This is a genomic window from Leifsonia sp. HAY1-4F (genome assembly GCF_056755275.1).
Window position 1 is genome coordinate 1 of record NZ_JBNDHX010000023.1, and the last position, 41,190, is coordinate 41,190.

Annotated in this window: 34 protein-coding genes and 1 pseudogene; 19 read left to right on the forward strand and 16 right to left on the reverse strand. The window is 64.2% G+C overall.

Features of this window, described 5'->3' with window-relative positions; translation table 11 throughout:
- The 4 genes from ACPYOG_RS06845 to ACPYOG_RS06860 all read left to right on the forward strand — a co-directional run.
- On the forward strand, positions 1-437 hold a 437-nt coding region (locus ACPYOG_RS06845; RefSeq protein WP_481293494.1), incomplete at its 5' end, for a single-stranded DNA-binding protein.
- 222 nt (positions 438-659) lie between these two features.
- Positions 660-1,028, forward strand: a complete 369-nt coding sequence (locus ACPYOG_RS06850) for a hypothetical protein (protein ID WP_481293495.1) — start codon at positions 660-662, stop codon at positions 1,026-1,028.
- A gap of 227 nt (positions 1,029-1,255) precedes the next feature.
- Positions 1,256-2,461 (forward strand): hypothetical protein, encoded by a 1,206-nt coding sequence (locus ACPYOG_RS06855; RefSeq protein WP_481293496.1) that lies wholly within the window; start codon positions 1,256-1,258, stop codon positions 2,459-2,461.
- A 146-nt stretch (positions 2,462-2,607) separates the two neighbouring features.
- The gene (locus ACPYOG_RS06860) at positions 2,608-2,934 is read left to right on the forward strand and encodes a hypothetical protein (RefSeq protein ID WP_481293497.1); all 327 of its coding nucleotides are present in this window, start codon (positions 2,608-2,610) and stop codon (positions 2,932-2,934) included.
- Positions 2,935-2,944: 10 nt separating this feature from the next.
- Here the strand turns inward: ACPYOG_RS06860 and ACPYOG_RS06865 are convergent, their stop codons facing one another.
- From ACPYOG_RS06865 to ACPYOG_RS06875, 3 genes are all read right to left on the reverse strand, one after another.
- Positions 2,945-5,665 carry an AAA family ATPase gene (locus ACPYOG_RS06865; RefSeq protein WP_481293498.1) on the reverse strand — a complete coding sequence of 907 codons (2,721 nt, stop codon included), beginning with the start codon at positions 5,663-5,665 and terminating at the stop codon, positions 2,945-2,947.
- Positions 5,666-5,803: 138 nt separating this feature from the next.
- On the reverse strand, positions 5,804-6,289 hold the full coding sequence (locus ACPYOG_RS06870) for an integrase core domain-containing protein (RefSeq protein ID WP_481293499.1): 486 nt from the start codon (positions 6,287-6,289) through the stop codon (positions 5,804-5,806).
- Positions 6,286-6,756 carry a helix-turn-helix domain-containing protein gene (locus ACPYOG_RS06875; protein ID WP_481293500.1) on the reverse strand — a complete coding sequence of 157 codons (471 nt, stop codon included), beginning with the start codon at positions 6,754-6,756 and terminating at the stop codon, positions 6,286-6,288. Before ACPYOG_RS06875 ends, ACPYOG_RS06870 begins: the two co-directional genes overlap by 4 nt.
- Positions 6,757-7,269: 513 nt before the next feature.
- On the opposite strand from ACPYOG_RS06875, the gene istA reads away from it, so the two are divergent.
- The 5 genes and pseudogenes from istA (at position 7,270) to ACPYOG_RS06900 (ending at position 16,833) form a co-directional block, all read left to right on the forward strand.
- Positions 7,270-8,466 (forward strand): IS21 family transposase, encoded by a 1,197-nt coding sequence (gene istA, locus ACPYOG_RS06880; RefSeq protein WP_481293527.1) that lies wholly within the window; start codon positions 7,270-7,272, stop codon positions 8,464-8,466.
- Positions 8,466-9,255, forward strand: a pseudogene (istB, locus tag ACPYOG_RS06885) (IS21-like element helper ATPase IstB). Before istA ends, istB begins: the two are co-directional and overlap by 1 nt.
- 887 nt (positions 9,256-10,142) lie before the next feature.
- Positions 10,143-14,405: an RHS repeat-associated core domain-containing protein gene (locus tag ACPYOG_RS06890; protein WP_481293501.1), complete on the forward strand. Its 4,263-nt coding sequence runs from the start codon at positions 10,143-10,145 to the stop codon at positions 14,403-14,405.
- Between the two features lie 105 nt (positions 14,406-14,510).
- Positions 14,511-14,969, forward strand: a complete 459-nt coding sequence (locus ACPYOG_RS06895) for a HEAT repeat domain-containing protein (RefSeq protein ID WP_481293502.1) — start codon at positions 14,511-14,513, stop codon at positions 14,967-14,969.
- Between the two features lie 671 nt (positions 14,970-15,640).
- A protein-coding gene (locus ACPYOG_RS06900) for an IS3 family transposase (RefSeq protein WP_481293503.1) occupies positions 15,641-16,833 on the forward strand; the annotation gives its coding sequence in 2 pieces (ribosomal slippage) (positions 15,641-15,925 and positions 15,928-16,833; 1,191 coding nt in all).
- A 14-nt stretch (positions 16,834-16,847) separates the two neighbouring features.
- On the opposite strand, the gene ACPYOG_RS06905 is transcribed toward ACPYOG_RS06900, so the two are convergent.
- The 4 genes from ACPYOG_RS06905 to ACPYOG_RS06920 all read right to left on the reverse strand — a co-directional run bounded on the left by ACPYOG_RS06905 (position 16,848) and on the right by ACPYOG_RS06920 (position 20,155).
- Positions 16,848-17,969, reverse strand: coding sequence for a hypothetical protein (locus ACPYOG_RS06905; RefSeq protein ID WP_481293504.1), 1,122 nt, complete (start codon positions 17,967-17,969; stop codon positions 16,848-16,850).
- A gap of 89 nt (positions 17,970-18,058) precedes the next feature.
- Complete coding sequence (locus ACPYOG_RS06910; RefSeq protein WP_481293505.1) at positions 18,059-19,483, reverse strand: HesA/MoeB/ThiF family protein; 1,425 nt, start codon at positions 19,481-19,483, stop codon at positions 18,059-18,061.
- Positions 19,480-19,878, reverse strand: coding sequence for a hypothetical protein (locus ACPYOG_RS06915; RefSeq protein WP_481293506.1), 399 nt, complete (start codon positions 19,876-19,878; stop codon positions 19,480-19,482). Before ACPYOG_RS06915 ends, ACPYOG_RS06910 begins: the two co-directional genes overlap by 4 nt.
- Before the next feature lie 10 nt (positions 19,879-19,888).
- On the reverse strand, positions 19,889-20,155 hold the full coding sequence (locus tag ACPYOG_RS06920) for a hypothetical protein (protein WP_481293507.1): 267 nt from the start codon (positions 20,153-20,155) through the stop codon (positions 19,889-19,891).
- Positions 20,156-20,518: 363 nt separating this feature from the next.
- Here ACPYOG_RS06920 and ACPYOG_RS06925 point away from each other — a divergent pair, with 363 nt between their 5' ends.
- On the forward strand, positions 20,519-20,920 hold the full coding sequence (locus tag ACPYOG_RS06925) for a helix-turn-helix domain-containing protein (protein WP_481293508.1): 402 nt from the start codon (positions 20,519-20,521) through the stop codon (positions 20,918-20,920).
- A 3-nt stretch (positions 20,921-20,923) separates the two neighbouring features.
- Positions 20,924-21,832 carry an ImmA/IrrE family metallo-endopeptidase gene (locus tag ACPYOG_RS06930; protein WP_481293509.1) on the forward strand — a complete coding sequence of 303 codons (909 nt, stop codon included), beginning with the start codon at positions 20,924-20,926 and terminating at the stop codon, positions 21,830-21,832.
- 396 nt (positions 21,833-22,228) lie between these two features.
- Here the strand turns inward: ACPYOG_RS06930 and ACPYOG_RS06935 are convergent, their stop codons facing one another.
- Complete coding sequence (locus ACPYOG_RS06935) at positions 22,229-22,792, reverse strand: TetR/AcrR family transcriptional regulator (RefSeq protein WP_481293510.1); 564 nt, start codon at positions 22,790-22,792, stop codon at positions 22,229-22,231.
- Positions 22,793-22,929: 137 nt separating this feature from the next.
- Between ACPYOG_RS06935 and ACPYOG_RS06940 the strand changes: the two genes are divergently transcribed.
- The 4 genes from ACPYOG_RS06940 to ACPYOG_RS06955 are packed head-to-tail and all read left to right on the forward strand — an operon-like array spanning position 22,930 to position 27,517.
- Positions 22,930-23,253: a cupin domain-containing protein gene (locus tag ACPYOG_RS06940; RefSeq protein ID WP_481293511.1), complete on the forward strand. Its 324-nt coding sequence runs from the start codon at positions 22,930-22,932 to the stop codon at positions 23,251-23,253.
- Between the two features lie 8 nt (positions 23,254-23,261).
- Positions 23,262-24,575, forward strand: coding sequence for a flavin monoamine oxidase family protein (locus ACPYOG_RS06945; protein ID WP_481293512.1), 1,314 nt, complete (start codon positions 23,262-23,264; stop codon positions 24,573-24,575).
- A gap of 49 nt (positions 24,576-24,624) precedes the next feature.
- The gene (locus ACPYOG_RS06950) at positions 24,625-26,082 is read left to right on the forward strand and encodes an APC family permease (protein ID WP_481293513.1); all 1,458 of its coding nucleotides are present in this window, start codon (positions 24,625-24,627) and stop codon (positions 26,080-26,082) included.
- 10 nt (positions 26,083-26,092) lie between these two features.
- Positions 26,093-27,517 (forward strand): aldehyde dehydrogenase family protein, encoded by a 1,425-nt coding sequence (locus tag ACPYOG_RS06955; protein WP_481293514.1) that lies wholly within the window; start codon positions 26,093-26,095, stop codon positions 27,515-27,517.
- Positions 27,518-27,585: 68 nt separating this feature from the next.
- Here the strand turns inward: ACPYOG_RS06955 and ACPYOG_RS06960 are convergent, their stop codons facing one another.
- From ACPYOG_RS06960 to ACPYOG_RS06980, 5 genes are read right to left on the reverse strand one after another with little or no spacing between them, the layout of a single operon-like run.
- A complete protein-coding gene (locus ACPYOG_RS06960) occupies positions 27,586-28,056 on the reverse strand; it encodes a DoxX family protein (protein ID WP_481293515.1) in 471 nt (156 codons plus the stop codon).
- Between the two features lie 46 nt (positions 28,057-28,102).
- Positions 28,103-29,407 carry an aspartate aminotransferase family protein gene (locus ACPYOG_RS06965; RefSeq protein WP_481293516.1) on the reverse strand — a complete coding sequence of 435 codons (1,305 nt, stop codon included), beginning with the start codon at positions 29,405-29,407 and terminating at the stop codon, positions 28,103-28,105.
- Between the two features lie 50 nt (positions 29,408-29,457).
- Positions 29,458-30,495: a phosphotransferase enzyme family protein gene (locus ACPYOG_RS06970; protein WP_481293517.1), complete on the reverse strand. Its 1,038-nt coding sequence runs from the start codon at positions 30,493-30,495 to the stop codon at positions 29,458-29,460.
- A complete protein-coding gene (locus ACPYOG_RS06975; RefSeq protein ID WP_481293518.1) occupies positions 30,492-31,778 on the reverse strand; it encodes an APC family permease in 1,287 nt (428 codons plus the stop codon). The genes ACPYOG_RS06970 and ACPYOG_RS06975 overlap by 4 nt, the downstream gene beginning before the upstream one ends.
- On the reverse strand, positions 31,730-31,990 hold the full coding sequence (locus tag ACPYOG_RS06980; RefSeq protein ID WP_481293519.1) for a hypothetical protein: 261 nt from the start codon (positions 31,988-31,990) through the stop codon (positions 31,730-31,732). Before ACPYOG_RS06980 ends, ACPYOG_RS06975 begins: the two co-directional genes overlap by 49 nt.
- A gap of 137 nt (positions 31,991-32,127) precedes the next feature.
- On the opposite strand from ACPYOG_RS06980, the gene ACPYOG_RS06985 reads away from it, so the two are divergent.
- Positions 32,128-32,718, forward strand: coding sequence for a TetR/AcrR family transcriptional regulator (locus ACPYOG_RS06985; RefSeq protein ID WP_481293520.1), 591 nt, complete (start codon positions 32,128-32,130; stop codon positions 32,716-32,718).
- 79 nt (positions 32,719-32,797) lie between these two features.
- On the opposite strand, the gene ACPYOG_RS06990 is transcribed toward ACPYOG_RS06985, so the two are convergent.
- Complete coding sequence (locus tag ACPYOG_RS06990; protein ID WP_481293521.1) at positions 32,798-34,207, reverse strand: aldehyde dehydrogenase family protein; 1,410 nt, start codon at positions 34,205-34,207, stop codon at positions 32,798-32,800.
- 178 nt (positions 34,208-34,385) lie between these two features.
- Here ACPYOG_RS06990 and ACPYOG_RS06995 point away from each other — a divergent pair, with 178 nt between their 5' ends.
- A complete protein-coding gene (locus ACPYOG_RS06995) occupies positions 34,386-35,357 on the forward strand; it encodes an AraC-like ligand-binding domain-containing protein (RefSeq protein ID WP_481293522.1) in 972 nt (323 codons plus the stop codon).
- Positions 35,358-35,375: 18 nt separating this feature from the next.
- On the opposite strand, the gene ACPYOG_RS07000 is transcribed toward ACPYOG_RS06995, so the two are convergent.
- Positions 35,376-36,905 (reverse strand): APC family permease, encoded by a 1,530-nt coding sequence (locus ACPYOG_RS07000; RefSeq protein WP_481293523.1) that lies wholly within the window; start codon positions 36,903-36,905, stop codon positions 35,376-35,378.
- A 183-nt stretch (positions 36,906-37,088) separates the two neighbouring features.
- Between ACPYOG_RS07000 and ACPYOG_RS07005 the strand changes: the two genes are divergently transcribed.
- Positions 37,089-39,071, forward strand: a complete 1,983-nt coding sequence (locus ACPYOG_RS07005) for a primary-amine oxidase (RefSeq protein ID WP_481293524.1) — start codon at positions 37,089-37,091, stop codon at positions 39,069-39,071.
- 45 nt (positions 39,072-39,116) lie between these two features.
- Here ACPYOG_RS07005 and ACPYOG_RS07010 read toward each other — a convergent pair whose 3' ends face one another.
- On the reverse strand, positions 39,117-39,896 hold the full coding sequence (locus ACPYOG_RS07010; protein ID WP_481293525.1) for an SDR family NAD(P)-dependent oxidoreductase: 780 nt from the start codon (positions 39,894-39,896) through the stop codon (positions 39,117-39,119).
- Positions 39,897-40,098: 202 nt separating this feature from the next.
- Between ACPYOG_RS07010 and hpaH the strand changes: the two genes are divergently transcribed.
- A complete protein-coding gene (hpaH, locus tag ACPYOG_RS07015; RefSeq protein ID WP_481293526.1) occupies positions 40,099-40,884 on the forward strand; it encodes a 2-oxo-hept-4-ene-1,7-dioate hydratase in 786 nt (261 codons plus the stop codon).
- Positions 40,885-41,190: the final 306 nt, after the last annotated feature.

The window sequence follows — 41,190 nt, forward strand, 5'->3', positions numbered from 1 at the left end:
TGAGCACACGAGTCCCGATCAGCATCGAAGGCAACCTCGTCGCCGACCCCGACTACGGCGAATCCCAGAACGGCACCGGGTTCGCCAAGTTCACTGTCGCCGTTACGGACCGCAAGCTCGAAGACGGCAAGTGGGTCGACGGCGACACTCAGTACCACCGCACCACCGTCTTCGGCCGCACGGCTGAGAACGTCCGCGCTAGCCTCGCCAAAGGCGACACCGTGATCGTCAACGGTAACCTCGAGTTCCGCCACTGGACCGACCAAGCCACCGGCGAACCCCGAACAGCCACCGAAGTCGTCGCCGACAGCGTCGGGCCCTCCCTTCGCTACACCAACGCCGAGGTGACCCGCACCCCAAAAGTTGAGGGGCCGGGCGTAGCTGCGACGGGGCTGACTCGAACGCCCGGCCAGTCTAGGACTACAACGCTTGCGTAGCGCGGAAGGAGGGAACGGCGCTGGGATGACCGCGTCGCTCCCTCCTTGCTGACATCAGACGGCGACGACTCACCTAACTTCGGGGGAATGGTGGTTTCGATTCACTTGTTTGTCATAACGCAGCGAAGTTGGCCGCGGCACCTCTTCCATAGCCCGAACCTTAGTTACCAGGTGGTGACCGACACGGACCACTTGAGCGGTAGTCACCGGTAGGGTGCTGTCATGGCAACATGGGGGCTCCTTGGAGGACCACAAAGTGGCGAAGTCGGCGAGGGAAATGTCCCCAACGGCTATGAGCTTGAGGGTCCTGGGTCGGCATATGGGTGGCAGTACGACTCTGCAATCAGAGAGCGCGACGAGGTCTACCGGTGGTCAGATGATGCACGTGATATCAGGGACGGCCACCGGCTGCTCGATGGAATTCAGGACGGTTCCATTCAGTTCGGTGAGCCGGTCACGCACGACTTGGTGAACTTTGCATTTTCGGCGTTTCAGCAGACCCTATTCGCGCTCAAGGACATGCCCGAATCCGAGGAAGCGCAGATGGCCCGGGAATCTATCGCGACCTATCGTGACGCGGGAATTGTATAGACACCTGGCCCCCCCGGATGGGATCCAGTCGCCTACTTGGGCACCCAGTCCTGACCCGATGGTACGCGGGCGCCTAACTGAGGCCGGTCTCCAGGGCCAGCTCGACCCGCCATCTCGGCGAGATAAGGCCGACCAATGTGCGCGCTGGCGAGCGGCTGCGCCTGCACGCATTCAACCGGCGTTGCGATGAATGCTGAGCAGTCCCCAGCACCCAGTACGGTCACAGTATGGACGCGGATTCGATACGTCGTGAGATCAACGCTGCGCTTACGTCTATCGCCGACCTGATAGGTGCATATGGGCGATGGAACGACACGCGCATCACTGGAAACTCCCTTTCGATGGTGCACAGCGACTTGTTCGAGTTCGCCAACCTGCGAGTAGAGACAGCCGAGACGTGTGCGCTATTGATCGAGCGACAACGGATCGCGGATGCCTTGGGCCTATGTCGATCCCTTCTTGAACATGCGCTGCTCATGAAACTCCTCGCTCGTGGTAACCGGTTCTTCCAGCTCGAATCCGCGGCTGGCGGCATTGAGTTGGCGCTCGAGAAGGCTGCCAGGGAGCTGGAGGACCTCCACGCGAAAGGCGAACGAGATGACATTCTCTACGTGGCTGAGTATCCAGGTTCAGGCAAGCGTCAGCTGATGTATGTCTTGAACGGTCTGCGCTCGAAAGAAGATCCTTCCGACTGGGTTTCGTATCACTACTTCGCGTTCCAGAACTTCCGGCCTGCGACGATGCGGCTGGACGAAGAAGATTATGTGTCTTACGTTCCCTCAGAGTTCGGCTTTGAGGATCAGGTTCGTGATGCCCGGCGCGCGCATAAGCGAGAAGCCAAGAGCACTTATCACCTGTATTTGTCCTATGGCGCCTTATTGACATGCCTAGGGATTAACGAGCTTGCCGGCAAGGCAGAGATTGCAAGAATCGACGCTCACTACACCTTTCTTGGCCAATTCCTTCACCCGACCCACGACGCCGCGCGCAGCCTTCACCTGCACAGCAACCATCACATGGGTGGGACTCAGAGCGGGCTCCGGCAGGATTACGACCCTGCCGCAATTCTTCTTTCCGCGATGTACGTCATCTGGCTCCTACACACGGTCATCTCAGAGATATGCTTCGTAATCGATCAAGCGCCGTCCGAGTATTTTGCGCGACCCGGGACCAATGAATTGCACCGACTACTCGAACGCATACCGATGCGATTCGGATACTTCTGGTTCGTCTGGAACGACGCCCCCGACTGGGACAAGTACAACCATGCGGTGGTGCATGCGACGGACGATGAGCTGAAAGAAGCTGGAGGGTTCCGGGGACTGCCCACTTCGGCGGTCAAGTTTGACCCCGACATCCTCGGGCACTTCAAGGGCGCGCTTGGCACCTGGTCGAATCGTCGCGTGGGGTTCTATCGGCCACCCTTTGGGTGAGGTCGAATCTTGATGACGTTATCCCAGCTCGGGTCTCAGGCCAGGGGTGGGGTGGGGTGGAAACTGTTCATATGCGAGTTGAGCCTCCGCAACCGCGGGCATGGAGAGCCTCTGACGAAGAGGCTGTTGAACTGTGCAAGGAATGGATGGTCTACCTCGGAGCGGCAGAGGCTGTGGCCGCGTCGGAGGCCGTTTCACAAGTGTGCGACCTCTATAGCAGCCGGTTCCTGGCTTGGGTGGAGAACCGACGTGGAAACCTTGGTGTGGACGTGGTCGAGCGGGCCGCGGCCATCGCGGCCGGAGACGGTCGGTATCCGCTGGTCTTCTTGTCTGGCGGCGTGCTTCCAGAAACACAGGACCGGGCGGACGCAGTCGGCCTGGCGCTCCTGCGGTTCGATGCGCAGGGAGGCACCCTCGACGGTGCGAACCGGGTCGGGCGGCTAGTGCGCGGCCACGGGCTTGCTCTTGCCTAGCTCCCGAGTCTCAGCGTAAGGCCGGCCCGCTGACGCGGTCGGGCGAACCCAATTGAAGGGGATCGCTTTGAGGCCGGGCCGCACGATGAAGTTCGGTGCGCGCCGCTACTCGCGAGATTTCAATCGTCTCCTCGATAGGCTGCCGCTGCATTGTCTCGACGAGCTCATCGATGGCTGATGCCCGGTTTGCAGCGACGACAGCGGCGAAATTGTTCTGCTTTCCTCGGGTGAGACCGACATACAATCCAGAGGCATCAACGCCGGGGCCGACAAACGACAAGTCGGTTGTTTCACCCTGAACACCGTAAACGGTCGACGCGTACGCTAAGTGGAGGTGTGAGGAGGCGTACTCGTGGCTGATCTTCCGTAGGTCGGTCGAGTCCCGGTCAGATGCGAGTATCACATGATCGGCTGTGACACGTTTTACGACCCAGTTTTGGCGATTCTGAACGTTCGTAGCACTGTCATTGCGCCGCGTCTGAACCACGTCTCCGATGAAGATCGATTGCCCCGCCTGTCCTGAGACTCCCGTCGTAGTGTCGACCGATCCGTCGACGATGCGCCGGGATTGGATCTCCTCGCTAACTGCTTGAGCCTCTGTGTGTGTAGCCGTCACCAGCGCAATCGACTGTCGCGTTCGGGCTGCATCGAACCATGCCGTGACCATCGCCGCGCGCGCGGCAACGTCATTTTCTGCAAGCACGATGTGGCCGGTTCGGACAAGCTCGTCAGCAACTTCCGCGGCCTCGCGGCGGTCCGGGTTGCGGAGTCTGAGGCTCAACTCTGGCCATGCGGGATCCGTGAACCGGTGGATGATGTCGAGCTCGATCTGGCGAGACGCCTGACGCCAAAAGAGTGCCAACGCACCCGAATGGCCGGCGGGAAGAGCTTGATGTTGGTCTCCGACAACGGCAACACCCGCTCCTGTTCGACCGACGACGTCCAGAAGCGCGTTCGCAGCTTCGAGGTCGAGCATGCCGGCCTCGTCGACGACGATTCGGTCTCCGGCGCGTATAGCAATCCGAGGCCCCGCGTATTCGGCCCCAGTCGTCGGATCTATTTCACCAATGCGCAAACGCGACCACTCGGTCGCTCCGGCTTGATTGCTGCGCCACCGCCAGCCGTAGTCGTGCAGAAGCTGGTGGAGCGACGACGAAGTGCTCTCGGCTTCGCGGCCTGCTACAGCGGACGCCTTCTTTGTTGGAGCGACGATGATCATGTTCCGATCTCGACAGCGAAGTGCAGCACCGGCAACCTTGAGCATCGTCGTCTTTCCAGTGCCGGCGGCGCCCGAGACCGCAACGATTCGGTCCGTCCCCGAAATCGACGAGGCACCACTTGCCTGCCCCTGATCGAGAGTTCGCTTCGGTTCGATCGCGCTTGCAACTGCGGTGATCTCGGCGAGTGGAAGTACCTCGCCGGGTGCAGCAAGCATCTCAATTCTTTGCGCGAGGGTGGCCTTGAGAGTCGCCGTCGCGGTGGCCATTCGCCGTTTGATATGCGCAGGTACGTCCGGCTCGGTCAAGAGGGTAACCGTGTGGGTCCGGATCGCGAAGGCACACACTTCGTCGACCACTGCCGCGAGTTGAGCTCGATCGGCAACAACGCCTGATGCAGAGATCGCTCTGATTGTCCCGGCTCGGACGTCGATGTCGCTGAATCGGCCTCCGGTTCCAGCCGACCTTGAGTCCGCCTCGACGATCGCCTTCGCCGCTAGTAACTCAAGATCGAGATCCTTGACCCTCACTGAGGTTGCCGCGACTTCGCTACGCGGTCGGGCGAGATGCGGATCGGCACGCAGAAGCTCGGCCATCACTATCGACGCCCAATCCTCCTCGTTCAACTCGCCCGGCTTGTTTGGTCGACCCGCTGCCCACGCCCACTGATCGATCTGAGTAAGGACGGTGGCCGAGGGCTCCTCCTCGGGGTGCTGCTCCTTCCACTGCCGGAGATGGGCCGCCTTGTTCGCTTCGATCTGCGCGGAGCGCTTCGACAACGGCCGCACCAGATGCTGCAGTTGGGCGATCTCCCCGTCCGAGTTCAGGGTGAAGCCCCTGGCGGCCAGCGCGGCGATCCAGGCTGGGTCAGTCCGCGACGCGAGATCGCCTTCGGCATTCACGACATTCTGGAACCGGAGAGCGACGCGAGTGTCAACATTCGACCACTTCCCATCGAGGCCCTGGACCTTGACGTTCAGCCAAAGGTGCCGGTGCTTGTGCGGATCTAGCGAGCGCGACCGCTCGTGCCTCAGCTCGACGACTTCGATGCGGGCGAGGTCTTCACGTATACATCCCTGCTTCCCGCGCCGGGCGTTGAGCTCGGTCTGCCAGAGCTTGATGGTCCGATCTCGCAGCCGGTCCTGCAGATCCTCGTACGCGGCGGCCAACTCCGGGTCCAGCATCGCAGCGATCGAAAATGACTTCGGGGCGTTGATCGTCGCATCCAAAATTAGATCCGCGACCGGCGACTCCAGGTCCCGGCCGCGCCGCTCACCGGTGAGCGGGTCGACGCCGTCGACCCAATCCTTAAGCTGGGAGCGGGTGAGCAGGTCGTCACGGATGGCACCGTTCTCGACGATGTATCGGGTCATCACGGCGTCCGCGTAGCCGGCTGCAGCGAGGGCGCCGTCAGCGGTCTTGGCTGTCAGGGTGGCGTCGCAGACGCCGCCAAAGGCATAGTGGACGGCCTGCTTGACCCCCTGGGCTGACTGCCCGCGCTTCCAGCGCGCCACTCCACCTCTCACACTTAGAACTTCCGGTTACGCGCTCATTTCGGCGCGCATCGCGCGCGCATCTCGAAGTGTGATGTCTCAGGACATCGGAAGCGAAAGTGGGTCAGGACATCGGTAGTGTGTGCAACTGACGGAGGCCTATGACAGCGGGTCCTGTGTTTTCTGCTTGAGCCGCTCGTAAGGAGTTTGGCCTGCGAGGGCTCCGTGTGGTCGATCGTAGTTGTAGTAGTCCTCCCATTGTTGGAGGCGGTCGTTGAAGAGGTTGACGTCGTCGATGACCTGGCCCTCGAGCAGCCGGTAAAACTCTTCGGCGTCGATCCGGTGGGAGCGCTCGACCTTGCCATTCAGCCGCGGTGTGGCGGGTCTGATGCGGATGTGATCGATGCCTTTGTCGAGCAGGTGCCAGTGGAATGATTGGCCGAACTCGCTGCCGTTATCGGTTTGGACCTTCTCGACCTTGAACGGCAACTTGGAGAGCACGTGGTCGATGAAGCGGATCGCGGTCTTCTGGTCATGGGTCGGGTAGGCCTTCAGCACCCGCAGGCGGGTGCAGTCATCGATGGCGGTGTATTGGTAGTAGCGCTTCTTCTTGCCGGTCTGGCCCAGCGGTTCGATGAACTTCACATCCACCTGCAGGGCGTGACCGGGGCGTTGCTTCTCGTAGCGTTTCCACCTGATCTCGCGCCGTTTGTAACGCTGGGAGGCGGGAGCCGGTTCAGGCCGACCTTCTTCAGGATCCGCCACACCCCGGAGGCGCTGATCGTGATGTCGTGATACCGCTTCAGATACATCGTGATCTTCTCCGGCCCGAAGTGATACTGCTGGCGCAGCCAGAGGATCTTCTCGATCACTTCCACGTCGGTCGCGGTCGGTGAGTGGTGCGGGGCGCTGGAGCGGTCCTTGAGCCCCTCGAACCCTTCCGCCTCGTAGCGCTTGAGCCAGTGGTAGTAGGCCTGCCGGCTCACCCCGTAGTAGCGGCAGCTCGCGGCGATATTGCCGCTGACTTCCTCGACATGCCGCAGCACCGCAAGCTTGTGATTCGCCCGCCGTTCAATGGCCCGCGCAGCTGAGGCGGAGAGTGTTGATGTCATGAGGTCTTCCTCCCAAGTGGAAGACCCGACTGTCAACAACCTCCGTCAGTTTTATAGCGCGCATCTCGAAGAGTGCCTACGTGCATTCGCTCTTGCTCTTATCGGTTGTCGTCTTGCGCTCCTTTGGTTCCATGCTTGCGACCCTCCTCCTGGCTGTCGTCCGATCGCCCTTCCTCGCCTCGTACTTCTAGCCTTCACGATCCGTTCCTTTGGAATGCACTTTGAGGGGCTTGAGCCAGCTCCATCGCACGACCTCTCCCGGGCCGGAACGCTAAGCTGCGGAGCGTTCCGGCGCACCCAGCCGAGCCATATGAGGCACCGGGCGAAGGCCTGTTGCCCGACATTTAGGGGATGCAGCTAGTGGCAGGAACTACAACCCATCCATGAAGGGGCTCTTGCTGTCTGTGAGGGCGGCCTGACTACACGGGCCCAGTCTGTCGGCGACGGTCGAAATTGAGGCATTAACGACGGGCGAAAACGAGGCCACCCAGACAGATTGGATGGGTGATCTCGATGGAGGATTGGGCATTGATCCGGCGGCTCGTAGCGGATGGTGTTCCGCGGCGGCAGGTCGCGAGGCAGTTGGGTATCGGGCGGGCGACGGTCGATAGAGCGTTGGCGTCGGAGCGGCCGCCGAAGTATGAGCGGTCGACGGTGCCGACATCGTTCACGCCGTTCGAGCAGCGGGTCCGGGCGCTGTTGGCGGAGCATCCCGAGATGCCGGCGACGGTGATCGCTGAGCGAGTGGAGTGGGCCGGGTCGATCACCTGGTTCCGGGAGAACGTGCGCCGGCTCAGGCCGGAGCATCGGCCGGTCGATCCCGCGGATCGGCTGAGTTGGGCGGCGGGTGATGCGGCCCAATGCGACCTGTGGTTCCCGCCGCGGAAGATCCCGCTCGAGGACGGGACCGCGGCGTTGTTGCCGGTGCTGGTGATCGTCGCCGCGCATTCACGGTTCGTGACCGCGAGGATGATCCCGACCCGGCGGACGGAGGATCTGCTGCTGGGGTCGTGGGAGCTGATCCAGCAGTTCGGCGCGGTCCCTCGTCGACTGATCTGGGACAACGAGTCCGGCATTGGGCAGCGCGGCCGGCTCGCTCAGGGCGTCGCCGCATTCGCGGGGACCCTGGCAACGAAAGTCGTGCAGCTGAAACCGTTCGATCCGGAATCGAAAGGGATCGTCGAGCGCCGCAATGGCTGGTTCGAGACCTCGTTCCTGCCCGGCCGGACCTTCACCTCACCGGCGGACTTCAACGCGCAGCTCGCCGGCTGGTTGGAGAAGGCCAACGGCAGGGTGGTGCGGACGATCAAGGCGCGCCCGGCCGATCTGATCGACCACGACCGGTCTCGGATGCTGCCGTTGCCGCCGATCCCGTTGCAGCTGGGTTGGCGGGAGCGGATCCGAATCGGACGCGACTACTACGTCCGTCTGGGCGCTTCGGACTACTCCGTCGACCCGGCCGCGATCGGCCGCCTCGTTGACGTCAGCGCCGACCTCGACCGGGTCCGGGTCCGGTTGGAGGGCCGGCTGGTCGCCGACCATGCCCGGGTCTGGGCGCGCGGCTCCACGATCACCGACCCCGCGCACCTGGAGGCGGCCAAGCGGCTGCGGCACCAGTTCCAGCAGCCCCGCCCCGTCACCGGCGAGGACGACCTCACACGAGATCTCGCCGACTACGACCGGGCGTTCGGGATCGCAGGAGTTGCCTGATGGTCAGCAAGAACACCGACGCGGCCAAGCAAATCACCTATCTCGCCGCCGCGCTGAAAGCACCACGGATCACCGACGCCGCCGCCCGACTCGCGGACCAGGCCCGAGACTCCGGCTGGTCGTTCGAGGACTACCTCGCCGCCGTCCTGGAACGCGAAGTCAGCGCCCGCAACGCCTCCGGGGCGGAGCTGCGGATCAAGGCTGCCGGGTTCCCGGCCCGGAAGACGCTGGAGGACTTCGACTGGGACGCCCAGCCGACCGCCCGACAGCAGATCGCTGCGCTGGCCTCCGGAGGGTTCCTCCTGGAAGCGCAGAACGTCGTTCTACTCGGCCCTCCCGGAACCGGGAAGACCCACCTCGCGACCGCGCTCGGGATCGTCGCCGCCCGGCACGGACACCGGGTCCTGTTCGCCACCGCGACCGACTGGGTCACCCGCCTCACCGACGCCCACCGCGCCCGGCCGACTGCCGCAGGAGCTATCCCGGCTGCGTCGCTACGGTCTGATCATCGTCGACGAAGTCGGCTACCTCCCGTTCGAACAAGACGCCGCGAACCTGTTCTTCCAACTCGTCTCCAGCCGCTATGAACACGCGTCGCTGGTCCTGACCTCGAACCTGCCCTTCCGCAGTTGGGGCGGGGTCTTCGGCGACCAAGCCGTCGCCGCTGCAATGATCGACCGGATCGTCCACCACGCCGACGTGCTCACCCTCAAAGGCGCCAGCTATCGGCTCCGCGGTCGAGGCATCGACAGCCTCCCCAGCATCAAGACACAAGATCCGGCAGACTAACAACACGACAACAAGGTGGCCTCATTTTCGACCGTCGCATTGGCCTCATTTTCGAACGTCGTCGACACAGTCGCGGCGTTGTCTGAAGCGACCGACTTCGAGAAAGCCAAGCGGCTCGCAGCGTTGCTTTTCTTAGTTGCGAGCCTCATCTTTTGGTTTGCAGACAATCTCAGGATTCTCGAAGGCCCCTTTTGTGGTGGTAGAGGACGAGGTCTGCTGCCGGATAGTCTCGCCCCGACGGCGAGGGCCCGTCCACCTGGAAGGGGTCACGAGTGCGCGATGTCTCGTTGCGTGGGTACAAGGCACTCTTGGCTCTCATCATGTCTAAGCTCCCGATCGCAATCGTTGGTGCTCTAGCGCTTCTCGTTGCATTTGCCGCGCCAGCGTACGCAACGGTTAGCGGCGAAACATCGATTGGAACAGCGTCAGTTTCGCGAGATGCGAGTACCGGCAACTTGGTGTATTCGGTCTCGGCAAGCGCCGACTCCTTCTGGTCGACAACTAGTGGCGGAGTCTGTAACTACCCGTCGACCTTCTGCCAAATGAACCTTGAGGTGCGGTTGGCAAGTGATGGAAGTTCCACTGGGGTGACACAGGTTGGAATGCCATATCCGGATTCCACATTCAGCCACACTTTCGCAGGTTCGTTCGCCGTCTCAAAAGTGACGGCTGTTCGAACGCTGATCGAAGGTTCGGGCGGGGTGGTGTACTCAAGTTGGTCCCCTGTTGCGGACCCGATCACAGGGACGACGGTGGCCATATCGGGTCTGACCATCGGGCGAGATTCTGCAAATGGCAACGTCGACTACTCGGTTACCGGGACAGCAAGCAATTATTGGTCATCCTCCCCCGGCACAATATGTCAGTACCCCGGAACGTTTTGCCAGATGAACTTGCAGTTCCAGCTTGCCAGTAACGGCGCGGCGGTAGGAATCGATGCGGCGGGCATTGCATACCCAAGCACAACGTTCGTCCACACGTTCAACGGATCGATCGCGGAGCCATCAATTTCTGCCGTTCGGACGCTTATCGAAGGAAACGGTGGGACGCTGTATTCTGCATGGCAGAAAGTCGCGGACTTGTCAGCGAAGGAAGTCGCTGGTGGGGGTAATCCGTCGGAGAAGGCGTGTCAGTGTAGTCATGCCGACCCTGTGAACACAGCAACCGGTGAGTTCTTTGATTCGAACACTGATCTGGGTATACCCGGCGTCGGGCCCGGCATCCAAGTTGCTCGCAACTATTCGACGACGTTCCCAGGGGCGAATGGGCCGTTCGGGTATGGCTGGTCGACAAACTTCTCATCTCATCTGAGTTTCCCCTCGTCTTCGTTGGTGGATGTTTCGCAGGAGAACGGTTCTGTTGTTGAGTATGTGAAGCAGCCCGGCGGTAGCTATGCCGCGCCCGCCCGGGTGATGGCAACGCTCACGCTGGATGCGACGTCTAACGTGTGGACGTTTACCCGCAAGGCGCAGGAGGTGATGCACTTCAACTCGAGCGGCGCGCTCCTGGATCTGAAAGATGTGCACGGAAACGCCCTGACGGTTGGGCGTGATGGCTCCGGAAACGTCACTTCGCTCGCTGCCGGGGGCGGGCGCACGATCACGTTCACGTGGGCGTCGGGTCACATTACGAAGGCGACGGATTCTGCAGGGCGGGTGGTGTCGTATTCGTATGACGGGTCAGGGAACCTCTTAACGGTGACCGGTGTCGACGGTGCGGTCACCACCTACACCTATAACGCGGCCCACTTCATCACTTCGGTGAAGAAACCAGGCGGCGGGGTCACGAAGAACACGTTCGATTCGTCCAACCGGGTTGCGTCGCAAACTGACCCTGTCGGCCGGGTGACAACGTTCGCGTACTCGGGATTGTCGACGACGACATCGGCGTCGGGTGGGGCAGCGACAGTCGAGACGTACAACGGTGGTCTGCTTGTCTCCCAGACCAAGGGGTCCGGGACGGCATCCGCTCAGACGACCTCATACACCTACGACGCTGCCAACAATGTTGCCTCGGTCACCGACCCATTGGGGAAGGTAACCAAGTACACCTATGACGGCAACGGGAATCAGCTGACGAAGACGGACCCGCTGGGCCGGGTCACCACGATGACGTATGACGGGCTGAACGATGTCACCTCAGTCACCGACCCGCTAAGCCGGGTTACGAGGTTCGGGTTTGACAGCGCCGGGGATCTGATCTCCTCGACCAGTCCATCGGGGCGGGCGCAGTCCTGGACGTTCAACCCGGATGGCACGATCGTGTCCTGGACGGATGCGCGGGGGAAGGTCACCTCGTACAGCTATGACGGCGCTGGTCGCCGTACCGGGCAGGTGGACCCGGATGGGCATGCTGTCGGGACGGGGTATAACGCGGCAGGGCAGGTGACCTCGACGACGGACGCTGCCGGCAAAACCACCACGTTCAGCCTCGACGCCGTCGGGCGCGTCCTCTCGACGACGGATCCCCTGAACCACACGACCACGTTCACGTATGCCGCGGACGGGAACCGGATCTCGACAACGGACGCGAACGGGCACACGAGCAGCACTGCGTATGACTTGGCTGGGCAGGTCACGTCGAAGACGGACGCGAATGGGAAGACCGCCGCGTTCACGTATACGGCGGCGGGCTACCCGGCGACGGTGACCGACCCGGATTATCACACGAGCACGAACGCGTACAACGTCCTCGGCCAAGTAACGTCGACAACCGACGCGAACGGACATGCCACCACGTTCGGGTATGACGCGGACGGGCGGAACGTGTCGACCACGTTGCCCTCCGGCGCGGTCACCACGGTCGGCTACGACGACGCCGGCCAGGTCATCACCGTCACTGACGCGAATGGGAAAGTGACCCACATCGTTTACGACGCGGCCGGCGAGCTGACCTCGAGCACCGACCCGCTGTCCCGTGTCACCCAGCGGGCTTACACCGACGATGGGCAGCTCTCAACGCTCACGCTCGCGGATGGCAGCACCGAGAGCTACGTGTATGACGGGAACGGCAAAACCACGTCGTTCACCAACGCTGACGGCAAACCGACCACGTACACGTATGACGATGCCGGCCTGCTCACCCAGAAGACCGAACCCGGCGGGACCACCTCCTACCGTTACGACCCGGCCGGGCGGCTTGCCACCACCACGAACCCGGACCTGACCACGGTCACGGACAGTTACGACGACACCGGCCATCTCACCCGAGTCCACTACAGCAACGGCAGCACCGACACCACGTATGCGTATGACGCGGCGGGTCAGCGGACCGGGATGACCGATTCGACCGGGACCTCCACGACCAGCTACGACAACGTCGGACACGTCACCAGTACTACGAACGGTGCTGGCGTGAGTGTTGGCTACGGGTATGACTCGGCCGGGTTCATGACCTCGCTGACCTACCCGGGCAGCCGCACCGTCTCCTACGGTTACGACCCGGCGGGGCAGATGACCTCGCTGACCGATTGGAACAGCAATACCACCAGCTTCGCCTGGACCAGCAACGGACAGCTTGCCACCCAAACGGACCCAAACGGTGTCACCGAGAACCGCAGCTACGACCCTGCCGGTCAAACCACCACGATCGCCACAACCACCACAAGTGGTTCGCTGGCCTCTTACAGCTACGGGTATGACGCCGCCGGGAACATCACCTCCTCTGGAACCACCGACCCGGTCACCACGGTCGCGCATACCTACAGCTACGACCCGCTCAGCCAGCTGGGCACCGTCAGCACCGGGTCGACCACGGGAGCCTACACCGCCACCTCCGGAAGCCAACTCACCGGCACCGCCATCGGTGACACCTTGGGCTACAACACGGCACAAGAGATCACCTCCCGCACCCCGACCACCGGGCCGGCCACCAGCTACAGCTACGACGGCAACGGCTCCCGCACCACCTCCACCATCGCCGCCACCGCCACCGCTGCAGCCGCAACCACCAGCTACGGATACGGCCCCGCCGGAGACCTCGCCACCGTCACCCTCCCCGGGACAACCCCAACCCAGGTCGACTACACCGCCGACGGCGACGGGCTCCGGCAAACCCGAAACGACGGCACAACCAGCAGCGCCTTCCTCTGGGACACCGCAAGCAAGCTCCCGCTGCTCCTGGACGACGGCACCCACACCTACCTCTACGGGCCCTCCGCCACCCCGATCGCACAAATCAACGGCACCAGCCACACCATCGAATACCTCCACGGCGACCTCCTCGGCAGCGTCCGGCTCATCACCGACACCACCGGTGCTGTCACCGCCACCAACGAATACGACCCCTACGGCAACCGCACCACCCACACCGGCAGCAGCGACAGCCAAATCGGATACACCGGCAACTGGACCGACCCCGCAACCGGACTCATCTACCTCCGAGCCCGCGACTACGATCCCACCACCGGCCAATTCCTCACCATCGACCCCCTCGTCGACCAAACCCGGCAACCCTACGCCTACGTCGCAAACAACCCCCTCCTCAGCACCGACCCAACAGGCCTCTGCGGAACCATGGAGAACGACTTCTCCGCAGGCTGCAACAACTTCTGGGGCGACCTGGAGAAGATGGTCAACTCTGATCTGACATCACCCTCAGCGAACTTCCTCACCCAGGTACTCACCACCGGCGTCACCGGCCACATCGCCACCACCCTCGAAGGCATCGGCGACGGCGCAAGCTTCGGACTCACCGGGCTCGTACGCAACGCGATCGCGCCCGGGTCGGAATGCTTCGTCAAGAAGGACGGCTTCTACTACGCAGGCGTTGTCACCGGCGTCGTTGCTACAACCATCGTTTCTGGAGGCTCAGCGGACGCGCTAGAAGGGGCGGGAGCCGCAACGGTGGGCTCCGTGAGAGGCTCGTCACTTGTTAGTCGGTTGGTAGCAAGATTGCCCAACCTCGCGGATGACACAGGAACAATTGGCGCAAGGTACAGTGCCGACGAGGATGCGTTGATCCAGCTTGCGAAGCAAGCCAGAAGAAAGGGCGATCTCACATTGGACGACGCGAACATCATTTCCGAGTGGCGCGAAGAACTGGGGTTGCCGGGACACGGCCCCGACGTTCACGCCGGGAGGCCAGGATATGGGGGGACAACGCTCCATATGAATGTGGGGCCGGTAAGGCACATAACGGTACTTCCATGAGAGCATCCGCGATCATCGACAACCAAGGGAAGGGCCAGTTGAAAGTGGCTGGCTCCGTGAGTTTTCTTGGCGAGTCGTCAAATGCTGACGGCCGCCGAGGATTAGGTGCAGGATATCGACATGGCCAGCGATGACGACTTAGGCGCAGAGCCAGCAATCGAGTTGTATGTCGGGCCTGTCGGTCCGATCCCGGTGGTACATGAGGTTCCCTCCGCAGTAGCAGCGCAGGATCGCGCCGATGCGGCTACAGCTGATGCGCTCCACACGCCGGAGGAACTTCAGGCTGGCATGTATCACGAACGCGTTGGCGTTCGTATGCGGGTTGTCGATCGACTTATCGCTCGTGGCTCCGATCATCCCGCCACGATCCCGACTCTCGTTGATGTTCTGAGAAACGATCCGCACGCTGACCCTCGATTCATGGTGGCGATGGTTCTCTATCGGTTCGGACCCGACCAACGAATTGTCGACGCACTCGTTCATGCAATGAATAACGATCCTGACGATGAGGTCAGGGCGGAAGCGATGTCGACACTCGACCGGCTGGGCCTGCTGGACCGTTAGGGAAGTAGGCATGATGCCAAATATCCTTGTTCTTCAATGGTCCGGTTCGACCGAGGCCGAATTCGAGGCGCTCATCGAGATGGAGGAGGCCATCGCGTCCAACTCCGCTTCCAAAGAAACCTGGGTCGGCGGATCTAGGCACACCCCTTGTTTTGGGGTAGGGGATCTAGATGAATCCTTTCGTGAGGAGTATCGGCTCAGCAGGCATCACCGATAGCTTTTGAATGTTCTTTGGAACATCTGTTCTGGCGTCTTCGGGGGAGCTGGGTGCGGTTTGAGGCGAGCAAGTCTATTTGTGGGTAGAACATTCGCAAACCACATCTCAAAATCGACACGCTCGCGGATTGATCGCCGGCGAGCCTCCCGCCGGGCGATCCTTGGTCGAGCGATTGCCGTGCTCACAGTGGCAGCGCTCCTGCTAACCGCAGGTGCGACGGCCGCGCAGGCTGCGACACCGGGGGTGTCGGTGTCCGTAGGATCGGTTGGTCGTGATGCGTCGTCGAAGCTGACGTTTGATGCGACGGCGACGGTGGACGGCGTGAAGGGCGCCGGTCAAATCTGCTCATCGAGCTCAGCCTGCACCCTCTTTTTGGTTGGGCAGGGGTCTGCTGCACGGATAGGTGACATCTGATCTGGCTTGCCCGGGAGGGCGGCCTGGAAGGATGTTCATTGTGCCCAAGCCCTATCCCCGTAAGTTTCGTGAGGACGTCGTACGCGTTGCCCGGAACCGCGAGCCCGGAGTCACGATCGAGCAGATCGCGAAAGACTTCGGAGTCCACCCGATGACGTTGCAGAAGTGGCTCAGCCGTGCAGCTGTCGATGAGGGTACCAAGCCTGGTCAGAGCCGGACAGAAGCGGCGGAACTCCGTGAGGCTCGGAAACGGATCCGGCTGCTGGAGCAGGAGAACGAGGTCCTCCGACGCGCGGCGGCGTATCTGTCGCAGGCGAACTTGCCGGGAAAAGGCTCTACCCGCTCGTGACAGAGCTCGCCGCGGACAGGATCCCTGTCGCGGTGACGTGCCGGGTCCTCAAGCTCTCCCGTCAGCGCTACTACCGGTGGCTGGCTGATCCCATCCCGCCCAGCGAGGTGGTGGCGGCGTATCGCGCGAACGCGTTGTTCGACGCGCACCGGGACGATCCCGAGTTCGGGCATCGGCTGCTTGCCGACGAGGCGCGCGACGCCGGGGAGGCGATGGCCGATCGCACTGCATGGCGGATCGCATCGGCGAACGGCTGGTGGTCGGCGTTCGGGAAGAAGCGCGGCCGCAAACGCAAAAGGCCCGGCCCATCGGTCCACGACGACCGCTGCACGGTCACTGACGCGAACGGGCGCACCCGGCACGTGTTCACCGCGGAGCGCCCGAACCAGCTGTGGTTAACCGACGTCACGGAGCACAAAACGAGCGAGGGCAAGCTCTACGTGTGTGCGGTCAAAGATGTGTTCAGCAACAAGATTGTCGGATACTCGATCGACTCCAGGATGAAGTCCAGCCTCGCCGTCAACGCCGTGAACAACGCCGTCGCAATGCGCGGCGACGTCGCCGGCTGCGTCGTTCACAGCGACCGAGGCAGCCAGTTTCGAAGTCGGAAGTTCCTGCGCACTCTGACCCGTCACCACTTGGTCGGATCGATGGGAAGAGTGGCCTCGTGCGGCGATAATGCGGCGATGGAGAGCTTCTTCGCGCTGCTGCAGAAGAACGTCCTGAACCGCCGCTCCTGGACCACCCGGGACCAGCTGCGGATCGCGATCGTGACCTGGATCGAACGGACCTACCACCGTCGCCGTCGGCAGTCGGCGCTGGGTCGTTTGACGCCCGTCGAGTTCGAGGTCATCATGAACACGACCGTCGCACTGGCGGCGTGACTACAACCTGTCACCTAACCCTGCAGCAGACCCACCACGGTGAGCTCGCGTACGTCTCGCATGTGGGAGGCCACATAGCAACGTAGAACCGCGGCCGTGCCAACCCGAACACTGCCGCGCGGAGTCCACCAGTGCTTTCGAGGCGACGGGTGCTCTGGCGCAATCAATGCTGTAAACGGGATCGCGGCTGGCAATGCGAAAATCAAGAACAGGGATGCTGCAGCCCACCACGGGGCTCCGTCCAGCATGAAGGCCACAAAGAAGTAGACGCACGACACCAGGACGATGAGGGTGAGTGCGGCCGCGGCGGCCAACCAGCCGATGTCTCGGTTCAGCAGGCGGCGCTGAGGCCCAGTTCCGCGGCGGCTGAGCCAAACCAGCCAGCAGGCAACACAGCCGAGAGCGCTGGCGACGATGAACACTAGCACCGAGGCCATCACACTGTAGGCCGCCGTCAACAGCCCGAAAGTGACTTGTTCTTTCCCCCAAACCGGTGCGGCCGCGAGCGCTGCCAATGCGCCAGCGGAGAACAGCACGCACCAGCCGGCGAAGGAGAGGACGCAGAGGGTTAGAACTGCAACCGGATAGGTCATCCCAATAAATTCGCGTCGGAACACCGCGCATGTGGCACGGATGGTCTGGCGTGTTTCGGCACGCAGCAGTTTCCGCCGATCTTGGCGAAGAACGATCGAGGCGCCATCGGCTGCGAAAAAGACAATGCCGCCCGACGCGGCTGTCAGCAACAGGTACTGCCCGGTCGCTTCGGTGTTGAACGCGATCGTAAACAGCACCCAGCTGGCGGCGATGATCGACCCGGTCAGGATTGCAGCGACGGTGAAACGGGAGGAGCGCATTTGCGCCAGACGATCTCCCGCCTGCTGATTACCCCACGCAGCGACTTGAATCGCAACGACGAACGCCGCGAACACCCCAAGAAATGACCACGCGTCGCCAACCCCGATCGTGTGGGCGAGTTCGCTGAGACGTTTCCGTCCTTCGTGCGGCGGCCCAGCCAAGGTCGTGATCACCATCAGGATTTCGATGAGCACAAACGCGATGGTGAGGATCAGCAGGATACGGGTCGGAACGCCGCGGGTTCCGAATCGTCGGTCGCGGGAGTGGGGTCGTACAGGCATAGTCGGAACCTTCGAAAGAGAGTTGAGTGGCGGCGATGAACGTCGCAGGGAGATAAAGGGAGGGGACGCCAGTTCGGCGTCCCCTCCGGTTAGGCGGATTTGACCGGCAGCGGTTTCGCGTCGCCGATACCGAACCGGTCCGGACCGCACCATCGACAGGTCGGGTTCTTCGTGGTTTCATCAACCCACCACTGACCCGTGAGACTGTCCAACATGAGCCAGTCGGACTTGAGTTCCCGGTGCCCCAACCCCACGGTGCGGAGCATCCATTCGTTGACGGCGACACTTGCCGCGACGGCGTTCAGCGTAATCACGCTGGGGGCATGGATATCGTCATCATCCACATACCGTTGCCGGACCCGCTCGGTTTCGCTCTTTCCCTCATCGGTTAGCCGTGTCCGGGACACCAGAGAGTTGCACCACAGGCACCCGTTTCCCGGTGTGATCAGCCGGCTTACGGAGAAGACGGACGTGACCGTCCCTGTTACCGGTTCCACGGTCACCTTCGCGCCCACCTGGGTGACCGGGATCAGGTACTGATGAGCGATCGCGTTCACCACGTGACGGGCCGTGTGCGTGTCGGCGGCGAGGAAGATGTGGTCACAGTCCGTCAACAAGGCGGCCACCCCCGGATCTTCGACGCTGCCGACCGCCGTTTCGACGACGATTCCTTGCGAGGCCGCCTTCGCAACCCGTCTGGCAATCGCGACTTTGGTCCTCGACCACCGCTTCCCGAGCTGCTGCACCCAGGCGGGACGCGCGCTTGCGGTCATCCAGGTGTGCGCGTCGAACCGTCGCGCACCGACCACCCGGGAGAGGTTGGATTCCTCGATTCGGTCGGCGTCGATGAGCACGAGATGACCGACACCTAACCGGGCGAGCTGCTCGCTGATGAGCGACCCGGCTCCGCCGAGGCCGATGACAGCGATCTTCTGCCGGGCCAGAACACCTTGCCCGTTCGCGCCGAACAGCAGCGCCTGCCGGTTGTATCGCTGGTCGACAGGGTGGCTGTCGAGCGGTGCCGGGCGGAGCTCGTCGCGGGTCGGGTCGGTGATGATCAGTCGATCGACGCTGTGCCGGGCCCCGTTCGGTGTCCAGATATCGCCGGCCACCGCGTGCTCAGCGAAGACGAGCGCGCCGACGGCTGGACCTCCGATCAGTTGCAGCAAGCCAGGGTAGCCCCGTTGATGGCTGGCCATGTCGGTCGCAGAGAACCTCACCGTGTCCGTCCCGCCGTGGCAGTGCACGGCAAGGTAGGCCGACTCGTCCTCGGCGAAGGCGAAGGCTTGATCGGTGATGAATTCCGCAGTGAGTTTCCGATACCCACGGGTGCCTTGCACGTAGTGAACACCGTCGATTGCGGGAATTACCTCACGTACTAGCAGGCGGGTCCCCGACGGGGTGCGTGCAATGCCGCAACGTAGGACTGCCCCGTGTTCGTCTCGGTCCCCCGGAAAGAGGTGCGAGCGTAGCGTCTCCCACTGCGCTCCAGTGATGACGATCGCCCAGCTCATCGTCCCTCCAACCAGCGGAGGATGTTGAGGGCCTTTCCCGCGGCGGAGTTTGTCTCCCGCTCGAGGGTGTTCGTCCGTCGCGAGATCATCGTGGCGGGGGTCTCTCCCCTCGCGCCGCAGCTCTGGCCGGCATGGATGGCCTCACCGAGCGGTTGCCCGTCCTTCCTCGCCAGCTGCGCGGTGACGTAATGCGGGTAGATGTCAGCGTCGGGATAGTTGTAGGGAATGTGGAAGGTCAGCCAGGTGGCGGCTGGGGTGAACGACGGGCCTGTCGGTACCGGGTCGACGGTGATCAGTGCGCCACCGTCCCCGGACTCCACCACTGTGACGGAGGAGTCCGGGAACGTCGCACGGATCTCGCCGATGGCAGCCTGAATCTCTTCGTTGATTGACACGGCGCGCCGCCTACGAGTTGTCGTCGTCGGCGACAGCGGAGAACACGGATTCCTTGTTGACCTGGACCGTGTCGTGGTCGCCGATGATCACCCGGCGTCCGTTGTGCTTGACCTCGTTGAGGACGTAGCTGGGCTGGATGAGCACACCCTGCTGGATGGCGGCCTGCTTCAGTTCGAGGCCGGTGTACTTCTGCTGCTGCAGAGTGATGTGCTGGTTGTTGAACACGACGGTTACCGTCTTGTTCTCGCGCTCCTGCGCGTTTTCAGCGATTGTCATGATCCCCTCCTCGGGGTGTCATGGCGTCTGCTAGAGTCGCTGCATCCCGTCCTAGGGAGATGCAACCCGTCGTAACTGACGCCGGTTTCTGTAATCGGTCTCGGTTGAGAGCGTCTGGTGTTGCGTGTTGATGCCCAGCTCTCGCTGCAACGTGAGCTGGGTATTTGCTTTTTACAGCTTCTACCTTGAACCACAATATCTTGCGGTCCAATTATTGTCTGTCCCCTACTGGTAGTAGGGGAACGGTTTGTAGGCGACTCTGTATAGTTTTGCTTGCCTTGCTTCGTAAGCTAAGCAGAAGCGATCTGCCGTGTCAAGCCGACCCTGCTTGCAATTCTAAGCAAAGGATCGGACAATGGGGTCATGGCCGGAACAGAGAACCACCACACCATCGGCAACACAGAACCCCTCGGTACCTACCTCAACCGCGTCCGACGAGCGACAGGGATGACGCTCCGGGACGTAGAAGCGGCAACCTCCAAGAACGTCACCAACGGATACCTCAGCCAAATCGAGAAGGGCGACATCAAACAACCCTCGCCGCGAATCCTCCACAGCCTCGCAGCCGTCTACGGGATCGACTACGCAGCACTTCTGGGCCGAGCAGGACACGCCGTGCCGAACAGTCACGACGACAAGTACGGCGAAGCACGCCAGACCGCCGACGCGATCAACGGGTTCCCCCTCCGCTCCCTCGAGGATCTGACACCCGACGAGACCTCCGCGCTGATGGAATACCTCAACTTCATCAAGTCACGGAGATAACCCATGTACCCACAGCCCGTCGAAGGAGCAGACGAAATCAGACGCCTCGCCCGCAGCGCCCTCAACGCTGCGGGTGTAGGCGATGTTGACTACGTTCCGCTCGACGACGTGACGGCCGCGGTCAAACTCAAACAAGTTGACCTCTTTGCCGACGCCGAGAACCTGCCACCTCTCGTTGCTCGCGCCGCCCGAAAACTGCGATCGAAGATCGCAGGCGCCCTGGCTGTGAAAACGAAGACCATCTACATCGATCCCGACCTCGTCCCAGGGAGAAAGCGATTCACTGTCGCCCATGAAATCGGTCACGATGTGCTCCCGTGGCAGCAGGCTGCGTACGCTGACGACCACCACACGCTCGGCCCGGAAGCAAAAGCCGAATTCGAGCGGGAAGCGAACGTCTTCGCCGGCGAGCTCCTCTTCGGTGCCGGACGGTTCAACCTCCGCGGCGATGACGAAGCGCCAGGAATTGCCGTGCCACTCGCAGCGGCCACCCTCTACGGAACCAGCGCGGCAGCATCGCTGCGGCAGTACGTTGAATACAGCGCCCGACCGCTCGCTCTGCTCGCCGTCAGCAGATACATCACCACGACAACGACCGGTCCGCGGTTACGGATCTTCGACTCTCAAAGCGTCATCTCGCAACGGTTTTCGGACCGATTCGGACCGCTCTCAACGGCATTCCCTGCCGATCACATCACAGCGTCCAACCCGCTGTTCCACGCACTGAACCCCCTCCAAGTTGGAGTCGGCGACACCGTGAAGCTGACACTCGATACCAAGCGCGGCAAGGTCGAATTCCAGGCCGACACGTTCTGCAACAAGCGACTTCGATTCGTGCTGATCTACAGGCGCAACAGGTTCTCGGGGCGTCAAAGAGTCCTAGTTGACGTCCACGGAAAAGCGATTCACTAGAAGCCCAGACCGTTTCCCGGGCGATCGTGTTCACCTAGGACACCCCGAAATCGCGACGCAGGCCCCTCGCGCTAATGATGCTCGGCCAACTTCAATGCCTCCGTTGGCAATTGGGCTAACAGCCTCATGCTGTCGCTCGGCGAACCTACGCCGTCAGCGGCGCGAATCTATGGCTGTCGAATTTGGGCACATTTTGCGCACAACCGAGTGAGGTCATAGGAGGTTCGAGGGGGTCACCCGAGCCTGTACATCGTTGATTTCGCGCTGCTTTTGACGGGCGGCGTTGCAGCGAAAGGACCCCGGATAGAGTTCGAATCCCACGCCCTCCGCAGAACGGATGACCCCTGATGAACCTCAGTAAATCCAGCCGCTGATCTGGAGTTGCGCCTTCGGGTATTACGTCGTGACGTCGCGGGCGCCCAAGCTGCGCCAGAGGCTTGCGATCGCGGAGCGGATCGTCGACTCATCGACACCAGCGAGGTACTGCAATACCAGGCCATCAAGTGAGGCGAAGACGTAACGGGCTGTCGCCGCGAGGTCGCCCTGCACCCCAAGGTGGTTGAGGCCGACGAGCATGGCATCGAGGTAGCGCTCGTACAGGTGCTCCACCGCCTGCCGATACAGCGGGTTGCGGCGTGCCTCCAGAATCATCTCGTACTGGAATACCTGTAGGCCGAGGTTCGTGCGGAGTGACTCCAACAGTGCGTCGACGAAGGTCTCCTCGGATTCGAAGTCCAGGAGGGTGGTTGCCTCGATGGACTGCTCGACAGACCAGTCGAGAGCGGCGGCGAGCAGGGTCTCGCGGTTGCCGAAATGGTGCGCCACCAGCGAATTGTTCACCTCAGCCGACTCTGCGACGGCGCGGAAGGTCAGTCCGCGCAGGCCGCGCTCGGCGACGACGCGCACGGCTGCCTCGATCAGGACATCGCGCCCCGCTCCGTACTTCACTCGCCGAGCCACACGCCAATGTTAGCGACGAAAAAGTCGCCCTTGCGTAAAACTAAGCAAATGCTTATATTGATCGTCAACGGTCGCGGAATCCTGAAGCGGCCTCAGAGAAAGAGACGACGATGTCAACGGGAATTGAGCCTGACTACGTGACGAGCGCACAACTCGATCGCGAGGCCGCGGAACCATTCGAGGTGGGGACCGTCCAGTGGATCCGCCGACCCGGCGAGGGCGACCGCGCCGAGCTCGCTGCCGGCTATTGGTTCATCTCGCCGGAGCAGGCGCCCGGAGCCATGGAGGTCACAGGTCACGCTGACGAGACGATCCACATTCTCCAGGGTCACGTCACCGTCGAAATCACAGGCGGCGCAACCCTCGACCTGCGGGCCGGAGCGAGCGCGTCGATCAACCGGGGCGTCACTGCATTGTGGACGGTGCACGAGCCGACCATCGAGTTCTTCGTCTATTCCTGAAGGCCGCAATGTCCGAAACAGAGTCTTATGACGTCCTCGTCATCGGCGCCGGGTTCGCCGGGCTGACTGCCGCACGGGAGCTGTCGCACGCCGGCCGCTCAGTGGCGCTCATCGAAGCGCGCGATCGCATCGGCGGCCGCACCTGGCTTGACGAGCGGCTGGGGAAAGAGCTCGAGCTCGGGGGAACCTGGGTTCACTGGGTTCAACCCTACGTCTGGGCGGAGTTGCGACGGTACGGAATCGGACTCGCCCCAAGCCCCGTGCCAGTGGACGCGCACTGGTGGGATGGCTCCAAGGTGGTCCATGGCGACCCGGACGTACTTCTCGACCTCCTCGACGACCCGAACGAGCGCCTCGTCGGCGCGTCCCGCGAAACCTTCCCGGAGCCCTTCGCGCCGCTGACCTCCACCAGCTTCCGCGACCTTGACGGAGAGACGGTGAAGCAGCGCATTCTCTCGCTCGGACTGACGCAGGAGCAGCAGTCGTTGATTCTCGCTTTCTGGACGCTGAATTTCAATGGCCACCTGGACGACGCCGCCTACACGCAGGCTCTGCGCTGGGTCGCCTTGACCAATGGCGACTGGAAGCTCAACTTCGAGGCGTGCGCGACGTACAAGATCCAGGGAGGTACGCGAGCGCTTGCGTCTGCGATCGCCGCCGACGGGGACCCGGACACCTACCTCGGTGCCGACGTGCGTCGTCTGATCACCGACGAGGACGGTGTGCGGGCGCAACTGGCGGATGGGCGCGCGGTGCAGGGGCGCAAGGCGATCGTCACCGTTCCGCTGCACGCGCAGGGGCGGATCGACTACCAGCCCCCGATCGCTCCCGCTCGTGCGGAGGCGATCGCGCGAGGCCAGGTCGGTCTCGGGACGAAGATCTGGTTCACGATTCCGGAGCGGCCCGCCTTCGTCGCGTTGGGCAGCGCGGATTGGCCGCTGACCTTCTTCCAGTCCGAATACGTCAGCGATGGCAAGACTTACGTCATCGCGTTCGGCCCCGATGCGAACGCCATCGACCCGACGGACGCGGCCGCCGTTCAGGCGACCCTGCGCCGCCTCGTGCCGGACGCGACCGTTCTCGAGACCTCCGCACACGACTGGGTGAACGACGAGTTCTCCCAGGAGACCTGGCCGATGCACCGCACCGGCTTCCTCACCGAGTCGCTGGAGGAATTGCGACGCCCCCACGGCAACATCCATTTCGCCGGCTCCGACATCGCCGATGGCTGGGGAGGCTTCATCGACGGAGCCATCGAATCCGGCCTCGCGGCAGCCAGAACCGTCATCGACGCCACGGTCGCCACACGAACGCACGTCTGAGCACAAACATCCACCCGAACCGTCATCCGGCCGATCGAAGGAGATCGCAATGACCGACCAAGCAACCCCTCTTCCCGTCGTAGAGGAGTCAGCCACCCGTTCCACCTCCTTGCGCCAAGGCGCAATCGGAGTGATGGGAATTCTCTTCTTCGTACTCTCGGCGCAGGCGCCCCTGACAGGCATCGCCGGCGCCCTCCCTCTGACGATCCTGCTCGGCAACGGCGCGGGCGCCCCCGGCGCGTATCTCGTCATCGGCATCATCATCGTGCTCTTCGCCGTCGGCTTCATCGCCATGAGCCGGCATGTGCAAGCGAAAGGCGCGTTCTACGCGTACATCAGCGCCGGAATCGGCAAACGCGTCGGAACAGGCTCGGCATGGCTTGCCATACTCGCCTACGCGACCGTGCAAGCGGCCATGTACGGCCTCTTCGGCGCAAGCGTGTCCGCCCTCTTTGCGAACCTGGGCGTCACGATTCCTTGGTGGCTCCCGGTTCTGCTGACGATCGTCATCGTGCAGGTCCTGGGCTCGCTGAACATCGAGCTCGGTGCACGCGTGCTCGCGATCCTGGTCGGATTCGAGTTCGCCATCCTGATCGCATTCTCGCTGGGTGTCCTCTTCACCGGAGGCGGCCCCCACGGTGGAAGCCTCGACGTCGCAGCCAGCTTCTCGCCCAGCGCTGTTCTGGCAGGTGCACCCGGCGTCGCGCTCATGTTCGCTGTGGCGTCGATGTTCGGATTCGAATCCACCGCCATCTACTCCGGAGAAGCCAAAGACCCCAAGCGCACCGTCGCACGAGCGACCTATCTCTCCGTCGCCATCATCGCCCTCTTCTTCAGCTTCGTGTCGTGGATGTTCATCTCCTATTACGGCGCAGGGAGCGCTGTGCATCAGGCCGATAAGGCCATCACCTCGGGCGACTCGACCTCCTTCGTCTTCAATGCCCTCGACGGAATGCTCGGCGGGTGGGCCGGCGTCGCCGCTAGCATCCTGCTGATCACTTCCCTCTTCGCAGGCATCCTCGCTTTCCACAACGGCATCAACCGCTACCTGCACGCGCTCGGCAGCCAGGGTTCCCTCCCCGTGTCGGTAGCCCGGACGAATCGGCACCAGGCGCCTTCCGCGGCCGCGTACGTGCAGACTGCGATCGCCGTCGTGCTGGTGGCGCCGTTCGCGATTCTGGGCCTGGACCCGGTCCTGACCTTGTTCTCGTGGTTCAGCGGACTTGCCGTCGCCGCTCTCGTCGCGCTCTACATCCTCTGCAGTGCCGCCGTCATCGCGTACTTCATCCGCAACCGGATCAACGGGCGGATCTGGCAGCACTACACCGCACCGGCCATCGCGGGACTCGCACTGATCGGAGTGCTCTGGCTGGTCGTCGCCAACTTCACAGTACTCATCGGAGGGGAGCCGGTGCTGGCGGTCATTCTCCTGCTGGTGGTCCCGGTCGTCTTCATCGTCGGCGTCCTCACCGACCGGCAACACCACTTCGCAGAAACAACGTTTTAAGGAGGACAAGATGACTCAGAAGGCAACCTCGACAAACGAGGATCTGCTCAACACGGTCAGTGCATCGGAAGGTTCCGGCCGGCCCGTGCATGACCCGGCCACCGGAGGGCTCATCGGCCGCGCACCTGTTGCGTCGGTGGCTGATGTGGATGCGGCGATCGCCCGCGCCCTGGCGGCGCAGCCCACGTGGGACGCGTCGGGGCACGGAGCGCGCAAGAGTGCGTTGGTGGCCGCAGCCGATGCGGTCGATGCTCATGCCGAGGAGCTCGCCCGCCTGCTCTCCCGCGAACAGGGCAAGCCGCTGAACGGTCCCAATGCTCGCTTCGAAGTCGGCGCGTGTTCAGCCTGGCTGCGCGCTAATGCCGCGTTGACTATCGAGCCTGAGGTCCTGATCGACGACGGCGAGACTTACGCCGAGCTGCGATATCACGCTGTCGGCGTGGTCGGGGCGATCGGCCCCTGGAACTGGCCGCTCATGATTGGCATCTGGCAGCTCGCGGCGGCGCTGCGGATGGGCAACACTGTTGTGATCAAGCCCAGCGAGAACACGACCCTGAGCGTGCTTGCGCTCGTGGAGGTGCTGAACTCGGTCCTCCCGCCCGACGTGCTCATCGCCGTGCCGAGCGGCAGAGGGGTCGGCACGCGCCTGGCATCCCATCCGGATGTCGACAAGGTCATGTTCACGGGGTCCACTGACACCGGACGCAAGATCATCGAGAGCTCGGCTGGCAACCTCGCGCGGCTCACGCTGGAGCTCGGCGGCAACGACGCGGGCATCGTCCTGCCGGGAACCGACCCGCAGGCGATCGCGCAAGACCTGTTCTGGGGTGCATTCATCAACACGGGGCAGACCTGTGCCGCCCTGAAGCGCCTGTACGTTCACGACTCCATCTATGAAGAGGTCGTCGAGGCACTCGCGGCGGTTGCCGCGCAGATGCCGATGGGTAACGGCCTGGACGAGCAGAATGTCCTCGGGCCTCTTCAGAACAAGGAACAGTTCGAGATCGTCAAGCGCCTCGTGAACGATGCGAAGGCCAACGGCGGACGCATCGTCACCGGAGGCCGGCCCGCGACGGAACTCGGCGACTTGTTCTACCCGATCACCCTGGTCGCCGATGTCAGCGACGGCGTCGCGCTGGTGGACGAAGAGCAGTTCGGGCCGGCACTTCCGATCATCCGCTACTCGGACGTCGAGGATGCCATCGCCAGCGCCAACGGACTGGAAGTGGGCCTTGGTGGCTCGGTCTGGTCGAGCGATCGCGACGAGGCACGGAAGGTCGCGGCGCGACTGCAGGCGGGAACCGTGTGGATCAACTCGCACGGCGGCGTCAACCCTTTCATTCCGTTTGGCGGCGTCAAGGGTTCCGGCTACGGTCTCGAGTTCGGTGTGGAGGGTCTGAAGGCCGTAGCGGTTCCCCGCGTCATCAACGGGTAGCCATCCCATTGGGAGGCGGCGTGCGACACGCTCGAGGACCGCCGCCTCCTGACGCCGTGGCCGAGTCGTCAGCTTGCGAGGCTGGCGGCCCTTTGGTTCTGCCGGACGCGAACGACGACGCGATCGAGGGAGTACGCGCCCGGGCCGGCAAGCACGAGAGCAACGCACATCGCGATGATGAGCATGTTGATCTCCCATCCACCCGTTGCTGTCTCGGCGAAGAATCCGTGAGGCCAGTTGTAGAGCGCGATCGCAGTGAACATGTCGAGAGCGACGGCGGCTGCAGCGAAACGGGTCAGAAGACCGACGCCGACACAGATTGCACCGCCGAACTCGACCAACCCGACGACAACCGCCCAGAGCGGTCCCGGGTTCGCGCCGATCGACGCGAGGAAGGCCCCGGTCCCGGCGACCCCTCCGCCGCCGAATGCGCCGAAGAGCTTCTGCGAACCGTGGACGAAGAAGTCGACCAGCAGGCCGAGCCGCAACGTGAGCAACGCGATGTCGAGCCGGGTGGTGGGGGTGAGCGGCATACGCATGACGCGTCCTTTCTTAGGTGAAACGTATTGTCTTATATGGAACGTCTCAGCGCGCGAGCGCCACTGATCCGACGGCTTTCAACGCGTCCGAGAATCTGTCGAGGAGGACATCGAGCTGCGCCGCGTCGATCGCAAGCGGTGGACGCATCTTCAGCACGGCATCCGATCGTCCGATGCGGCTGATGAGCACCTGGCGTTCCCGCATCGCCTCCACGACCGCCTTCGCCCTGCGAGGATCCGGCGACGCCTCGTCGTCCAGGACGGGGCGATCGAAGACCTCCACGCCGAAGAAGAGACCATCGCCCTTCGGAACGCCGATCCAGGGATGCTCCCGTCCCAGCTCGTGGAGGGCGGCCCTGATCTTCGCGCCGTTGACCTGCGCTCGCTGAATCAGCTCCTCGTCGGCGAGGACGTCCAGGACAGCGTGCCCCGCGGCCGCCGAGACCGGATTGCCTCCGAAGGTGTTGAAGTACATGTTCCGAGGACCGAACTCGTCCATCAGCGCGGCGGAAAGCGCGACACCGCCCACCGGATGTCCGTTGCCCATCGGCTTGCCCATCGTCACCAGGTCGGGAACGATGCCGTGGTTCTGGTGGCCCCAGAAACTCCGGGCGGTGCGTCCGAATCCCGACTGGACCTCATCCGCGATGACCAGCCCGCCGGCTGCACCGACCAGAGCTGCGACCTGACGGACATAGCCGTCCGGGATGCGGTTGAGCCCCTCCGTCGAGAAGAGGGAGTCGAAGAGGATCGCGGCCACCCCATGGCCGGTCTCCTGGAGGGACGCGATCGCCTCGGCGAGCTCCCGAAGGGCTCGTTCGAGGACCACGGCCTCCGGCACGCCCGCGTCCGCACCGTCCAGATCGGGAACGCGAATCGTGCGCACGTGATCGCCGAGGCCTTCGTGTGCGGTGAGGCCGGTGGTGACGCGAGCGAGCGCCTGGGTGTGGCCGTGATAGCTGAAGTCCGAGACGATGATTCCGCTGGATCGGGAGTGCTGGGTCGCGATCCGGAACGCGAGATCGTTGGACTCGGACCCGCTGTTGGTGAAGATGACGCGGTCGATCTTCGCGTCGAAGGTGCTGAGCAGGCGCTCCGCGTAATCCACGACCCGGTCGTTGAGGTAGCGGGTGTGGATGTTGAGAGTGGCTGCCTGCTCGGCGATGGCCCGGACGACGCGAGGATGAGCGTGACCCACGTGGGGGACGTTGTTGTAGCCGTCGAGGTAGCGGATGCCGTTCGCGTCTGTCAGCCAGACGCCGCTCGCAGCGACGAACTCGATGGGGCTGTCGTAGAACAGCGGACTGTAGGGTCCGAGCGTTGCGAATCGGCGGGTGAGTAGATCAGTCATGTGTTGCTTCCATTTCGCGTTGAGTATGTCGTTCCGATGACGCAGGCCGGTCAGTTCGTGGGGAGGTCGGTCCAGCCGGTGCGGCCCGTCGAAAGGTAGAGCAGGCTGGCGCGGAACGCGTGAGGAAGGACACTGTCCAGGTGGAACTGCGTCGCTTCGACCTCCGGCCTGTCGACCGACCAGGCCAGATACGAAAGGGCGCGGGCGAGAAGGAGGGGGTGCCACGCCTGTCTGTCGGCCACGCTCAGGGAGCGTTCGCTCCGGTACCCGCGCAGCACCGCGCCCACCATCTCATCCGACTCGCCGTGACCGGTGAGGAAGAAGCAGGCCGTCGCCAGGTCGAACAGGTACCAGCCCTCTCCGCAGTCGTCGAAGTCGATCACGGAGAGACCGCGCTCGGACTCCAGGATGTTCTCGAGCGTCAGATCTCCGTGGATCGGCCCGTAGGTGCTCGGCGTCCGCGGGAGGCCGGCGAGGTCCTGCGCCAGCTGCTCCTCGGCCTGCTCGAACGTCTCGCGCTGCTCCCGGGTCAGACCGTCGAGACGGCTGGCGCGGCCCCACAGTGCATTCGGGCCGCTCAGCCCGGCGGCGTCCCAGGCGAGGCGGTCGTATCCCGGGGGCGTGCCGGTCCGTTCCCAGCAGCGGTGCAGGAGCGCGATGGTCCGCCCGTACTGCACCAGCTGCGCGTCGGTCGGCCGCGCATGTCCCGTGAAGGTCAGCGGCGAGGACCCCAGCGGAACCGCGGAGGCGAGCCACCGCTGGATCGTCACTTGGGTGCTGGTCCCGTCGGCGTCGACCACGCGCGCCACGTGGCTGCCGTCCGCCCGTCGTACGGGAGTCGGGACGGAGACTCCCGCGCCGGTGAGCGTCTCCAGGAGCGCTGACTCGGACTGGATCTCACTGTCCGTGTGATATCCAGGCCGGTGGACCTTCAACGCCCAGTCGTTCTCGCCGGCGGTGACGCGGAAGACGATGTTCTCCCGGCGGTTGACGAACTCGATCCGGGCCTGGTCGTCGATGCCGAACAGGTGCAGCGATCGGCGAGCCGTCTCGGCGGCGGGCTCGATGGCGGTGGGACTGGACGTCATGGCAGCTCTTTCTGCGGTTCGGGGGACCGGGGAGCCTCCACCTCGGACTCCGCCTCCGATTCGATGGTGGTCCGTTCGATGTCGTCCGCGAGCCTCGCGTACTTCTCGGGGTCGCGCCGCTTGATCACCGCCGCGGCGATGAATCCCGCGATGAGGGCGGCGGGCAGGAGCACGGGGAGCAGGGCGATCACCGGCGCATCGGATCCCGCGAGCGCCGGAAAGTTGACGATCGCCAGTATGACGATAGCTGCGAGTCCGATCGCGCCCAGTGTTGGAGCGATGAAGCTCGAGAGCACTGCCTGGTCGCGTCGACGGCGGAAGTAGGCGACGATCGCGATCGCCGCGAGGAGCTGCAGGAAGAGGATGGCCAGGGTACCGATGCCGGTCATGCTCGGGACGAGCGAGGCGATCGGGTCGAGACCGGCGAAAGCGAAGATGGCAGCCACAAGCGTCGCGAAGGCGAACTGCACGAGCGAGGCGAACTGGGGGAAGCCGTTCTTCCGGGTGCGGCTGAGACGGCGGGGGAGGATTCCGGCGCGGCCGAGCGAGAACAGGTAGCGCGTAGCGGAGTTGTGCAGTGCCATCAGGGCGGCGAAGAGGCTCACGAGAAGCAGGACCATCATCAGGTCGGTCAGCACAGGGCCGAGATACTTCTCAGACAGCGAGAACACCAGGTCCCCGGTCGCCAGGTGCTTCTGCGCGACGGCCTGGGCCTGAGCGACGCCCGTTGCGCTCACGATGGCCCACGTGGTGAACGCGGCGAACACGCCGATGAAGATGATCGCGGTGTAGGTGGCTCGCGGAATGGTGCGGAGGGGGTTCTTGGCCTCCTCGCTGAACAGGCCTGTCGCTTCGAATCCGACGAACGCGTTCGCCGCGAAGAGGAGGGCGACGCCGACGGCGCCGGAGAACACGACGGACGGAGCGAAGACTCCGAAGCTGAATCCCGTGGTGGACAGGACGGAGAAGTCGAAGACCAGCAGGATCGAAACCTCGAGGACGAGGGATACGCCGAGCACCTTGGAGCTGAAGTCGATGCCCCGCCGGCTCAGGAGGAAGGCCGCCACGACGGAGACGATCCCCCAGACGAGCCACGGAACATTCCAGCCGGTCAGGGTGGCGATGATGGTCTGCATGAAGAAGCCGCTGGTGCCGACGGCGCCCGCGACGAAGAAGTTGTAACCGAGCAGCGCGACGTAGCCCGCGGCGACGCCGGTCGGCCTGCCGAGGCCCTTCACCGTGTACGCGTAGAAGCCGCCGGCGCTGACGACTTCCTTGGACATCCGGGCGTAGCCATGGCGAAGAGCAGCAGCGCGATCGTCACCAGCACGAACGCGCCGACCATTCCGGCGCCGTTGCCGAGTGCGATGCCGATCGCGGCGACGACGACGATTCCGGTCGGGGGGGCTACGGCGGCGAGGACGAGGAAGACGACGCCGGGTACGCCGAGTGAATTGTGTGCCAGCCGGGAGGTTCCGGCTTCGGTGCTGGTCATGTGAGCTCCTCACGTCGATGTGCGGACTAAACTGAACTGAGAGTATGGGAAATGATCTCGAAGTTCAAGTAACGTAACAAGGATTTAATAATCTGCGAAGAAGCCTGAACTCGGAGCGCACGCATAGGGTGGTGGCAATGGCTGATCCGGTGATGACGCTGAGGGAGCGACAGCGAGAACGAACTCGCTCCGACATCCTGGACGCGGTCGTGGAGGTCGTCGCTTCCGACCAGGTGGATGGACCGCTCATCGAGCTGATCTCGACGAGGGCCGGCGTTTCGCGGGCGACGATCTACGCACATTTTCCGGGCGGCGTCGATGAGCTCGTGGAATCGGCGTATGTGCGCGCGGCGCACGACTTCATCGAGCTCGTGCGCACCTACCCGAGCGGATCGTGGGAGGAGCGGATCCTCGCGCACGGCCTGGCGATGCTCGAACTGGCCGACCGGGGACCAGTGGGCCGGTTCTACAACGTGGCGGCCGCACAGTTCGGCGCGATCGTGCGCGTGCAGGGCGCTGGATCGAGGCGCTCTCATGACGACTTCGTGCTGGCCTTGGCCGAGGCGAAGCGCGCCGGCGAGCTCGTGGACATCGATTCGGAGGAAGCCGCGTATCTGCTCGCCGGAATGGTCCGAGTCGTGGGCGTTCGAGCCACCGAGTCCCGTGAACGGGGTCGTTCGAGCCTTGCTGCGTTCCGGCGCCTCGTCGAAGGGATTCGCCCTGACTGACCGGCGGTGCCGCGAAGACTGCCTGGTCGGACAGGATTCCTCGCGCCCGACCAGGTGTCGCTGACGCCCGGGGAAGGCCTCAGCCGTTGATGACCTGAGGGACTGCGACGGCCTTCAGACCCTCGACGCCGAATTCGAGGCCGTAGCCGGAGCCCTTCACGCCGCCGAACGGGACGAGCGGGTGCAGACCACCGTGCGAGTTGATCCAGACGGTCCCGGCCTGGACTCGGGAAGCCACCGCCCGTGCCTCGTCGCGGCTGTTCGCCCACACCGAACCGCCGAGGCCCGCGTCGAGCCGGTTCGCCTTCTGGATCGCGTCCTCGACATCGGTGTATCGGATGATCGGCAACGCCGGACCGAACTGCTCTTCGTCGACGAGCGGGGCGCCGTCCTCGATATCGGCGACGAGGGTGATCGGGTAGAACAGCTCGCCGAGCTCTCGCGCCGGGGAGCCACCGGTGACGATGCGGGCACCTCGGCGCTTCGCGTCCTCGACCAGACGGTTCACGATGTCGAACTGCTGCTTGTTCTGCACGGGACCCAGGACGTTGTCCTCATCGAGCCCGTTTCCCATCGGAGTCGTGCGAGCGACCTCGGCCAGGGCCTCGACCACGTCGTCGTACACGGAGTCGTGCACGTAGAGGCGCTTGAGCGCGGCGCAGGTCTGCCCCGTGTTGATGAATGCCCCCCAGAACAGATCCTGGGCGATCGCCGTGGCGTCGGTGCCGGGCAGCACGATGCCGGCGTCGTTGCCGCCGAGTTCGAGCGTGAGTCGCGCGAGGTTGCCTGCGGAGCTCTCGATGATGCGGCGACCGGTCGCGGTCGAGCCGGTGAACATCACCTTGTCGATGTCGGGGTGGGATGCCAGGCGCGCCCCGACCTCGCGGCCCCCTGAGACAGCGATGAGCACGTCCTCGGGCAGCTTTTCGTTCAGCACGTCGACGAGCGCGAGGACGCTGAGCGGGGTATATTCGCTGGGCTTGACGACAACGGTGTCGCCCATCCGGAGCGCAGGGGCGATTTGCCAGATCCCGATCATCAACGGCCAGTTCCACGGGCCGATGGCGCCGACGACTCCCACTGCACGGTAGTGGAGTTCGGCGTACGTGTCGCCGTCGTCCACGAGCACCTGCGGCTCGAGTGCGACGCCGGCGGTGCTGCGAAGCCACGCCGAGCACGCCCCGATCTCGAATCGCGCGTTCGGACCGTTCAGCGGCTTGCCCTGCTCGCGTGACAGAAGCCGGGCGAGTTCCTCCGCATGGGCGTCGACCGCGTCCGCCGCGGCAAGCAAGTGCTCGATCCGGCGGTCGTTTCCGAGCGCCTCCCATGCCGGTTGGGCTGCACGGGCGCGGGCGACCGCATCGTCGAGCACGTCGACGCCGGCCTCGGGAGCGTTGCCGATCACCTCCCCGGTGGCAGCATCGTGGATCGGGCGGCCCGATCCTTCTGGTGCGCTGACGCGAGCGAGTAGGTCGCGGACATCGGTCATCTCGGACTCCTTCATCGGAATGGTTCCTCCGACTCAGCTTCCCTCCGGAGTCACCGGACGGCGTTGACCAGGCGCGCACTGCCGATGTCTAGAGGTGCATAGCGACAATGCGGAGTGCAGGGTGCTACCATCCGTTCACGGATCGTATACAAAGCTGTCCCCGGTTCCAGTGAGGTCGATGGTGCTTACCCCCAGTCAGCGGACTCGTGGCGCTCACGGCGTCACCACCGACGCCACTCACGATTTCAACGCGTTCCGAAACAATGTGTCGAAGTCGTTCGTGCCGCTGCAGGTGACGAGCGACCGGCCGGAACCGTTCTGGGGTCGCATCCGCGCGGCGCAGGCCGATGAGATCCACGTGTGCGAAGTGAGTGCGACACGGCATGTCGTCGAGCGGACTCCGGAGCTGATCGCCCGAGCGGATCGGCCCTACTTCAAGCTGAGCATGCTGTTGTCCGGCACGGGCCTGCTGATCCAGGACGGGCGCGAAGCCCTCCTGCGTCCGGGCGATTTGGCTGTCTACGACACGCATCAGCCGTACTCGCTCGTCTTCGAGGACGATTTCCGGACGATGGTCGTGATGTTCCCGAAGCAACTGCTGGGGCTGCCGGCGGATTTGGTGTCGCAGCTGACGGCGGTCAGGTTCGATGGCGGGTCCGGCATCTCCGGCATGATCGTGCCGTTCCTCGGGCAGATCGTCGGCAATCTCGAGGAGCTCTCCGGGGCGGCCGGCGGACGGCTCGTGCACAGCGCGCTCGACCTCGTGTCGACGCTGTTCGCTCAGGAACTCGACCTTACGACCGACCCCACGGACACGCATCGCGCTCTGATGCGCCGGATTCACGCCTACATCGAATCCAATCTCGGGTCCGCCGACCTCGGGCCCACCGAGATCGCCGCCGTCCATTTCATCTCGACCCGGCACCTTCAAGGGCTTTTCCAGGAGCACGGGACGACCGTGTCGTCCTGGATCCGCTCTCGCCGGCTGGAGCGTTCTCGCCGGGACCTGGTGGACCCCCTCAACGCGACCCGGTCCGTTGCTGCGATCGCGTCGAAGTGGGGGTTCACCGACGCGGCGCACTTCAGCCGGGTCTTCAAGGCGACGTACGGCGAGTCTCCATCGGACCTGCGGACTGCCGCCTGGCTGTGACCTCCGCACCGTCCTGAGTCACTCGTCGGCACGGAGTTCCGGTGCGCCCGACTCTTCGGGACCGTGCCCGATCTGCGCGTACACGCGGGGGTTCGACCGTTTGAGGACGACTCCCCAGACGACCCCGAGGATGCCAGGGATGATCACGACGGCGGGGAGGATGAAGGTCGTCGCGCTCGGTGGCGCAGTCGGGTCGCTGGTCAGCAACGTGTTGAAGTAGACCAGGATCAAGACGAAGACCACGAGGAGCCCGACGCCCGCGATCACGGGGGCGACGGTGTGCTGCCAGGAGCCGACGGCGTGGTGGTTCCGGCGGAAGAACCCGATCACGGCGAACGAGACGATCGCCATGAGGAGAGTCAGCCCCATGGCCCCGGTGTTGGTCAGCCAGGAGAACAGGGTGAGCACGGGGAAGAGCGCAGCAGGGGCACCCTTCGGCGGTGTCCACCCGGCGCCGGCGATCGCGAACGCGACGATCACGATCGCGGCGAGAGCGGTCTGCGTCACCGAGCCCGCCCAGGGCGCCCCGCTGTGGTGCCGGATCCGGGCGAGCCAGGACGGCATGACGCCCTCCCGCCCCAGCGAGAAGAAGTAGCGCGCGACCGCGTTGTGAAAGCTGACGAGGGAGGCGAACAGGCTCGTCACGAACAGCAGCTGTGCGATGTCGCTCATGATCACTCCGACGTGGGTCGCCAGGAACGAGAACATCAGGTCGGGGCCTTGCGTCCGCGAATCGGCGATGACCCTGCTCCCGCCCGAGCCGACGACCATCGCCCACGACGAGAGGGCGTAGAAGAGCGCGATGACACCGACGGCGGTGTACGTCGCTCGCGCGATGGTGCGCTTGGGGTCCTTCGACTCCTCGCCGTAGATCGCTGCCGACTCGAAGCCCATGAATGCCGCGATCCCGAAGGCGAAGACGGCTCCGACTCCCGGGACGAACAGGGCCGACGGCGTGAGCGCGGCCGCGCTCACGCCGTCCGGCGATACCGCGAACGTAGCGATGTCGTACACGATGACCACGACGAACTCGAAGGCGACGAGGACGCCGAGCACCTTGGCCGACAGGTCGACCCGATTGACCCCGAGCAGGGCCACGATCGCGATGCACACGAGCACCGGGATCCACCACGGTACGTCCCAGCCGAACTTGGTGTTGAGCAACGCCGACACTTGGAAGCCGAACAGTCCGTACACGCCGATCTGCATCGTGTTGTACGAGATCAGTGCGACGATCGAGACTCCCACGCCGGTGGGTCTGCCCAGGCCGCGGGCGACGTACGAATAGAACGCCCCGGCGTTGGTGATGAAGCGGCTCATGGCGGCATAGCCCACCGCGAAGATCGCCAGTGTCACGCCCAGGATGAGGAACGAGAGGGGGACACCCAGGACGCCGGTGACGGCGAAGGTGGTCGTGACGCCGCCGGCGAGCACCGTGAGTGGTGCGGATGCGGCGACGATCATGAACGTGACGGCGGGGACACCGAGCCTTCGGTGGGCGGTGGTCCGGCCGCCGACGACATCGTCGGCGAATTCTGTAGAGGTCATCGGGTGCTCCTCGGTGGTTGCGCGAAATGGTTCACGATCGGACTCGATCCAACAGCCAACACGAGCCCTGCGGCTTGGCTCCGCACGCACAGAGATTGTCTGAATCGGAACGTTCAGGTGCGACAGGCGGATCGCCTGAAGGGAAGGTCGATACTGAGTCGACGACCCGAAGCGAGGATCTCTATGTCCGCTCACGACCACACCACCAGGACGATGGCACCCGAAGCCGTCGCCCATCCGCTCGATTCTCTCACTGCGAGCGAGATCGCCGCGGGGCGTCGCGTGCTGGAGGCGTCCGGTCTTGTGACGGAGTCGACCCGGTTCCCGAACGTGCTCCCGGTCGAACCGGCGAAAGAGGCGGTCGCCGCCTTCCGGCCGGGCGATGTCATCGAGCGCCGCATCCTGTTCGTGATCCTGGACACCGCGACCGGGGTGTCCGGCGAGGCGATCGTATCGGTGACCACGAACGAGCTGGTCGGCTACCGCGAGCTGGGCACGGCGGAGGCGCCGTACGGGCAACCGCAGTACCTGTTCGAGGAGTACGGCCGCGCGGAGGAGATCGCGAAGGCGTCGCCGGGGTGGCGGGCGGCGATGCGGCGGCGCGGACTCGAGGACCGGATCGAGCTGGCGTTCTGCGCGCCGCTCGCACCCGGCCACTTCAACCGCGCGGATGAGGTCGGCCGCCGCGCGATCCGCAGCCTGACCTTCCTCCGCACGACCGAGGACGACTCGCCGTGGTCGCACCCGGTCGAGGGGCTCATCGTGCACATAGACCTGACCCGCGGCGAGGTGATCCGGGTCGAGGACGAGGGCGACACCCCCGTGCCCGAGCTCGACGGCAACTACGACGCCGCGACGGTCGGCCCGGCCCGCACCTCCCTCAAGCCGATCGAGATCACCCAGCCGGAGGGTCCGAGCTTCCACGTCGAGGGGCAGGCGGTCGAGTGGGAGAACTGGAGGTTCCGGGTCGGCTTCAACGCGCGGGAGGGCCTTGTGCTCAACCAGGTCACGTTCCGCGACGGCGATGAGGACCGGTCGGTGCTGTACCGCGGCTCGGTGCCCGAGATGGTCGTGCCCTATGGCGACACGACGCCGACCCGGTTCTGGATCAGCTACTTCGACGCGGGCGAGTACCTGCTGGGCAAGAACGCGAACACCCTCGCGCTCGGCTGCGACTGCCTCGGTGTCATCCACTACTTCGACGGGATCGTCGCCGACGACCACGGCAACCCGGTCACCATCCCGCAGGTCGTGTGCATGCACGAGGAGGACTACGGCATCCTCTGGAAGCACACCGATCTCGGCGGAAAAGCGGAGGTGCGACGCTCCCGCCGTCTGGTCGTCTCGTACTTCTCGACGATCGGCAACTACGACTACGGCTTCTTCTGGTATTTCTACCTCGACGGCACGATCCAGGTGGAGGCCAAGGCGACCGGCATCGTCTTCGCCGGCGCCGGCATCCCCGGCAGCAGCGATCCGCACGCCACCGAGATCGCCCGCGGCCTGTTCGCCCCGGTGCACCAGCACCTGTTCTGCGCACGGCTCGACGTCGCGATCGACGGCGACCGGAACTCGCTCGCCGAGGTGGACGTGGTCGGCATCCCGACCGGCCCGGACAACCCGTACGGGAACGCCTTCACCTGGACGACGACCCCGATCGCGCGCGAGTCGGAGGCCGCCAGGCTCGCGAACCCGGCCACTGCACGGGTGTGGGAGGTCACGAGCTCGACCCGCCGGAACGCGGTGGGGAAGCCGACCGCGTTCCACCTGGTCCCGCAGCCTGGCGCGACCCTGATGGCGCAACCGGACTCCACGGTCTTCGGGCGCGCCACCTTCGCGACCAAGCACCTGTGGGCGACGCGGTTCGACCCGGCCGAGCGGTTCCCGGCGGGGGACTACCCGAACGCGCACGCGGGAGGTGCGGGCCTGCCGGCGTGGACCGCGGCCGACCGGTCGCTCGCCGACGAGGACATCGTGCTCTGGCACGTCTTCGGCCCGACACACATCCCGCGGCCGGAGGACTGGCCGGTCATGCCGGTGGACTACTCGGGCTTCGCGTTGAAGCCGTACGGGTTCCTCGACCGCAACCCGGCGCTCGACCTGCCCGACGGCGCGGCCGCGTCCTCCTACTGTGCTGGGGGAGACGCCTGCACCTGCCAGCACTAGGCCCGCTCGCAGCGAAGCGTGCCGAGGGCTGAGGACATCGCGCGCTCAGGACATCGAGACGGTGGGCAGATCGACGATGTGGGCGCCACCGTCGACCACGAGAGTGGAGCCGGTGATGTAGCTTGCGTCAGGGGACGCGAGGAAGCGGATCACGGACGCGATCTCGCCCGGCGCTGCGGCACGCCCCAGCGGAACGTCGCGCGTCACGACGGCGTAGCCTTCCTCCCGGCCGGGAAGTCCCGTCTCCGATGCGAACACGTCCATCTCCTCGTCCGCCATCGGTGTGCGAACCCAGCCGGGACAGACGGCGTTGACCCGGACCCCCTTCCGGCCGTAGTCGCGGGCAAGGCTGCGGGTGAGCCCCAGCAGGGCGTGCTTGCCGACGGTGTATCCGGCGACCCCCGGGCCGGCGAACAGCCCGGCAAGGGAGGACACGACGACGATATTGCCGCGGGATTCCACGAGCTCGGGCAGCGCAGCGCGGGCGAGCATGAACGCGGTGGAGACGTTCGTCCGGAACGACAGCTCCCACTGGCTGTCATCGGTCTCTGCGACTGCGCCGACGCCGTGGCCGCCGGCATTCGCGATGACCGCATCCAGACGCCCATAGCGCTCGACCACGCGGCTCACCGCCTGATCCACCTGCGCACGATCGCTCGTGTCGCACGGGCTCGCCCAGGCTCCGATCCCGGCTGCGACAGCCTCCAGCGGTTCGCGGCGTCGTCCCAGCAGCACGACGTCGGCTCCGTCCTGTGCGAATCTGTGCGCTGTGGCGGCACCGATTCCGGTGCCACCACCCGACACGACGACGACTTGTCTGTGCACATTTCTCCTCATGTTCGAGACCGCCGCGAAATCGGTCGCTTGCTTCTCGCCGTCCGAGAATCCTGCACCAGGTGCGCGTCGCGTAACCGCTCAGGTCGAACCGTGCGCCGTTGCACCACCGTCGTTCGCTCTCCGGCAATCCGCGGGGGATGTCGAAAACCTACGCTGGCAGGATCGTGCCGATCGACCTGAGGAGACTGCTGTGTTGAACACCGACACCATCCAGGCGATCGCGAACGAACTCGCGGATGCCGAGCGTGACCGCGCGACCGTTCCGCTGCTGACCGCTCGCCACCCCGGGATGACGGTGGAGGACTCCTACGCCGTGCAGCGCGTGTGGGTGGACCGCGGGCTTGCGGCGGGGCGCCGGCTGGTGGGCCGCAAGATCGGCCTGACCTCCAAGGTGATGCAGCAGGCGACGGGGATCTCCGAGCCGGACTACGGGGCGATCTTCGCGGACATGGTCCACGAGACGGGTTCCGTCATCCCGTTCGACCAGTATTCGAACGTGCGCATCGAGGTCGAGCTGGCCTTCGTGCTCGCGTCTGCGCTCGAAGGCCCGGACGTGACGCTGTTCGATGTGCTCGACGCGACGAAGTACGTCGTCCCGGCGCTCGAGATCCTCTCCTCGCGCATCGAACTGCAGGGCCGCACGATCGTCGACACGATCTCCGACAACGCGGCGATGGGCGGGATGGTCGTCGGCGGCCGGCCGGTGCCGGTGGATGCGGTCGACCTGCGCTGGGTCGGTGCGCTGCTCTACCGCAACGAGACCATCGAGGAGTCCGGCGTCGCCGCCGCGGTGCTCGACCATCCCGCCGCTGGAGTCGCCTGGCTCGCGAACAAGCTCACCCAGCACGGCACGCGGCTGGAGGCGGGGGATATCGTCCTCGCCGGCTCGTTCACCCGGCCGCTCTGGGTGGAGCGCGGCGACACCATCCACGCCGACTACGGAACCCTGGGAGCAGTGACATGCCGATTCGCCTGAACCCTGCCCTTGGGGTTGGAGCCGGTCCTCGCCCAGCCGCGTAGTGAGGTCGCGCGGACTCTTTGCATGAATCCTCAAATCGTATACAATCTCGAATATGCTCAGTCCATCCGCCACGACGAGGAGCGACAACGCGTGAGTGTCATCAGCCTGGATGCCCTCCCTGCGTACCAGGACGCGCGCGTCCGCCCTCAGCCCCACTCTCTCTGAATTCCTAGCCAAGGAGGCCGCGCATGGCGCAGCACACCGTATCCACTCATCACATCCCGGAGAATCTGCCTGGGAGGATCCAGCACTTCATCGATG

What these genes read in the sequence shown, in the direction of transcription:
- ACPYOG_RS06850 (WP_481293495.1), top strand. Translation starts at nt 660, where the DNA reads ATGGCAACATGGGGGCTCCTTGGAGGACCACAAAGTGGCGAAGTCGGC.
- ACPYOG_RS06855 (WP_481293496.1), top strand. Translation starts at nt 1,256, where the DNA reads ATGGACGCGGATTCGATACGTCGTGAGATCAACGCTGCGCTTACGTCT.
- ACPYOG_RS06860 (WP_481293497.1), top strand. Translation starts at nt 2,608, where the DNA reads ATGGTCTACCTCGGAGCGGCAGAGGCTGTGGCCGCGTCGGAGGCCGTT.
- ACPYOG_RS06875 (WP_481293500.1), bottom strand. Translation starts at nt 6,756, where the DNA reads ATGACATCAACACTCTCCGCCTCAGCTGCGCGGGCCATTGAACGGCGG.
- istA (WP_481293527.1), top strand. Translation starts at nt 7,270, where the DNA reads ATGGAGGATTGGGCATTGATCCGGCGGCTCGTAGCGGATGGTGTTCCG.
- ACPYOG_RS06890 (WP_481293501.1), top strand. Translation starts at nt 10,143, where the DNA reads ATGAACTTGCAGTTCCAGCTTGCCAGTAACGGCGCGGCGGTAGGAATC.
- ACPYOG_RS06905 (WP_481293504.1), bottom strand. Translation starts at nt 17,969, where the DNA reads ATGCCTGTACGACCCCACTCCCGCGACCGACGATTCGGAACCCGCGGC.
- ACPYOG_RS06910 (WP_481293505.1), bottom strand. Translation starts at nt 19,483, where the DNA reads ATGAGCTGGGCGATCGTCATCACTGGAGCGCAGTGGGAGACGCTACGC.
- ACPYOG_RS06920 (WP_481293507.1), bottom strand. Translation starts at nt 20,155, where the DNA reads ATGACAATCGCTGAAAACGCGCAGGAGCGCGAGAACAAGACGGTAACC.
- ACPYOG_RS06925 (WP_481293508.1), top strand. Translation starts at nt 20,519, where the DNA reads ATGGCCGGAACAGAGAACCACCACACCATCGGCAACACAGAACCCCTC.
- ACPYOG_RS06930 (WP_481293509.1), top strand. Translation starts at nt 20,924, where the DNA reads ATGTACCCACAGCCCGTCGAAGGAGCAGACGAAATCAGACGCCTCGCC.
- ACPYOG_RS06945 (WP_481293512.1), top strand. Translation starts at nt 23,262, where the DNA reads ATGTCCGAAACAGAGTCTTATGACGTCCTCGTCATCGGCGCCGGGTTC.
- ACPYOG_RS06950 (WP_481293513.1), top strand. Translation starts at nt 24,625, where the DNA reads ATGACCGACCAAGCAACCCCTCTTCCCGTCGTAGAGGAGTCAGCCACC.
- ACPYOG_RS06955 (WP_481293514.1), top strand. Translation starts at nt 26,093, where the DNA reads ATGACTCAGAAGGCAACCTCGACAAACGAGGATCTGCTCAACACGGTC.
- ACPYOG_RS06960 (WP_481293515.1), bottom strand. Translation starts at nt 28,056, where the DNA reads ATGCGTATGCCGCTCACCCCCACCACCCGGCTCGACATCGCGTTGCTC.
- ACPYOG_RS06965 (WP_481293516.1), bottom strand. Translation starts at nt 29,407, where the DNA reads ATGACTGATCTACTCACCCGCCGATTCGCAACGCTCGGACCCTACAGT.
- ACPYOG_RS06970 (WP_481293517.1), bottom strand. Translation starts at nt 30,495, where the DNA reads ATGACGTCCAGTCCCACCGCCATCGAGCCCGCCGCCGAGACGGCTCGC.
- ACPYOG_RS06975 (WP_481293518.1), bottom strand. Translation starts at nt 31,778, where the DNA reads ATGTCCAAGGAAGTCGTCAGCGCCGGCGGCTTCTACGCGTACACGGTG.
- ACPYOG_RS06980 (WP_481293519.1), bottom strand. Translation starts at nt 31,990, where the DNA reads ATGACCAGCACCGAAGCCGGAACCTCCCGGCTGGCACACAATTCACTC.
- ACPYOG_RS06985 (WP_481293520.1), top strand. Translation starts at nt 32,128, where the DNA reads ATGGCTGATCCGGTGATGACGCTGAGGGAGCGACAGCGAGAACGAACT.
- ACPYOG_RS06990 (WP_481293521.1), bottom strand. Translation starts at nt 34,207, where the DNA reads ATGACCGATGTCCGCGACCTACTCGCTCGCGTCAGCGCACCAGAAGGA.
- ACPYOG_RS06995 (WP_481293522.1), top strand. Translation starts at nt 34,386, where the DNA reads ATGGTGCTTACCCCCAGTCAGCGGACTCGTGGCGCTCACGGCGTCACC.
- ACPYOG_RS07000 (WP_481293523.1), bottom strand. Translation starts at nt 36,905, where the DNA reads ATGACCTCTACAGAATTCGCCGACGATGTCGTCGGCGGCCGGACCACC.
- ACPYOG_RS07005 (WP_481293524.1), top strand. Translation starts at nt 37,089, where the DNA reads ATGTCCGCTCACGACCACACCACCAGGACGATGGCACCCGAAGCCGTC.